Origin of the sequence: Sporosarcina pasadenensis (genome assembly GCF_047228845.1) — a bacterium.
Classification (GTDB): Bacteria; Bacillota; Bacilli; order Bacillales_A; family Planococcaceae; genus Sporosarcina.
In genome coordinates this window covers 1-57,671 of the sequence record NZ_JBFEGM010000006.1, presented here as the reverse complement: position 1 = coordinate 57,671, position 57,671 = coordinate 1, and the positions used below count along the sequence as shown (strand labels likewise).

Genomic DNA, 57,671 nt, shown 5'->3' with positions numbered 1-57,671 from the left:
TTGTATAATTGATGGCCAATAGAAGCTGTGCGTGAAGTAATCGGATGTAATTGGAATCCTTCCGGAAATAATCGACAGCCATCTCCGCGTAATAGGACGACTTGCTATATTGTGCTCTGTTATGAAGCAAATAGGCTCTTTGATAAAACAGCTCACCCTCGAACATTTGGGGAATCCGCTCTTGGAATTCTTCTATACGTTCTAAGCGGTCCTCCGCTTCTGTAAATTTTTGCGAGAAAATGTCATACATGAGATAAATGACTTTGGATACGCCTTTCTCATAGTCAGTAAAAGATTTTTCCATTCGTTTTAATATAGAGGCTTGCTGAGTGGCGCGAGGTATATCTTGTTTGAATAAATAAAAGCGTAATTTATAGAGCTCGTACCGATTCACCAAGTCTGTTGATTGCAAGTAATCTTCTTGATTCGATAGCTCTTGGAAAATTTGCTCCATGGATGTCAAATCATAATAGATTGAGTGCATGATGAACGTTTCCAATTTCTCTTTCCAATATTCGTAGGTGCTCACTTCTTGTTCCCACTCAATGTTCATACGCTTGAATAGTTCATTGATCGTTTCGATATGAGGGACGTATTTATTAGACTCGATTTTACTTAAATGGGAGATGGAGCAGATGCCTTCACAAAGCTCTGCCTGTGTTAGATTGTTTTTCATACGGTAGTATTTCAGGATGGATCCGATATTCAACATGAGCACCCCCTAAATGGCTTACTATTCCAACTTATCATTCCTGTTTTCTGAATACATGAGAAAACAGTCCCAGGGGAGTAAGGGACTGTTTTCGGCCTAATGTATGGGATTTTCATTAGGAGGCTATTTTAACGTACTCTTGCAAATCCGAATCCGGATGCAATGTCGTCTCCTGTTCCGGCGAAGTAACCGCCGAGGATATCATATGATTTCGCACGATTTTGCAAGTTGGTGCGCAGCTGAACGTTTGTGAAGCTTGGGTTTTCCGCCCAAACTTTCGCTGCCAATCCTGCCACATGCGGTGTTGCCATGGATGTACCGCTAATTGTCGCATACCCGCCGTTGTTCCAAGTAGAAAAGATGGCTGTGCCAGGTGCTGACAATTCAACATCACCGGTTTGGATTATGTTGTCGCCAGCCGTGCTCGAATGACCACGAGACGAAGAGTTTGCGACACGATACGTGCCGTTTTCCAACTGATTCTCAAGATTTGCGACTGCTATTGCTGATGGCAATGCCGCCGGATAATCGATTGAACCAGGGGAGTAACCGTCGTTTCCAGCTGCCGCGACAACTAATACACCGTGATTATATGCATAGTTGACAGCATCCGTTATCAACGAGCTTTCCCCGTTCGAACCGAGGGACATATTGATTACAACTTTCACTTTTTGCGCAGTTGCTTGATCTGCAGCGTGGCGGATCGCATTTGCAATATCATCCGCATAACCGCTTCCGGCGTTGTTCAAAACTTTATACGCCCAAAGCTTCGAATTTGGAGCCACTCCGTAAACGCCTCTCCTATCATCTCCACCTTCACCCAAGGCAGTTCCCGCAACATGAGTTCCATGCCCATTGCGATCGCTACAAGAGTTATTCACAAGTGGCTCTCTTTGCGTAAAATCCTTACATTGTTCCGCGTTATAGTATAAATCGTTATGGTTCACATTGACACCTGTATCGAGCACGGCGATTTTCACGTTCGAACCGCCTGTCGTATTTGTTAAATTACTGTCATTATAGATGGCCTTGATTCCCCAAGGAACCGACTGGCTCGCAGCCGCCGCTTCCATTTCATCATTCACCTTCAATGATGACGGGTCGATTTGGATAGACAACACTTCCACTTTTTCGACAGTGATATGCGGCATATTCTGTAAAGCCTCAAACTCCTTCGCCGTCACGTCCGTCGTGTAGGAATGGCCGGCGAATGCATTGCGTAGCTCGTAGCTTTGTTGAAGTTGTTGCAGCTCTTGTTCATTCTTCGCCGTGATAAGCACTCGGAACGTTTCGCCCCTTTGCTTCATTTGATCCTCTTTGAAATCCCGGAAGTCGTCCTTCGCATATACGCTTCCTGCAGGACCGAGCATACTTGCCACAATTGCCAATGCCGCGAGCACTTTCAATGGTTTCTTCATTCATTCTCCTCTTTTCCTATAAGATTCGGTGTTGCTAACTTCACTGTAACAAACACTCAGACAATAGGAAATTGGGAAAATTCGATAGGATTCGACCTTCTTCGTCGCTTCCATCTCTATCTATCCACCCTCGAAAAGACAATTATGTGCTCTGAAAGAACTAAAAACACCGGCCATTATGACGGCCGGTGTTGGGCAAATTGGGACTCCCCTATCTAATTTTACCTACCAATCAAGCAGTAACATCTCGTTTTACGAACGTTGTGAAGCTGATTCCGAGGAAGGCTACGATGTAAACAGCCAATACGGCGAACGAGAATGGCATCGTTAAATCAGGAATTAACATCATGCCCGTTTCAAATTGTGTCAAGTCCATATGAGTAAATAGCAAGTATTTCGCGATTTCATATTGTGATAGCAAAGCGCTGATTGTGGAGCCGGTGAAATAGATGAACAGCGACAGGCCAATCGCAAGCGAACTCGACCGGAAAACGCTGCCGATTGTAAACGCGAATGTCGCAGTGACGAACACGCTTCCGAATGAGAGTAGCAACATATACAGACTCTTGCTCCAAACCGACCAACTCGACATGCCCTCGCCTGCACCCGACTTGAATAAAAGGAGTGCCAAAAGGATATAGACAACATAACCGATCAGCATCAGGAACATGCCAAACAGATTCACTGTCAGGAATTTGGACAAAAGAATCTTCCACCGTTTCACAGGACGTGTCAGCAGCATTTTGATCGTCCCTTGCGAAAACTCGGAAGCGACAATGCCCGCTGCAACGATGACGGTTAGCAATAAGACGGTTCCGCCTAACGATGACGGATCTTGAATCATCCCTTGCCTCGTCATCCCGTTACTGTTTTGTGTACTGATCCATTTCATCAATGCCATCATGCCAGAAGTAATGGTAATCAGTATGCCGACCATGATCCAGGTCCCTTTTTTATGCCACAACTTCATCCATTCATTTTGCATAAGCTTCAGCAATTTGGCCACCTCCAGTCATCTCCAGGAACTCATCCTCCAACGTCTTCCGGTGCGGTTGAACCGCAAATACTTGCAGCCCTTCGGCAATGAACGACTCGACCAAGCCCGGAACTTGATGTTGCTCCGCATTCACAAGCAATCCATCTTTAAACGGCTCCACCGTAAATCCTCCATTTGTGAGCAATTGCTCCGCTTTTTCCGAAGGCGTCGCCTCAATGTAATAAAACGAATCACGCGTCTCGGACATTTCACGGATATCGATGAGCTTGCCGTTTTGAATGACGGCGATCCGGTCGCACATAAGCTCGATTTCGCTAAGCATATGACTGGAAACGAAGACGGACACCCCTTCTGTTTCGGCAATTTTACGCAAATACTGCCGGAATTCGCGGATTCCCGCAGGATCGAGTCCATTCGTCGGTTCATCCAGGATCAGGAACTTCGGCCGATGCAGGAGCGCCTGCGCAAGCCCAAGACGTTGGCGCATCCCAAGCGAATACGTCCCAACTTTTTCATGAATCCGGTTTTGCATGCCAACTTGGCGGACAACTTCATCTATTCGCTCCTTCGTCACCCCTTTATGCATGCGTGCGAAATGCACTAAGTTCTTATAACCTGACATGAACTTATACATTTCCGGGTTTTCGACGATGACGCCGACTTTCGAAAGGCCATCCTCGAAGTTGTCACGGAGCGACACCCCTTCGATGACGATGTCGCCCCCCGTCTGCTTCATGAGCCCGACCATCATTCGTATCGTCGTCGTTTTCCCTGCCCCGTTCGGACCGAGGAATCCGGTGATCTGCCCCGGATACAACGACAAATTCAAATTGTCGATGATCTTCTTGTTACGAATCGTTTTGGATAAATTCTTCAATTCCACTACTGGTTTCATTTTCCCAACTCCCTTTCCAGTTCTCGATCTCGGAACAGTGACACCATCCAGCTCGTTGCATCGGTTCCGTAAAAGTCTCGTATTTCGTCTACCTCCTCATGCGCGATCAACCTTCCGCCGCGCATGACGATGATCTCATCGAGTAGCGGCTCGACTTCCCGGATCTCATGCGTCGACATGATGACCGTCTGGCGCTCCGTGTCTGTAAAGCGGATAAGGCCTTTCGAAATGTCATCCCGCACCATCGGGTCAAGCCCTGAAAACGGCTCGTCGAGCAGATAGACATCGGCTTCGCGCGCAAGCGTCACTGCGATTTTCACACGCCCCCGGTTCCCTTTCGACAAACTTTTGATTTTTAGATTCAGCGACACATTCAGGAACTGCAAGATCTCCTTTGCTTTGACTACGTCAAAATCCTCGAACTGTGATTCGTAAAAGTCAACGAGCTGCTGAACCGTGAAGTACGTATAGAAATCATCGGTATCAGACATATACGCTACTTGAGCGGCAACCCGCCTTGTAATTGGCTGCCCGTCAAACGTCGCACTCCCGGAATTCGGCGTCAGCAACCCCGCCATCAGCTTCAATAACGTCGACTTCCCGCTGCCGTTTTCACCGACGAGACCGATTACCTTCCCTCGCGGAATCGATACTGTCACATCTTGTAATGCCCTCTTACTGCCATACTTCTTCACGATATTCTTCAATTCAATCATTCTCGCCACCCCGTTCCTGCAAACACTTTACAATCTCTTCCGTCGTAAATCCGAAAGCCGCCACGTTCTGAAGGAATGTTGACACGAGCTGCTCCTTCATTTCATTCCGAAGCGCAGAGATCCGATTCCGATCCTCTGTCACGAACGACCCCTGACCCCTTTTCGTCTCAGTGACCTCCATTTGCTCCAACTCCTTGTATACGCGCTGCATCGTGTTTGCATTGACGCCCACTTCCACTGCGTACTCACGGACGGACGGCAACTTCTCCCCCATTGCAAGCGTGCCGCGCATAATATCCCCTAAAATCCGGTCGATGAGCTGCTGGTAAATCGGCTTATCCGGTAAAAAATCAATGCTCATCGTCAGTACCTCACTTTCTTTTCAAGCAGGATGGCTCCGCCTGCGAATAATACAATTGAAACGATGGCGTATAAAGTTGAACCAGCGAAAGGTCCGAACCCATGCCAGATCGTCTCCATAATGCCCCATAGGATCGATCCTATGAAAAGAATGATAAGCATAGCAATTGCCACCAACCAGCCAATCCTCAATGCAAAAATCTTGTAAATCACCCAAACCGGCAAACTTGCAGAAATGGCAAAGACTGTAGTCAATAACACTTTTAGCAAATTCGGCCATTCTGGAATAACTCCCACAAATCCCCCGATGAAGTACGTGACAAGTCCTATGCCGCTCCAAATCAGGTTAGATGCCCCAACCAATAGTAAAGCCATCAACATTTTAGCCCCCAAAAGCTTCCCTATTGAAGCTGGAGAATGCAGCCATATATCCTGTCGCTTCATGTCCGTATTAAGACTATGGACAAATATTAACGCACCAAAATACATGTGCAAAAACGAGAACATATTCGTAATCTCTATAAGATCAAATTTGCCCCCCACTGCCAAGGGAGCAAAACTGGAAGCTGCAATGACGATAATAAACACGATTAATGCTAGAAAAGTATACCTCATGAACAACCATTCTTTTCTTAATAAACCATTAAAGCTAGTCATAGCTTCACCTGCTTATCGATTAAAGTTACACCTGCTAAGAATAGTGCAACTGCAAATAGCGCAGCAGACATGAGTTCACCCGTATACACAATCGTGTCGGTGTAAGCGAAGTATCCATACTCTATTTCAATCGTCGGGTTTTTAATTGCCATGAAATCGATTTTGCCAAACTGGCTAACCCTCTTGTAAATGCTTGAACTGATGACTTCCCCATACACTCTGATCGACAGGATGAACAAGATAAGCGTAATGACAATAGAGAACCCCTTTACAAACCTTTTGAACATTTGATCGAGCACGATGAAGAAAAAGCCGACAACCATGTACATGATGGATCCTAAGAAGAGGAAACCTATGAACACGCTACCGAAAAACAACAGCTCCTCAAACGTTGTAACCGTTGGCTGCATGAACGCATATCGGATGGCGACAACTGCTGTTGGTATGATTAGGCTTCCTGCACCGATGAAAGCAGCCATCGTCATTTTTGCCCCCACAAGCGTCGTTGTCGTCGCCGTCGAATGAAGCCACAAGTCCGGTCGTTTCATTTCCCGATTGAACATGATCACAAATGAAATGACGGGCACCAAACTTCCGAAAGCCGCAGCCATAAAACAAACGACCATCGTAATCTCAAAAACGGTAATGGCATCCGCCGCAATCACCCCGGCAAATGTCGGCAGAACGAACAACCCTGTCACCATCAGGATTGCCAGTATTAACAGCTGCCATCTCCACTGGATCCATTCCTTCTGCAATAAACCATTCCACTGTTTCATATGTTTATCCCCTTCTGTATTGGTGTATTAGTTACATAGTACACCACCATATGCTGGAATGTAAAGGGAATTGAATGAATTCTTCGAAATGAATTAAAAGTCCTTGTTTTACATCTAGAAAGTATTGTGCTGCCTCCGATAAAGGAGTGCGTGGAGTTATCAATCATTTCCCAAGTGTTATCGTTCATTTCCCGGAAGATATCGATCATTTGCGCTTGGTTATCGTTCATTTCCCAAAAGATATCGATCATTTCCCGAGTTTTATCGTCATTTCAGGACTAATGACTCACTAGCAAACTATTCTTCAAACCGTAATATTATTTTAAAACTTATATAACTTTTGTTTTATCATAAGTTTAGGTTATGCATTTCCTTCCAAATCCCGTCATAGCTTCTCTAGACAAACTCATCTACACTGGAGATAACAATACAAAAGGGGCGATTGAACATGACTGAATTTCTTACCGGCATCGACCATATCCAAATCGCGGCACCTCCTCAATCGGAAGAACAGGCACGCGAATTTTACGGCGACCTGCTCGGAATGAAGGAAATCCCGAAGCCCGAAAACTTGCAAGCTCGCGGAGGTTGCTGGTTCAAATGCGGCACGCAGGAAATCCATATTGGCGTCCAAGCCGATTTCACACCGGCAAAAAAAGCGCATCCCGGCTTCACCGTAAATGCGCTTGAACAATTGCAATCCCGCTTGGAATCAGCCGGTTACAAAATTTCAGAAGAACCTCCGATTGCAGGGCGTGCCCGCTTCTTTACACACGACCCGTTCGGCAACCGTATCGAGTTTTTGGAGTTTGATTAAGACACGATAATATCCTTCTCCTGCTGATCTAGCCGCTTCAATTCTTCCATCGCTTCATAGCGCTTCCGCCGCAACTGGTCCTGCACGCGGCGGACGTCGTGGAGCACGACATTCAGCTTGCCTTTCGCATCCGTGATCCGCGAATGCACCGCCCAGTCGGAGAAGATATTATCAAAGAAAATATCTGTAAATGTGAAAATGTCGTTTTGATTTACATTGAACGATTCCGTCGCGGCATTTTGGACGTCCATCAATTCCGTTTCATAATGGCGAAGCGCCCGCTGTGCCCGGTGCACAAGGTCATCCGAGCTGTTCATTTCCGAATATTTCAATGCTGAAACGATGAGCCCGCCACCTAAGAACGTATCCCACATCGACAGCCCTTCCGCGTTTCCTAGCTTATCGAGCGCAGCATCCAGCGTCCGTTTCGCTTTGTCACCCGCTTCATACGCCTCATCAATTTCCCTCATTAACGAACGGACACGCACCCGATCATCGGCAATTTTCTGCAGCGTGCCATTCGCCACCGTATCGTTTTGCCGGATCCACGCCTCTTTTTCCTTCAAGAAGTCCGTCCAATCCTCGTCCACATAAAGGAAATCGTCGCGTTTCATCTCTGCCCGCAACCGTCCAACTTCCGCTTCCAAATCCGTCACCGTCTTTTCGGCTTCGTTATATTTCAGCTCGACCTCCGCGACTTCATTGATCTCCTTTTCCATCTGCTCATCCCATTTGCCCGTCCACTCTTTGATTTTATTCGCAAATGAAAATTTGCCCAACTTGACAACATCCTGCTGCTCCTTCGATAGCTGCCGGTGAAGGCGATCGCGCAGCCGAACCGCTTCCTTATATTGCGCTTCCGCACCTTCCAACCGCCGCTTCATCCGGTTCCTTTCATTCCGGAGCATCGTCAATTCCATTTGCCGATCATGGATATTCGCTCTCATCGTGATCACTCCTTTCTTTATATACGGAGTTATTCTTTTTAAGTTTCACACAAAAAAACCGCCCTATCCAGGCGGCTTTTCGTCAATGTTTAATTTCCCTGCGCAGTTTCCGGTGATTTCGGCGGGCGGGGCCTGTTTCGGCTAACCGTTTTTCCGCTTCGGTTTCCGGATAAACGCCCGGCACCGGTGTCGGTTTGTTGTTTTCATCCATCGCAACCATTGTCAGGAATGATTCCGTCGTCAGCTTTTTCTCTCCCGTCAACAGATCCATCGAATGCACCGTTACGAACACTTCCATTGAAGTGCGCCCCGTCGAGCTGACGACCGCTTCCAGTTCAAGGATGTCCCCTACTTTCGCGGACGACAGGAAGTCGACCGAATCGATGGAGGCCGTGACGGCAGCAGCCTTGTTCGAATGTTTCATCGCCGTTATGGCAGCAATTTCATCTATGTACGCCAGGACCTTGCCACCAAAAATCGTCTGCATATGGTTCGTGTCCGGCGGTAATACAAGTTTCGTTGTAATTGTTCGTGATTGACTCATCGGTCGTTGTTCCATAATTGCATCTCCCTCTCGTTACTCTCTTCCAGTATAACCACTTCAAAAAGGGTTGAACAAGCTCACTCGAATAACATGAGGGAATAAGGATGTGTGAATGAAAAGCGTCCTTCCTGCTTCACGCTTTCCTCCACAATCCAACCGCCTTCCATCACATACACCCGGTCGCATAAATGCTGCACGACCTTAAGGTCATGGGAGATGAACAGAATCGCCATACCTGTCTCCCGGTTCAACCGCTGGATGAGCTCGACAATCTCCTTTTGAAGTAAACGATCCAAATTGGACACGATTTCATCGCAAATCAAAAGCTTCGGTTCTACAAGCATCGAGCGCAGCAAGTTCACCCGTTGCCGTTCACCGCCACTAAGTTCCGAAGGACGCCGTTCCAAATGTTTTTCTTTCAAGCCAACCTTGCCTAGCATCTTGCTTATATACACATCACGATTGCCTTCCATCGACCGGAGAGGCTCCTTCAAAATGTCGCGGACCGTCCAGGAAGGGTTCATGGCGGCGGTTGCATTTTGGAAGACGATTTGGCAGGAGGCATAGAAATCATCCGCTCCCATGAATGACATCCTACCTTCATCCACCGGCTCCAAACGCATGATGAGCCGCGCCAACGTACTTTTCCCGCTGCCGCTTTCGCCAACGATTCCGACGAGCTCACCGTCGCCTACAGACAAATTGATGTCGTGGAGAACGTTTTTCCTTCGTTTTCCTCTGCCATAGCTTTTCGATAGATGTTCAACTTTCAACAAATTTCTACGCCCCCTTTCCTAAAATCGGCTATCCAGCAACCGCTTCGTATACTCATGCGTGGGCCTTACCAAGACATTTGCAACTGCACCCGTCTCAACGATTTCGCCTTTCCTCATGACAATCATTTCATCCGCAGCGTCAGCAACGACATCCAGATCATGGGTAATGATCAACACTGTCGTCCCCCTTTCATTCAACAGACGGAGCCATTTCAGAAATTCCTTTTGCACGACTTTATCGAGTGCGGACGTCGGTTCATCTGCTATGAGCAAGGCTGGTTCAACATACAGTGCGCAAGCAATCATGCACCGTTGCAGCATGCCGCCCGATAATTCGAATGGATATCGGTCCAGTATGTCTGCAGACAAGCTCAGCTTTCCGAGAATCTCCTTCATTTCCTTTCGAAAGCTAGCTTGATCATCCCCGACCCTTCCTGCGGAAAATGCAAACAGCTGTCGATCCATCTTCACGCTTGGATTGAAGCTGTTCAACGCATCTTGAAAGATGGTGAAAAAATCCTTTTTCCGCAATGCCGACATTTCTTCATTCGTCGCGTTCAGCAAGTCCAAGCCATTGAAACGCAGTTCCCCGGAAGCACGCGCACCTGCCGGCAACATCCTTAGCATTGCCGCAACCGTCATGCTTTTCCCGCTGCCGCTTTCGCCGATCATCGCTGTAATTTTCCCTTTCGGAATAAAAAACGAGCTTTTCTTCACCACAGTCGCACCATTGATGTCGATTGATAAATCTTTTGCCTCAAGCATGGAACCGCCCCCTTCCTGGATCCTTCAACGCTTCGCCGATGAAGTTAATGGAAAGGATCGTTATGAAGATTAGCAATCCAGGGAATACCCCGATCCACCAAGCTCCTATCAATAAATCATTTTGGGCATTGTACAACATATTCCCCCACGATGGCACCGAAGGAGGGATGCCGACTCCAAGGAAACTGAGCGACACTTCGATGAATACCGCTCCTGCCAAATTGAAGATTGTTACGACGAAAAGCGGTGGCAAACTATTGCGTAACAGATGCCCCGTAATGATTTTCCATACCGGTGTGCCGAACATTTTCGCCATCTTCACATATTCCGCATCCTTCAGCCGGATGAACTCCGAGCGGACGATCCGGGCCGTCGTAAACCAGCCCGTAACGCCGATGATGAACGTCATCCCCCACATGCCTCCTTGCATGATCGCCTGGAACGCCAAGACGAAAATAAGGGAAGGGATTGAGATAAGCGCTTCCAGTATCCGCATCATGGCACTATCTGTCCACCCGCCGACATACCCGCTAATTCCTCCGTAAACAACGCCGATAACGAACGATATCACTACCGACAAGCCCGCAACTGCCAATGTCACTTTTCCGCCATGCAATAAACGCGAAAAGACATCCCGGCCGAGATGGTCCGTCCCTAACAGATGGCCCTCTCCCGGAGGCGAATATACTGCATCCAAATCCATTTTATTCACCGGTTGTGTTGCTAGTAGATCCGAACAAAGCGTCAAGGCGAGGATCAAGCCGAGAAGCGAGCACCAGAAGACAAGTTTCTTCCTTGATTTCATCCGCCCAACTCCCCTTTCCGAAGCTTCGGATCCAGCATGTACATGAGCACGTCAATGACAAACAAGCTGATGACGACAATCAGGCCTGTCAGCATGATGCCGCCCATCAGCAGTGGATAATCCTTCACCATGACGGATTTCACGAGCATTTGGCCGAGACCCGACCAGGAAAACAAAGCTTCCACAATGACGGAGCCGCCGAAAAACGAAGGAATTGTTATTCCGAGATAGTTTAAATAAGGGATAAAGGCATTCCGCAAGACACCACGTCTAATTTCATTCTCTTCCACTCCGTTTGCCCTTGCTGCCATCACATAATAGCTTCTGATCTCAGTCTTGACACTTTCTTGTAGGAAGCGTGCGTACAAGCCGACATGTGTCAACACGATGACGGATGCAGGCATGATGAGATGCTTTATTTTATCAACAAAATCGCCATCCCCACCTAGGCTTCTCGTTCCGGACGACGGCAAGATACCAAGCGTGACAGCGAATATATAAATGAATAAAATTCCAAGCCAAAACGCCGGGATGGAAGAAGATGCAATGCTGAATGCGGACAGGCCCCTGTCCAGCAACGATCCGGGTCTCATGCCCGCCGCCATTCCTAGCCAGATCGATCCGATAATAATGAAAAACATCGATGCACCGAACAACAGCAACGTATTCGGCAACCGCTCCCCAAGAATCGAAGCGACCGGACGTCCCTCTTTCGCGGACATGCCAAGATTCCCTTGCACCGTCTCCTTCAACCATGCCCCATATTGGACAATCAATGGACGATCAAGCGCAAAGGCCTTGCTGATTCGCTCTTTTTCTGCAGCGGTCAACGTTTGAGCATTGCCCCCGTAATACGCCGTCGCGGAGCTTCCCGGACTTGCATGCATAATGAAAAAAGAGAGGAAGCTCACGATGAAGAGGACGAGTGCCCCCAACATCATGCGCTTCCCAACCCATTTAACGGTCATTCCACTTCCACTCCTCGACGTTCCAAAGGAAGCCGGAGCCGTGATGACCTAGCGTACGCTCCTTCACGCCTTCGATATTTCCGTGAACGCCATAAACTGCATTGACATAAGCGATAAATGCGAATGCCGGATCGTTCGCCAATTCTTCTTGGAATGCCATATAGCTTGCTTGCCGTTCCTTCTCATCCATTGATAAACGACCTTTTTCAAGCAATGCATCCACTTTTTCATTCGAATAGCTGCCGTAATTATAACCGGACCCCGTTAAACTCGATTCCGCCGAATGGAACAAGATGTACGTATGATGATCCGCGTCATACGGACTGCCCCATCCGATCATGAAAGCATCTGTCTCTTCAATCGTGATAGCGCTCCAGTCAAGCGCCGCCACGTCGACATCCGCACCGATTGACTTGAATCCCTCGGCAACATAATTCGCCATATTGACACGCACAGCGTCTGATGCAGGCGCCGTAATCGTGAAGCTCAGCTTCTGGCCATCCTTATAACGGAAGCCGTCGTCCGCCTTTTCCCAACCTGCTTCATCCAGCAATTGTTCAGCTCGCCCGACGTCATAGCTGTACTTTTCAATGTTCTCATTATGAAAGGCATGCTTCTGAAGCGGCGAATATGCCTCTTCCCCGAATCCCTTCAAAATCCCTTTCACAATTTGAGCCCGATCGATGGCGAAACTGAATGCCTGCCGAACCCGTACATCTTGCCACAGATCGTTTTGCATATTGAAAAGGATTCCGCGGTAGTCCGCAGTATCGATATTGTAGATCTTCACTTGATCCCGCTTTTCCAATTCACCGACTTGCACCGGATCCAGCAAGGCGATATCGACCTCGCCTGAAGCCAATTGCAATGCCCGCACATTGCTGTCAGGGATGAATTTGAAAATGACTTTCTCGATAGACGGCTTCGTGCCATGAAAATCCTTATATGCTTTCAACGTCAAGCTGTTGCCTCGATCCCATCGGTCGAATTCATACGGACCTGCACCGATTGGATGGCTATTGAAGTCCGCCGTCCGCATATCCACGCCGTCAAACGCGTGCTTCGGCAAAATCGGCAATGTCAACTTATCCAAAATCGGCGTGAAAGGACGTTTCAGCTTCAGTTCGAATTTGTAGTCATCGATTTTTTTCAACGACTCCACTTCAATGAAGTCAGACTTCAGGAATGAAGCATTCCTGTCATCCAAAACACTTTCGATCGTAAAGATGACATCATCCGCAGTAAGCGGTTCACCGTCGTGAAATTGGATGTCCTCCCTCAATTTGAAAGTATATGTTAGCTTGTCATCCGACATGTTGAATGTCTCTGCAATGTCAGTTTTCGGTTCATTGTTTTCATCAAAACGGAATAGCCCGCGGAAAAGAAGCGCGTCCACATTCGTCTCCTCAAGTATCGGATTCAGCCCATCGAACTCGGCTTCCGAAGCATAGATGAGGCTGTTTTCCTTCACGGCGGACGACTCTTTTTTCCCGCATCCGGCGACGGCGACGAGCAAAAGCATACCGATTATAACTATCATTAATTTACGTTTATCCATAGTTTCCCCCGTCTTAAATGAGTGCTGCCAGCTCGGAAAATACCCGTTTCATTTCCTGCTGCAGTCTCCATTGATTCACCCCTAGAAAACGGCAATGCACCGCATTTCCCGCTAACCTTGTCACGCCAGCTCTTAATCCGTTACCAACATTCATTGCTTCCTGGATTGCCCGCAGATCGATTTCATCAGCCTGTTCCGAAACGAGCCAAATGGATCCGACATACAATGCCTCTTCAAGTAAACCAAGCCCATTGAGATGCAGATTCTCCGGGACGAAATGAAGGCTGTCAAAAGCGAGCAGCTCCTCTTCGACGTAGATCTTCATCATTGATTTTAATGAAGAGAAATCGAATACTTCCCCACGCATCTCCCGACCTGGTGCGATGATCTCACCCCAAAGCAAAGTAGCGCCTTTCGCGAGACGGATTGTCGTTTCCATCTGGAACTTGGAATCCGCGAATGGGATGATGACTTCAGGCATCCATTCAAGACGCGCCTCTTCAGCAAGCTCTACGTCAATCTTTTGCACACAAGTTTCACCTGTATGCGACCGGTACACTTTCAATGCTGATTGCTGGATGATTCGCGCCTTGCTGCCAGGTAAAAGCCGGATGGATATATCATTGCGGTCGCCTGCCACCATGCCGCCAGACGACTCCATCACATAGACCGTCGCCGTAGGGTCATCGCCTTCGTATAGCTCACGGCTCGCCTTCAAAGGAGGCTGCTGGAATACATGCGGCATCCGGGTATAGCCTCTTCTTGGCTCAAACACCATATCAAGCTTTCCGTTATGGTGCCTCCGTGCCACTTTACTCACCACTTGCTGTTCCCGCGCCTTCTAACAACATGTTCCGTTTGATCCAATCGACGATCTGATCGACGTTTTTCCGTGTCCGGACATCCGCCAAGACGTAAGGACGGCCGCCTCTCATCTTCTTCACGTCACTCTCGTACAGTTCAAGATCAACGCCGACATGCGGTGCAAGGTCCGTTTTATTGACCAATAAAAGATCGGATCTCGTTAACGCTGGACCGCCTTTTCTTGGAATATCCTGTCCTTCCGCAACGTCGATCACGTAGATATACCCATCTACAAGCTCAGGGCTGAATGTTGCCGATAAGTTGTCCCCGCCGCTCTCAACGAAAACGATATCTAGATCTTCGAATCGTTCCTTCAACTCATCAATCGCCGCGAAGTTCATGGAAGCATCTTCACGGATCGCCGTATGCGGACATCCGCCAGTCTCCACACCAAGAATCCTATTTTCACCCAACACACCGTGTTTCATTAGGAATTGAGCATCTTCGCGTGTATATATATCATTCGTAATAACTGCTACGTTATAGTCTTCATGCATTGCACGGGTCAATGCGTCGACGAGCGATGTTTTGCCCGATCCGACGGGACCCCCGATTCCAATACGTACTGGTTTCATATATAGAAACGCCTCCTGTCATGAAATGAATAATCTTGAATGTAAATATTCGTGCTTCATCGATGCAAGCTCGATGCCAAGTGCATTGTTGCTAATGTCCGCTTCCTGCAAACCCGCGACAATCCCGGCAGCTACAACGACCTTTTCGGCCAATTGATGCATCGCCTGCACGCCTGTGTTTTGCCCGAACGGCACTGCACGCACTGCGTTTGTGACGAGCCCGTTCACCGATGAGAATAAATATGAAAGGACGGCATAATGCGCATCGACATCATTGACAGCGCAATAAATGCCGTAAAGGATCGCATAATGTCCTTTTATTTCATTCGCACCGATTCGGTTTTTCCACTCGTCAAAAAAAGCATCCTCGACGAGCGGGGATACAGTTTTGATGAACTGCCTGCCCAAATTGACGCTTGCATCCCTGGATTCTTTAGCGAGCTTGATCGCCCCGCAAAGGTTTTCCAAGTGCAGCAGCCGGTCGACATCCCGATTCTTCGCTGCCTTATGCGCTTCCTGTATGAGAATCGCATCGCCATATACGAGATTCTGATGAAGGAAATTTGAACAAAAAGCAATCAGCTCTTCCTTCGTCCGAATTTCATCCTCTTGGATATATGTCTCCATCCCGTAAGATTGTGTATACGTGCCGATCGGGAATGCCGAATCGTGGATTTGAAGCAGCCGTAAAAATTGTATATCAGTGGGAATGGCCACGGTATTTGAAAGGTTGCTTGAATCGTCGTTCTGTCGTCTCATACTCCACACCCACCTCATTCAATAATGGCGCCAACGTGTGATCTGCGCGGACGACAATTTCATCCTGTTCGATCAAAGCAGGGGTATGGCGATTGCCAAGTTCGAAAGCGGCCTTACCCATTTCGACCATATTCTTTGGCCGGATGACGATGACCGGTTCCATTTTCGTCCGGATCGCAATGCAACGTTCGTCGTCTTCGAATAGCAGGTCGCCGTATTGCAACGGCTCTTCCTGATCGATTCGCAATGCGACATCCGTGCCTTCTGTCGTCTCCGTCCGCAAAATCCGCTTGCTTAATTCTTCCCATTCCAGTTCGACCCATTCGATGCGTTTTCCTGGAATTTCTGCTGCATCACCGATATTGCCTATGATTTTTTCTATTAGCATCTTGCATTCTCCTTCTTTGCAAAGACTCTAGTTCAAGTAAGTTAACATCCAGACTCCGGGGGCCAGGGGCTCGGATCATAAGGCAAAGCCGCTTCGTGGAAAAACCGTCCCACTGCGCGTCTTCGCCTTATGTCTGTCGCCCCTAGGCAGGCACCCTCCGCTTTAGAATAGGAAATACCTCTGTGCCATAGGTAAAACATCGACTGGTTCGCATGTGGCGAGTTCTCCGTCGATTTTCACTTCGTATGTCTCCGGATCTACATCGATTACTGGCATTTCGCTATTATGCTTCATGTCCGCTTTAGATACGTTTCGGCAATTTTTCACCGTTCCGATCATCTTCTTCAGTCCGAGCTGTTCCGGAAGACCTTCTTCCACCGCAATTTTCGGTAGGAATGTCATAGAGGAATTTTGTGGGCCTTGGCCGTGGTAGCCGTACATCCGGCGTCCCATGTACGGTTGCGGCGTCGGAATCGAAGCGTTCGGATCTCCTGTTGCTGCGTACACCGCAATTCCGCCTTTAATGACAACTGATGCCTTGATGCCGAAAAATGCAGGTTCCCATAAAACGATATCCGCCAATTTCCCTTCCTCGATAGAGCCGACCTCATGCGAGATTCCTTGGGCAATAGCAGGGTTGATCGTATATTTTGAGATATAACGTTTGACGCGGTAATTGTCATTGTCTTTCTCTTCATCTTGCGGAAGAGGGCCGCGCTGCTTCTTCATTTTATCCGCCGTCTGCCACGTCCGGATCGCCACTTCTCCTACACGGCCCATCGCCTGGGAGTCGGATGACATAATGCTTAAGATTCCGAGATCCTGCATAATGTCCTCAGCCGCGATTGTTTCTGGACGAATACGCGAATCTGCGAAAGCGACGTCTTCTGCTACATCGCGTTTCAAATGGTGGCACACCATGAGCATGTCCATATGCTCATCGATCGTATTGACAGTAAACGGCTTTGTCGGGTTCGTCGATGCCGGCAATACGTTCGGCAATGACGCCATCTTCAACTGGTCCGGCGCGTGTCCCCCGCCAGCTCCCTCCGTATGGAATACGTGGATGACCCGTCCATTGATCGCATTGATCGTATCCTCTACGAAGCCAGCCTCATTCAACGTATCGGAGTGCAAGGCGATTTGAATATCATATTCATCCGCCACTGACAAGCTTTGATCCAATGCATGTGGAGTTGCTCCCCAGTCCTCATGCACCTTCATGCCAATTGCGCCAGCCCGGATCTGCTCAACAAGCGGCCCTGGAAAAGCGGCGCTTCCCTTCCCGAAAATACCTATATTCAACGGAATGTCCTCAATTTGCTGAAGCATCCGATGCAAATGCCATTTCCCCGGCGTCACCGTAGTTGCAGTGGAACCTGCCGCTGGGCCTGTCCCACCGCCGATGAATGTAGTCGTTCCGGCATTCAACGCGACATCGACCTGTTGCGGACTAATGAGGTGGATATGCGTGTCAATTGCACCCGCTGTTGCAATCAAACCTTCTCCCCCATACACTTCCGTACCGACACCGATGATCATACCTTGATCGACACCGTCCATCGTATTTGGGTTCCCGGCCTTACCAATACCGACGATCCTTCCGTTCCTAATCCCGATGTCCGCCTTGACGATTCCTGTATGGTCAATAATTGTGGCATTTGTAATAACCGTATCGAGCACACCATCTTCAGCAGTCTTTTCGCCGTTCTGTCCCATCGATACGCGAAGGGATTTTCCGCCGCCAAAAATACCTTCGTCTCCATACGTCGTATAATCTTTTTCAATTTCAATCCACAAATCGGTATCCGCTAAACGGACCTTGTCACCCACAGTCGGGCCGAACATTCTTGCATATTGCTCGTGTGTAATTCTCACTTAACTGTCAGCTCCTTTAAATCCGCCATCCGACGCCTTCTCAACAATTTCATCCTTTTTGTGAGTGGAACCTTCCGTCAAATTATTTAAACCGAATACGTGGCGCCTTCCGCCAAACTCGACAAGCTCCACTTCCTTCTCTTCGCCCGGCTCAAAACGTACAGCGGTACCGGAAGGAATATTCAAATGCATTCCGACCGAATCTTCACGATCGAATTCAAGAAATTTATTAACTTCAATAAAATGGAAGTGAGACCCGACTTGAATCGGACGATCACCTGTATTCGCAACAGTCACCGTCTTCGTTTCACGTCCCACATTGATTTCAATCCACCCATCAGCCGGTTTGATTTCTCCTGGTTTCAAACGAAAAACCCCCTCTATTTATTGAATTGGATGATGCACTGTGACTAGTTTTGTCCCATCAGGGAACGTACACTCGATTTGTACGTCCTTCACCATATCTTCGACGCCTTCCATGACATCGTCAACCGTCAGCAACTGCTTACCTTCACTCATCAATTGCCCAACGGACTTTCCGTCACGAGCACCTTCCATAATAAAATGGCAAATATAAGCCACAGCCTCGGGATAATTCAACTTCACCCCGCGCTCCTTACGCTTGATAGCGAGCTCTCCAGCCACATGCAACATAAGTTTTTCCTGTTCAACTGGTGATAACCTCAACGAAAAACACCCCCGATTTTTAATCAGACATTTTAGATAACTATAGGCAGTATTCTACTCTTGCTACCTATTCTATTCAATTTTTTAGATTTCTTGTGTCATGCAAGGACATGCATTAAAGGACGTAGCTCGTCCGAAATGATTGGGACCTGGCAAGAAGCAGGTCGAAAGAGGGAAATGGGGAATTGCAACGATACTATTATAAGATAACGGAATTTCCTTGGCAACTTTAACGGAAACCGGTAATTTTTTCTGGGGAATTAACAAAAAGTCGTCTTGAATAAATCAGGACGACTCAAAATGTAGACAAAGTCGTTCTTTGACTTTGTCTACACGCAATTTTAGGGTTAATTACGCCTAATAGACATATCCCTCAACCTGATTGAAAACGCTTGTCATCCTAGGCGCGAAGTGGAGCGAAGACGCGAATAGAACTAAAGTTCATGAGCGGACGAGCGACACGAGCAACAACGGATGCGAGCGTTTGTCAACAGGCTGAGTCGTCCTGAATAAATCAGCACGACCCTACCGGCACCTTCGCCGCATCCGCGCGCTTTATTACTTCCTCGTCATGCAAGTGGCAGGCGACGAAATGCCCTTCTTCCTTCTCGAGCCATTTCGGCTTCAACTCTCCGCAGACCGGCATTGCATATGGACAGCGTGTCCGGAAAACGCAGCCGGACGGCGGATTGATCGGGCTCGGCAGCTCGCCTTGCAACAGAATCCGTTCCCGCGACTCTTCGATATCCGGATCCGGAATCGGGATTGCCGACAGAAGCGCTTCCGTGTAAGGATGCAACGGCTTGTCATAAAGCTGCGCGCTCGTAGTGAGCTCCACCATATGCCCTAAATACATGACACCGATCCGGTTTGAGATGTATTTGACCATCGACAAATCGTGCGCGATGAACAAATACGTCAGTCCCTTCTCCCGTTGCAGCCGTTGGAGCAGTTTAACAACTTGCGCCTGCACAGACACATCGAGCGCGGAAATCGGCTCATCCGCAATGATGAATTCCGGATCGAGCGCGAGCGAACGGGCAATGCCGATACGCTGCCGTTGACCGCCGGAAAACTCATGAGGATAGCGGTTTGCATGATCACGATTCAAGCCGACGTCCTCGAGCAACTCATTCACACGTGCCCGCATTTCCGCCTGCGTCTTATACATTCCGTGAATTTGCATCGGCTCCGCGATGATCTCGTATACAGTGGAACGGGGATTTAATGAGGCGTACGGATCTTGGAAGATCATCTGCATCTTCTTTAGAAAGCGCTGCCGTTCGCTGTCGGTCATCGTATGGACGCTGCGCCCTTCGTACAGCACCTCGCCGTCCGTTTTGTTGTACAAGCCCAGAATCGTCCGTCCCGCAGTCGATTTGCCACAGCCCGATTCGCCTACAAGCCCGAACGTCTCCCCTCTGAAAATGTCGAAACTGATGCCATCGACTGCCTTCAACTTCAACCCTTTTCCTACGTCAAAATGGCGTTTTAAACCCTTTACGGATAAAATCACATCTCCAGCCATTCAATTTCCCCCTTCATCGTCGCCATATCGGCGGACTGCACATAGTTCCCGCTCAAGCTTCGAACCTTCCAATTTCAATAGCTCGATTGATTGCCCTGTCGACGGAGAATGCAGAAGCAATCCATTGCCGTAATAGAACCCGACGTGCCGGACATTGCCTTTCCCTTCATCATTCGCAAAGAACAATAGATCTCCTTTTTCCCATCGCTCCGGCTTATCCATCGGCACTTCCTCACCGCTTTTCGCTTGGTCCCCGGCATCCCTTGGAATGAAATGCCCGCAAGCCTTCAGCATATTGTACGTGAAGCCCGAACAATCAAAGCCGTATGAGGACATGCCGCCCCAGAAATACGGAAGATCCAAATAGGCAAGTCCCTCTTCGACAGCCGCAGACGCTTTCCGCTTTTTGAATTGGTGGACGGAAGGTGCCCGCATGATATCCGTTTTCAGCACCAACGCCTCCCCATCCGGCGTCTCCACGTGGAAGTGGTCTTCGCTTTCATCGGTCATCGGCAGAATCGTATTGAACGGCACGATCATGAGCGGCGTCCCGTCCGGATTCCATAATTGCGATTTTGCGACCGCCACTCTCACGAATCCACCGGCTTCCGCTAATCGAGCCGACTTTTTCAATTGATGCAACGGCACCCATCCCGGATAGCCTCGTTCATCTTTCCTTGACGGCTGCCATACCGCAATGACCTTCGCCCAATCGCCCTCAATTTCGTCGACGATGACCGGCTCGCCATACAAAAGTTGCGTCTGCACCCGATTGCCATTACAAAGATCGAGCCGTTGTTCATAAGCAAGCTTCTCAAGCCATTTATTCAGATGAAGCGGATTGGAAACACCGTCTGCGTCCACTTCCCGCGCGGATTCCGGCGAAGTCCAGACCGTCGCGACCGGTACTGCACACGTATACATATTCACTGTCAACTCCGTCATTTTCCTGCCCCCTTCCCGATCAGTTCCATTCCTTCCTGATCCAATCCGAGCCCCGTCCCTTCAGGCAACCGGATGACCCTTCCTTCATAGACGATTCCCCCAGCGACAATATCCTCCGCAAGCATAAGCGGCGCATCGAAATCGAATCTCGTAATGTTCGGCTGGCTTGCAGCCAAATGGGCTGCTGCGGTAATGCCGAGCTTCGTCTCAATCATGCTTCCGACCATGCATTCAACCCCGTACGTTTCGGCCAGCGCATTGATCTTCAACGCCTCATGGATCCCGCCAGATTTCATAAGCTTTATGTTAATTAAATCCGCTACCCGCCGCTCCAAAACACGGAGTGCATCTTTCGGTGAAAAGACGCTCTCATCCGCCATGATCGGCGTGATTGTATGATTCGTCACATACAGAAGCCCCTCGATATCATCCGCAGGCACCGGCTGTTCAATCAATTCGATATCGAGTCCGGCGTCTTCCATCTTACCGATCGCAAAGACTGCCTCTTTCGGTCTCCACCCTTGGTTCGCATCAAGCCGAATTTTAGGATCTTTCCCGACCCTTTCCCGAATCGCCCGGATACGCTCGATATCCTCGCCAATATCCCCTATGCCGACTTTCACTTTCAACACATTGAAGCCGTCAGCAATGTAACGCTCCGCGTCATCCGCCATTTCGGCCGCGTCATTGACACTTACCGTGAAGTCAGTTTCGATTTTCTCGCGGAATCCGCCGAGCAGTTGATAGAGCGGCAATCCCGCCAACTGGCCAAGCAGATCATGGATAGCCATGTCGACCGCGGCCTTCGCACTTGTATTGCGGACGATCGACCGTTTGAGCAGGCGGAAGACCTCCTCGCGATTTCGGACATCCACCCCTATCAATAGTGGCGCAATCACTTCTTCAATCGTGTATGTAATGCTTCCGAGGGAGTCGCCTGTAATGACGTGGGTCGGAGGCGCCTCCCCCCAACCGATACGCCCGTCTTCACTCGTTATCTTGACGTAGATTGCGTACGCCGTAGTCACCGTTCGGAGTGCTGTTTTAAACGGCTTTGTCAACGGCACGGCGACAGGAATTGTTTCGATTGATCGGATGCGCAATCATTCCACCCCCGGCAAAATCGTCAATGTCTTTTTGTCAGCATCCAGCTTCGCATCGACCCCTAGGGGAATCGCGAAATGCGGCTCGCAGTGGCCTATCTTGAAGCCCTCCACAACCGGCTTCCTTAAATCACCTAGATAATGGTGGAACACTTCATCCAACGACAAGGTATTCTTTTGTTTCTTCGGTTCTGCGTCTGAGAAATCCCCGATGACGATGCCCGATGCATCAGCAAATTTGCCTGCCATGCGCAATTGGTTTAACATCCCATCGATTCGATACGGTTCCTCGCCAATGTCTTCAATGAAGAGCAGCTTGCCCTTCGTATCGACTTCGAATTTCGTCCCGATCGTGTCCGCGAGCAGCGATAAATTGCCTCCGACAAGTTCGCCTTGCGCAATGCCCCCGGCAAGCGCGGTCAATGGGGAAATTTCTTCCGAATAATGAATTTCCATCGGTTCGAACAGCTGTTGGAACATTTTTGCGGATAGCTCATGGAAAGTATCTTTTCCGACGCAAGATGCGAGCATCGGGCCATGAAAGGTGACGAGATTCGAATATAAACCTATTGCGGTGTGGAGGAATGTTATGTCGCTGAATCCCCAGAACACTTTCGGGTTTTCCCGGATCAGTTGCAAATCCAATCGATCGGTGTAGCGTGCAGACCCGTAGCCGCCCCCCGCGCAAATGATGCCGCTGATGGACGGGTCCGCGAACATTGCTTCCAAGTCCTTCAGCCGTTCATCATCCGTCCCCGCCAAATAGCCGTTAACATTTTTCACATGTTGTCCGAATTTCCATTTCAGGCCAAGCTGCTCCAAGAAAGCGAGCGAGCGTTCAAGATTTTCTTGATTCGGAGGGCTAGATGGCGCAACGATTCCAATTGTATCCCCCGGTAGTAGCCTTTTCGGTCGTATTCTCAATTCCCTGCACCTCTTTCAATCAAAATCATAGTAATGACGCATAACTTCATCCAAAAACGCATAAACGCATTGAAATGCGCATAAATCTTTACAATCACGCATATCTACGCCGATACACGCATAAATCATGGCAATTACGCATTACCGTGCCGATATACGCATAAAACGCTGCATCCACGCATAAATGGCCCAAAATCACGCATAACTCTGTCCAAATACGCATAATTGGAAAATCGCGGCGCCATGACGGACACCGCGACTTGTGCATTAGTTCTTATCTGCGTATTTCAAGTCGACGTAGCCGACAGGGTGGCGCAGGATTCCGGAAACGCCCGGTTTTTCAAGTGATGTCGAGTTGTAGAAGTATAGTGGGAATACAGGCATTTCATCCATTAGAAGTGTATCGGCCTGTTTCAGCAATTCCCAACGTTTGTTTTCGTCTGTTTCGTTCTTGATGTCCGCGATCAGCTTATCATAATCCGCGTTTGACCATGTTGTACGGTTCATGGAAGAGCCGGTGATGAAGCTTTCAAGCGCGTTCACAGGGTCTGCATAGTCATGCAGGAAAGAGGAACGGGACATTTGGTATTTGAACTCTTTTTGCTCAGAAAGGAAGACTCCGCTTTCCACGTTTTGCAGCTCAGCGTCAACTCCGAGCACTTCCTTGAATTTGGATTGAAGTGCAATGGCGATGTTCTGATGTGATTCACTCGTATTATATGAAAGTGTTATTTTAGGAAGCTCCGTATAGCCTTCCTCTTTCATTCCTTCTTCCAAGAGTTGTTTTGCTTTTTCAGGATTAAAGGAAACGAGGTCGCCTACGGAATCACGGAATTCTTTGCCGTCCGGCCCGATGAATCCGTATGTGACGAAACCGTGTGCCGGCTTTTCACCATTTTTCGTTACAAAATTGACGATTTCCTCTTGATCGACCGCATATGCGAATGCTTGACGGATCTTTTTGTTCGTGAATGGTTCCATTGAAGTGTTGAAGCGGTAGAAATATAAGCCCGCTTGGTCATCGATGCGAAGTTCTTCGCTGTCTTTCAATTGGTCCGCGATTTCAGACGGTACGCCTGTCACGTCCAATTCATTCGCTTGATACATTTGATATGCTGTCGTTGTGTCGTTGACCATCGCCCAGTGGACTTTATCCAACTTGACTGCATCCGCATCCCAATAATGTTCGTTCTTTTCGAATTCAAAGCTGACGTCATGATCCCATTTGCTCAGTTTAAATGGACCGTTCCCTACGAATGTTGCAGCTTCCGTGTGCCAAGTAGGATCAGCAGACGCCACTTTTTCGTTGATTGGGAAGAAGCTTGGGTTTGTAATGATGTTCAAGAATGCTTCGTTCGGTGAAGTCAATTTAACAACAAATGTTTTTTCATCTTGTGCTTCGATAGCGATGTCATCTGCAGAGCCTTCCCCGTTATTGTACGCTTCCGCTCCTTCGATGAAGTACGCTAGGAATGCTGCTGGTGATGCTGTTTCCGGATTCAACATATGCTTCCATGCGAATACGAAATCTCCCGCTACGACCGGATCGCCATTCGACCATTTTGCGCCATCACGGATCGTGAATGTATACGTCAATCCATCTTCGGAAATATCGATTTTTTCAGCTGTCGCCTCGACCGCTTTATGGTCCTTATCCAGGCGTGTCAGACCTTCCATAATATTGTTAAGCGCGCTCCAAGACACTGCGTTGAACCCGATAGACGGATCGAATGATGTCGGCTCCTCCCCGTTATTCATTAGAAGGATTTTCTCCTTGGATGCCGCCTCTTCTGTCTTGCCTTCTTCTTTTCCTTTATCCGTAGACGTAGTGTCGGCGGGTTTTTCCTTATCCTTGCCCGCGTCCTTGTTTGCGGTACATGCCGCAAGTACGAGCGCGAGCATTGCCACCATCAAAAATGTTAACCATTTCTTCATTCCAAAAGCCCCCTTTGTTTGTATATGACTTGCAAAGCACTTTCGTGCGAAAAACCTTAATTGTGGCCGAACAATTTCTTCGCCCGCTCATCCTGCAGCCAGCAATCGACGGCGTGCGTATTGGACAAGTCGGTCGTCGCCGGGTAGATGCGATCACATACTTCCATGGCAAACGGACATCTTGCTGTGAACGGACATCCGATCGGCGGTGCGAATAGATCCGGCGGCGTCCCTTCGATTGGTTGAAGCTCCTCCTCCTTCAGATCGAGCCGCGGAACGGAAGCGAGCAACCCTTTTGTATAAGGGTGTTGCGGTGTGTAAAACACTTCCCGCTTTCCCCCTATTTCAATGACTTTCCCCGCATACATGACCGCAATCCGATCTGCGATTTTTGCAACGACGCCTAAATCATGTGTAATGAGAATGATCGAAACACCTGTTCTTCCCTGAATTTCCTCGAACAGCTCTAGGATCTGCGCCTGGATTGTCACGTCCAGAGCAGTCGTTGGCTCATCAGCAATGAGCAGTTCAGGCTCACAGATCAGAGCAATCGCAATGACGATCCGCTGACGCATCCCACCGGAAAACTGATGGGGATATTGCCTCATCCTTTCCTCGGGATTTGGGATGCCGACCACTTCCAGCAGCTTGATTGCTTTTTCGCGCGCTTCGGCTTTACTAACTTTTTGGTGGGTCCGCAATCCTTCCGTCAACTGCTCCCCAATTTTGAGGGTCGGATTCAAAGCGGTCATCGGATCTTGGAAGATCATCGAAATGTCGACCCCTTGCACTTTCCTCATGTCGGATTTATCGAGCTTCGTCAAATCCTTCCCTTTAAAGAGGACACTTCCGTTTTTAATGCGTCCCGCCGGTTTAGGAATGAGCCCCATAATCGTATTCGCGGTGACGCTTTTACCACATCCCGATTCCCCGACAATCGCAAGCGTCTCCCCTTTATACAGGTCGAACGAAACGCCGCGAAGAGCCTGCACTTCCCCTCCGAATGTCTTGAATGACACGTGCAGATCCTTGACGGATAGCATGACATCCGTAAACGTTTTCGTGCGCTTGCCCAATCGGTCCGGTTCCGGAGCGACTGCGGTTCCGCCTTGATTTTCATCTATCGGTGCATATTTTCTATCTTCCAATCCATTCACCCCCTCAGTTTCGGATCAAGTGCGTCTTGCATACCGTCTCCGAGGACGTTAAATGCAAACATAGTCATTGATATAAAGAACGCAGGGAAGAATAACCTCCACCAATGTCCTGACAGGATGACCGGCAACGCGTCGTTCGCCATGACTCCCCAGCTCGCCACAGGCGCTTGGATTCCAAGCCCGATGAAGCTTAGGAAGGCTTCCGCGAAAATCGCACTCGGCACTGTCAATGTCATTTGGACAATAATTGGTCCCATCGTATTCGGAAGCAGATTTTTCCGTATGATCCTCGGTGTTTTCGCTCCGAATGATTTTGATGCAGTGACAAATTCATAGTTTTTGATTTGCAGCACTTGTCCTCTGACAATCCTGGCCATCCCGACCCATCCAGTGATCGTGAGTGCGACGATGATTGTCGTCAAACTCGGACCCATGATGACCATTAATAGAATGACAACGAGCAAATGTGGAAGCCCGTAGAGGATTTCAATGATTCGCATCATGACAGTGTCTGTCCTGCCGCCCTTATAACCACTGATCCCGCCGTAGATGATGCCGATGAAAAAGTCGATTAACGCCGCAGCAACACCGACGAACAGCGAAACGCGGGCGCCGTGCCAAGTTCTCGTGAAGACGTCCCATCCTTTGTCATCCGTTCCAAACCAATGGTTCGAAGATGGCGGCAAATTTTGGTTTGCATATTGAGTCGTCTCTAAATTATGCGGCGACAGGATCGGAGCGAAGATTGCAAATAACGTCAGGATAATTAAGAACACCAAACCGCCCATCGCCATTTTATTCTTACGTAATCTGCGCCAGGCATCCTTCCAATAGGAAAGCGACGGACGCACGACGGATTCCGCTTTCTCTGCATCCTTGCCTTTCGGTTTGAACCATTCATCCGGGGCTTGCACCTTTTGCTGATGACTAACCATCACGCATCACCTTCCTTTCGGTGAAGTTTAATGCGCGGATCAAGGAATCCATAGACGATATCTACTAAAAACAACATGAATACGAGGAACGCGCTATAGAATACGGTCGAGCCCATGATGACCGGATAGTCCCGGTTATTGATGCTCTCGACGAAATATTTTCCCATGCCCGGTATTGCGAAAATCTTTTCGATGACGAAAGTTCCCGTCAAAATCCCCGCAAGCATCGTCCCCATGATTGTGACAATCGGCATTAATGCATTGCGCAACGCATGGCGAAGTACGATGCGTACCGGTGATAATCCTTTCGCCCTCGCCATCTTCATATAATCCTGCGTCAGTACTTCCAGCATGCTTGACCGTGTTAGACGCGCGATAATTGCAGTCGGACCCGTTGCCAGCGCCAATGTCGGCAAGATCATATGGAGAGGGCTGCTCCATGTAGCTGGTGGGAGGAGACTCCAGTTGACCGCTACCTGCTGGATCAACACCGTCGCCAATACGAAGTTCGGGACGGATATTCCGATAACCGCGAACGCCATCGCCGCATAATCGATGAGGCCGTTATGCCGCAAGGCGGCAAAGGTGCCTAATGTAATCCCTGAGAGGACTGCCACAAGGATGGTGACCATTCCTAGCTCGAATGATATCGGAAAGCCTCTCGCCAGCAATGTGTTCACCGACTCGTTCGGCTTTTTAATGGAAGGGCCGAAGTCAAATGTTGCAATCGACTTCAAATAATGTGCGTATTGTACATGTGTCGGTTGGTCGAGCTTATAGAACTTTTCCAAGTTCGCCTGGATTGTCGGGTTCGATGTCCGCTCTTCGTCGAACGGCGAACCAGGTATTGAATGCATCAAGAAAAATGTCAACGTCGCGATAATGAGGATTGTCGCAATCATCATGAAGAATCTTTTTACTATGTAAATTGCCATGCGCCACTCCCCCTTAGCAGAACTTTGTTTGCATTGCCAACTCGACCATGACGAGCATCGCCCGGTACGCTTCTAATATATCTTTCGCTTCAAATTTCACGATTGTAGTCCCTGGCTCGATTTCACATCCAGGCATGAGCGCGGCCCATTCCGCTTGACCATAATTCGTTAATTCGATGCGCAACACCGGGTTTGCCGGCGGTGTGAGCGGTTTGACCGTTGAACGCTTGACAATCGCCTCTGCAGTCTTCTCTTCTAGTAATGCATGCGCTTTCGTCGGATGCAGTGTCTTCACGGCTGAACGGGATATCGACTGCTTGACTGCCGCAGTCACTACCCCAGGAATCAATTCCTCCGCCTCCTTACAGGCACGGTCGTCCCCAGCGACCATGATGACAGGAACACCGTAATAACCGGCTACATATGCGTTCAATCCGAGCTCACCTATCGCCACGTCATTGATATGCATATTCCTTACGCCGAATGTCATCGAATGGCTCATGACACCCGGTTGGCCAGCCCTTGCGTGGTATCCCGCAAATATGGCACCGTCGAACGATTCATCTAGCGCTTGCACCATGGAAAACGCTTTCAAATCACCAGTTATCAAATCTGCATCTGGATGCAGCTCCTCCACGAGCAGATTGTTCATTTTAGAATGGCTATCGTTCACGAGAACTTGTTCAGCTCCTTGTCCGATCGCCGCACGTATGATTGCATTTGCTTCCTCTGTCATAATACGCCGAGCACGTTCATAATTATGTCTCGCCGAGTCGACAAACGTGTAATCGGGCAGTCCCGTAATCCCCTCCATATCAACGGATACATAAATCTTCAATTCTATTTCCCCCATCTCTTTATCTCTCTGAATTGATTGTCTTGTCTATTAATTGGTAAGTTCAATCCTATCAAATTTTTAAGAATATTACAATATGATTTCAAAAAATAAAACCGCCACCCAGTTCCCCGGATGACGGTTTGGTGATTAGTGAGATTGCTCAATAATCAAATATTATTCAGAAACTCCCCACTTCCAAACTCTAGCGTTTTCTGAACCTGGTGCGATTGAGTAGTTAACAACACGTTTGTTAACACCGTGTAGGTAGTAACGGTATACAGTTGGAGCAACCGGAACTTCATCAGCCATCAACTCTTGCCATTGTTTGTAGATATCTTTACGGTAGTCAGCATCGAATGCTTTTTCAGATGTACCTGCTGCAAGAAGCTCGTCGTTTTTCTCGCTTGTGTAACGAGTGTAGTTGAACGCAGCATCTCTTCCGTATAGACCGGATGGATCTGGGTCAGAACCAGTTCCCCAAGCGCCTTGGTAGATGTCGATTTTCGGATCATCAGCTTCTACCATGTCGTAGAACGAGTTGAACTCGTGAAGACGTCCGTCAAGAAGTTGTACTTTAATTCCTACGTCTTCCCAGTTTTGGATGTAGAATTGTGCGATTGGCAATGCAATTTCTCCACCTGACATGGAAGCGAAGTTCAGAACGAATTCTTCACCTTTGTCGTTTTCACGGAAACCATCGCCATCAACATCTTTATATCCAGCTTCGTCAAGAAGTGCTTTCGCTTTTTCAGGATCGTAAGACGGTGTTTCAATGCTTGGGTCATGGAAGCTTGCGAATACAGGAATAATTAGAGTAGATGCAGGGAAACGAAGGCCGTTGTAAAGCTCTTTACCGATCGTTTCGTTATCCATTGCATACCACATAGCTTGACGAACAAGTTTGTTAGCCATTTTTGCGTTTGGATCAGTTACGTTTGTTTTCTTTTCTGCATCCCATTTACCAAGTTTGAACCCGATATATGTGTATGCATAGTCGATATCTGCAAGAAGCTCGATGTTATCGATTTCCTTCGCATTTAGGTATTGGTCTGTTGGGATTGAAGCGATATCCACTTCGCCTTTCTTAAGAACTTCAAGAATGGAAGCAGAGCTTACTGTTTTCAGGACCAAAGATTTAAGAGCAGGCTTGCCTCTCCAGTAATCTTCATTGCGCTCGTAAAGGACAGATTCACCAGGTACGATTTTTGCAACTTTGTAAGGACCGAAACCAATTGGGTTCGCACGGATTTTATCAGAAGAAACTAGTTCTTCCATAGTTACTTCACCAGTCATGATATCACCAACATGGTGTCTAGGCGTTGCATAACCCCAAATACCTGACATAAGCGATGGAGTCGCTTCTGTATACGTGATGGAGATTGTTTTATCGTCATCTGAAATTTTGATACCAGAGATTTCTGTTGTTTCGCCGTTGTGGTATGCAGGCATACCTTCAACGTTAGAGATCATGAACGTGTAACGAGTTCCTGTATAGTCAGGGTGACCAAGTAGTTGGTATGAGTAAAGAAGGTCACTAGCTTTGACAGGCTCGCCATCATGCCATTTAACACCGTCTCTGATTGTAATATCGATTGTTTTGTTATCATCTGAGATTTCAAATGTTGCCGCACCATCGTTAGTGATCAAGTAGTCACCATCAGTAGCAAATAGGTTTTCATCGAATTTAGAGATAACTTCGGCGTCATATGTGCCTGAATAGAACACACGGCTTAATGTACCTTCAAACGGAGTGTCTGTAACCATAGCGATTGTCATTTCTCCGTCTGCCACAGGCTCACCTTTGTTTGTTACTTCGAACGGGAAATCTAAACCAGCGCTTGGATCTTCTGCCGGCTCCTCTTCTTTCTTTTCCTCTGCTTTTTCTGTTTCTTTTCCAGTCTCAGCAGGTTTCTCACCAGACTCTTCTTTGTCTTTACCTGTACATGCAGCTAAAAATACGCTGAGAACAAGCAACAGACTCGCAAGTAGCATAAATTGCTTCTTTGCCAATTGTATTACCTCCCCTTTATTTTTTAGGCTAATCTTTGCCTTGCATCAGACGCGCGTTTGACCGCTTGCCCGACGTAATTTATACACAGCATCATTACTAGGATCAGCAATGCTGCAGGTAACCATGACCACCACTTATTCTTGACCGTATCGGGATTCGTCGCGTAAGAAATTAATGTTCCTAGCGAAGGAGTATTAGCGGGCAGACCGAACCCTAAGAAGGACAGCCCTGTCTCCAAACCGATATTATTCGCAAGCGTAAGTGTCATATTTACGATGACGAGCGAACTCAAGTTAGGGAACATCTCAAAGAACATGATCTTCCAACTTGGCGTCCCTAGCGTCTTGGAAGCGTTGATATAATCCCGCTCCCTTTCAGAAATTGCTCTCGACCGGATGAGCCTCGCTTTTCCGAACCAGAGGAAGATACTCATAATTAGGATGAATGTATATACATTGTAATTCGGTACAATCGTTACGAAAACGATGATGAACAGCAATGAAGGCAATACCATCAGGAATTCAAGGATACGCATCATAACATTGTCAACCAGGCCTCCGTAAAAGCCTGATATTAAGCCATATGTCAAGCCGAACAATCCGGCAATGATTGTTACGCAAATTCCGATTGTGAGCGAGTTGCGTGTTCCGATCATCAAATGTCCGAACACATCCCGTCCTCCATCATCCGTACCGAGCCAATGTTCAGCGGATGGCGGCTTCCATATGTTAAAGAAGTTCACTCGAGTCAATGCCGTTTGGTCAATAAATAACGGTGAAATATAAGCTGTCAGTACGATGATAGTCAGCAAAATCAATGATCCGAATGCAACTTTATCGTGCTTGATTTCACGCCAAATCGTTCGCATAAGCGAAGGATTATTCAGTTTTTCTTGTGCAATAAGTTTTTTTTCGTCAATTACTGGATTTGTCACTTGTTATCCCCCCTCTTCTTACTCTTCATCATTCAATTCGAATCCGCGGATCAACGATGCTCAGAATAATATCCGACAGCATTGTCCCGATAATAACGGCAGCGCCAAATAGCAAGACGAGAGCCGTAACAACGGTGAAATCACGCAATTGAATTGATTGAATGAAAAGTTGTCCGAGTCCCGGATAGCTGTAAATCCATTCTATGAAAACGGAACCAGTGATTAAGCCGGTAATTTCATATCCGAGGAATGCCGCAATCGGCAATAACGAGTTCCGCAATATGTGGCGTGTGTACACTTTCCCTTCCGGCACGCCTTTAGCACGGGCGGTTTTTACATAATCATTGAGCTTTTGATCGATGATGTCATTTCGCAAATATTGGATAGTCGAATACGTTTGAATGAGTGCTCCGGACATGACCGGCAAGAATAAATGCTTAGCCCTATCAACAACGTATTCCCATGTTCCCGCCTCAATCCGAATATTCACGCTGTTACCAGTAGGGAACCAGCCCAATATGAAGGAGAACAGGAACAGCATCAACAAGGCAAAAACAAATAATGGCGTCGCAAATGCGAAGTAGTTATACGTAACGATCAATTTATCCACCCATGTATCCGTCCAACGTCCGGCGATAATGCCGAGCGGAATCGAAATTAAGTAGATGACAATGAGCGTGAAGAGTGATAATAGTACGGTATTTTCAATACGTCCTGCCAATAGATTCGTAACTTTCTGCTTGTGCATATAAGACATTCCGAAATCGCCCTGCACCGCTTTACCGATCCATCGTCCATACTGCTGGTACCAAGGATCATTCAATCCGTATTTCTCGCGGATTTTCTCTATCTGTTCAGGCGTCGCGTCAGGATTCCCTTGGAACGCCCCCGTCACCGCATCACCAGGCATCGCTTTTGCAAGCATAAAGATGATGAGACTGAGGAGGATGAGTTGCGGAATCATGAGCAATGTCCTACGTAAAATGAATTTCAACATTTACATCATCCCCCTTATTGCACGGCTACGGAATGCGTCTCCGATATCTTTTTCAAATCGAACATCCGCCCATCTTTGTCAAAGTAGTTATTGTATTCAGTTTGGTATTCCTGATTGATTGCCTGACGCAAATGCATCTTCTCAAAACGCTTTTCAGGGTTCATCTCCGGAATCGCGGCAATCAACCTTTTCGTATAGACGTGCTGCGGGTTACTGTAGATTTCGGATGCTGTCCCTTCCTCTACAAAACGGCCGCGGTACATGATGCCGATCCTATCGCACATATGCTGGATGATGCCAAGGTCATGCGAGATGAATAGATATGTCAAGTTGAACTCCTCTTGGATTTCCTGCATGAAGTTCAATACTTGCGCTTGAACGGATACGTCCAATGCCGACACCGGCTCATCCGCGATGATCAACTTCGGTTTCAAAGCGAGCGCACGAGCGATTCCGATCCGCTGGCGTTGTCCTCCCGAGAATTGGTGTGGATATTTATAGATGGATTCAGGACTTAATCCGACACGCGCTACCAACTCTTGCACTCTCAGCAACTCTTCTTTTGGAGATAGTCTTTCAAAGTTACGAAGTGGCTCAGCTATGATGTTTAGGACGTTTTTCCTACCGTTCAACGATGAATACGGATCCTGGAAAATCATCTGGATATCTTTCGTATATTTGCGTCTATCGTACTTGCTGAGCTTGGCGAGATCCTTTCCTTCGAAAAGCATCTCCCCAGTCGTCACTTTATTTAAACCGATAATCGCCCGTCCGGAAGTCGTTTTGCCACATCCCGACTCTCCGACTAGGCCGTACGTTTCACCTGGCTGCAATTCGAAACTGATGCCGTCCACAGCTCTGACGTGATCTACGACTCTACGGAAAAAACCGCCCCTGATAGGGTAATGCACTTTTAAATCATTAACTTTTAGTAGCGACATATTCTTTCTCTCCTACTCTGTCCTCCGGAAAATAGAACGTTTTGTAGCATGAGCATCGGACAAAATGGTTCGGTGTCGCTTCATGCATCTCCGGCATCTCCTCATGGTCCTCTTCAGGAATCCATTCGATCCGCGGTGCGAAACGGCACCCTTTGCGGTCGAGGTTCTGAATGGATGGAACGATTCCCTCAATGACATGCAACTTCTCTTTCGCTTCCATATTGGAAGGAATCGAGTTCAATAAAGATCTTGTATATGGATGCAAAGGGTTCTCGAACAGCTCTTTTACATCCGCTATTTCAACGACTTCACCTGCATACATGACGACGACGCGGTCGGCCATCTCTGCAACGACCCCGAGGTCATGCGTAATCAGGATGATGCCCGTCTTCATCTGGTTTTGCAGCTCTTTCATCAAATCCATGATCTGTGCTTGAATCGTAACGTCCAAAGCAGTCGTAGGCTCATCCGCGAGAAGAAGTACCGGATCGCATGCAAGTGCGATTGCGATGACGACACGTTGTCTCATCCCACCAGATAATTCATGCGGATATTGCTCATAGACGCGTTGTTCGTTCTTAATGCCCACTCGTCGAAGAAGTTCCAATGTACGCTTTTTCTTTTCACTTGCGGACAATTTCATATGGTAATCCATCGGCTCTTCAATCTGTCTACCGATTGTCGCGAGCGGATTTAAAGCTGTCATCGGGTCTTGGAAAATCATTCCGATGTCCTTTCCTCTCACTTTATCTAGACGTGAACGTGATAGCGTCAGTAGATTCTGCCCATTAAAGTTCACTTGTCCCTCAAGTTTTGTGTTTTTCAGGTTATGCAAGCCCATGACAGATAGAGCTAATGCACTTTTACCGCAACCCGATTCACCGACGATTGCAACGACCTCGTTTTCGTAGACTGTAAAGGAAACTCCATCTACCGCAGCATAATAGTCACCTTTAATACTGAATGACGTACGAAGATCTTTAATTTCCAACACCGGGTTTTTCAACAGAACTTCCTCCTAACTAACTGACACTTGTTCAAATAACTAATATTCTGATTTCGTTTAAAGTTATTGAACTCAATATACTACACAACGATAGTCCTGACAATACTGTTTTTTTAGAATATCATAATCTTGCATTATTTCTAATATGACAAATATGTTACAAACATTGCTAATTAAGCGTTTTTAACGGAAAAATTTCTTAAAAGTTTTTTTCGTCCCTTTGTCCCATTCAATAAAAAAAACAGGCAGAAAAGCCATTGCCGTTCGACAATGACTATTTCTCCTGTCCTAATATTATTCATTTCAAGTCTTCAATTTGACGAGCTGGCGGCTGAGGATGCGGCAACTGCGGCGACTGTTGCTGCCATCACCGCCTGTTGGGCCCGCAAAATCATTTCGACAGACGCCGCCAGACTGACACTAACCTGATCGGCTCTTTCCGTCATCTGATGCATCGCATGGCCGGCGGCGACTGACAGGGCCATTTCCCTGTTCCACTTGAAGCGCTTCGATTGCTCCAATTGCCTCGTAAGTCGAATGATTTCTTGGATTTCCCCGTCACCGACTTTGAAAACCGTCAGGAATCCAATCATCGGATAATGAACAGGTTTCGCTTTTGTATCATCCCGAAGCATTCCGTATATTTTCCAAGCCCTTTTGACGAGTTGCGGCTGAAAAGTGATATCTATGTACGTCATGACTTGTGACAACCATTGGAGTTCATTGCCCGCCCGGAACCCCTCTTTGCGCAGTGCATCGTAATACGCACGCATCGCCTTGGCGTGTTCCTCGGGGTTCTCCCCCTGTTTACCGAGCAGCATGGCGTATGCGTAGTCATCGTCCGATGTAAGGAAGTAATGCTGTTTTTTCATTGCATCATATAACCTTTTCGCCTGGTCCGCTTCTTCCTGATATTGAGAGGCATCATCGTTCATGAGCAGTGCCGCAAGATAGGAATGAATCGTGTTCCGGAAACCGGCTTGCTTCAATACACGCTGCTTCACCAGAAGACGATCAGCTTCCTCATCGACCGAATCGTCGGACTGCGTGAGGAAAGCCGCCATCATAGGCAATAAATGTCCACGCAATGGTGAAAACCAGCCCGCCCGCTCTTTTAAGGCGGCCATAGCGCGGCTGAAGTCGACGGCGTTGAATTCTTTCGCCGCCGTCACATAATACGAAGTGATCGTCAACACAACGTTCTTGTCGACGCTCCAGCCTGCTAAAGATTTCACTTTGTCATATGTCGTTTCTACTTCGTCCCTGATCATATCCAAATGCATGCCGTACAACTCCTTTGCTATTTGTACGTCATAGCCTCCTGAAAAGTTTCAATATAAATTGACTATTTTATCTTTCCTCACTCCGGACTGTATCAATTCACAGATTCCCTCCAGCTCATTTCGGTGAAGGGCTTCGACAATCGCGCTTCCGACGATGACACCTTCCGTATGATTGCCCATTTCCTTCACTTGTTCTCGCGTTGAGATGCCGAATCCTGCCAATACCGGCACATTACTGATCTGCTTAACACGTTGGAGATGGGAAAAGAGTTCCTCGCTAAAATCATTCCGTTTTCCTGTAATTCCATTAACGGTCACCGCATATAAAAATCCTTCGGCGCTCTCTGCTATCTTTACAATCCGTTCATCTGGGCTTGTCAACGACACGAGGGGGATCCACGCAATATCCTTCCCTTTCAGTTCTTCACGAAACGGCCCGCTCTCCTCAAGAGGCAAATCCGGAATAATCAACCCACCAATTCCCGCTTTACTGCACGCTTCGACAAATTGTGGCATACCAAACGCCAAGACTGGATTCAAATACGTCATGACAACTAAAGGAACCGCCACTTCCCCCTTGCATCGCTCAAGTTCCTCCAATACTTTCCGGAGAGTTACACCTTCTGCAAGTGCCCGAGCTCCCGCCTGTTGGATTGCCTCCCCATCGGCCACCGGGTCAGAAAACGGAATGCCTACTTCAATCGCCGTCACGCCGGCCTCTTGCAAAAAGAGGAGCTTCTCCTTCAATGTCGCTAAGCCTCCGTCGCCCGCCAATATATATGGCACAAACGCCTTTTCGCCATCAGCAATACATGTTCGAATTCTTTTCTCCAACGTTTTCATTCCACCCCACCTCCAAGCGCTTCACGAACCGTTTGCATATCTTTATCTCCTCGTCCCGACAAACAGACGACGATAATTTCATCCTCGCACATTCCTTTTGCCAGCCCCATTGCAAAATGGATTGCATGGGCACTCTCGAGAGCAGGGATGATTCCTTCCGTCCTCGACAAAACTTGTAACCCTTCCAAAGCTTCCGCATCCGTCACAGCCGTATACTTCACTCTGCCAATGTCATGCAAATGGCAATGCTCAGGTCCTACCGCCGGGTAATCGAGTCCTGCGGAAATCGAATGCGCTTCCTGGATAAAACCGTTTTCGTCCTGCAGCACATACATATACGCCCCATGTAGGACGCCTTCCTTCCCGTCTGCAATTGCAGCCGCATGAAGCCCTGTCGCAATGCCGCTTCCTGCCGCTTCCACACCGTATAGCGCAACTCCCTCATCTTCGACAAACGGGTGAAACATGCCGATCGCATTGCTACCGCCTCCAATGCACGCAACGACCGCGTCCGGCAAGCGGCCTTCCTTCTCGATAATTTGCCGCCTCGTCTCCACGCCGATCACTCGCTGGAAATCGCGCACGATTTCCGGGAATGGATGCGGACCAAGGGCCGAACCTAATATATAATGCGTATCCTCAACATTCGCGACCCAATAACGTAATGCTTCGTTGACGGCATCCTTCAACGTGCCCGACCCTTTGTCGACCGACACGACCTTCGCTCCGAGCAGCTCCATCCGGAACACGTTCAACTCTTGCCTCCTGATGTCCTCTTTGCCCATGAAGACGATACATTCCAACCCGAATAATGCACAAGCCGTCGCAGTCGCCACACCGTGCTGACCGGCACCCGTTTCCGCCACGATCTTCCGTTTGCCCATCCGCATCGCAAGCAGCGCCTGCCCGAGCGAATTATTGATTTTATGGGCACCCGTATGATTCAAATCTTCCCGCTTCAAGAAGATTTTTGCGCCTCCGACTTTCTCCGTCAAACGCTTCGCAAAATAAAGCGGGTTCTCCCTGCCGACAAAATCCCGCAAATAATGATTTAATTCCTCGGAAAATGTCGAATCGGTCTTCGCCTCCCGATACGCCTTCTCCAATTCGATCAATGCAGTCATCAACGTCTCCGGCACATACTGCCCGCCGAACTTCCCATATCGTCCTTTTCTCATCTCTGTCGCCATCTCAGCTCTCCTCCTCTTTCACCGCACGAATAAACTCGCGAATCAACGTCTCATCTTTTCTACGATCGATCTCCACGCCGCTCGACACATCCACCATGAATGGACGCACTTGCCGGATGGCCTCCTTGACGTTCTGCACATGAAGCCCACCCGCCAAAATGAGCTGATCTCTCGGAACATCTCTATTTAATAAGCCCCAGTCAAACACCTTCCCGCTTCCTCCGCTGAATTCTACGCCCGGCGTATCGAATAAGACATACTCCGTCTGGTAGCCATGCACCTTTTCCACATCTTCACTACCGTGTACTGATAACACTTTAATAGAAGGAAGTCCGACTTTTTCAATGAACGTGGACGACTCCCCGCCGTGATATTGAATATAATCGAGCGGCACCTCCCGGAAAGCATGCTCCAATTCTTCCCGATCCGCATTGACAAAAACTCCGATCTTCATGACGTGTTCCGGTACGAATTGCGCCAGCTCCTTCGCTTCCGCAATCGCGACACGGCGTCTGCTCGGTGCAAATACGAATCCGACCGCATCCGCCCCCGCTTCCACCGCAGCTTGCACATGCTTCGGCTCCATCAACCCACAAATCTTCACTTTCGTCATAGTGGAACACCCGCCTTCGGAACTTGAAGCGAACGGAGCGAGTCTTCAACGGAAGAGCTCCGCATAAGCGACTCGCCAACCAATATTGCGCTCGCCCCCGCAGCCGCCGCCCGTTTTGCATCACCTGCATCCATAATTCCGCTTTCGCTGATGAACAGACGGTTTTCATTAAAAGGAAAATGCTTTGCCATTTCTTCGGTCCTTGCGATATCCACATCGAAGGTTCGTAGATCACGGTTATTGACGCCAATCATTTTTGCATCGATCGCTAACGCACGGTCCATTTCCTTTGCATCATGGACTTCCACGAGCACTTCGAGCCCTTTTTCCGTCGCATAGTTATGAAGCCTCTGCAACGTCGCATCGTCAAGCGCCGCCACAATGAGCAAGATAACGGATGCACCCGCTTGTTTTGCACGGTCGATCTGCACTTCATGAATGATGAAATCCTTGCAGAGCAACGGTGTGCAGACAGCTTCAGCTACCGCGGCCAAGTCGTCAAAGGAACCTTTAAAAAAGGTGGAATCCGTCAATACCGAGATGCAGGCCGCTCCAGCTTGCTCATACGCCTTTGCCTGTGCAACAGGATCCGTACTCCCAGAGATCATTCCCTTCGAAGGAGAAGCGCGTTTCATTTCCGAAATAACTTCCAATCGATGTGACTCCCGTAAAATTTCAAAAAGAGAAGGCCGTTTCGACATTGTTTCACATGAAACGATACGTTCCTCCATCAGTAGCTGTTTCACTTCAAGCCGTTTCGTCTGTAAGATCTTTTCTAATATTGTCATCTCACCATCGCCTCCTGCCCAATCTGTTCACTGAACTCGACGACCGCCTCTAGTTTTTGAAGCGCATTCCCCGACAGGATGCTATCGGTCGCTCGATCAATCCCTTCCTGTATTGAACCCGCCATACCGTTCGCAAACAAACCTAGACCAGCATTGAACACGACCGTGTCAAAACGCGGACCTCGTTCGCCTTGCAACACGGAGCGGATCATCTCAGCATTTTCCTCCGGTGACCCGCCGCGGATTGCAGATAGAGGAGCATATGAAAGACCAACGTCTTCTGCGGTCAAAGTGAACGGAATCATGTCGCCTTTATCCATGAGGACGAATGAATTCTGGCCGGCGAGCGAGGCTTCATCCATTCCGCCAGCTCCCGACACGACAATCGCTCGATCCCTTCCGAGCATCCGCATGACGGACGCATATTCCATCAGAAAATCGGGCCGGTTAATTCCTGCGAACTGGGTTGCTAGCGGAATCGGGTTCGTCAACGGTCCGACGAGGTTGAAAATCGTCGGCTTTCCAATTTTTCGCCGTGCCTCCCCAATCTTTTTCATTTTCGGATGGACGATGGGCGCGAATAAAAACGCAATCCCTTCCTCCTCAAGCATCCTGCTCATATCGTCCGGCGTAAAACTTGAATGGATGCCAAGAACGTCAAGCACATCATGGCTCCCCGCGGCGCTGGAAATCTTACGGTTGCCATGCTTCGCCACTTTCACTCCAGCCCCTGCCAATACGAAAGCCGACGTCGTGCTAATATTGAACGAGTTCGAACCATCTCCGCCCGTCCCACAATTGTCCAAATAACGGTCGGCCGGGACGTCCAGCTTTACTGCATGCGACGTCATAACGGAAGCGAGTGCTGCCACTTCTCTCGTCGTTTCCCCTTTCTCAGATAAGGCAATGAGAAAATCCTCGATGTCTTCAACGTCTACTACATCCGAAAACATCCGATTTGCCGCATCCTCCATCTCTTCATACTGCAAGTGTTGCTTCCTCTCTACTACTCTCGTATAGTTCTTCATTGCTCATCTCTCCTCTTCTAGTCTCTTCTTTTATTTCAAAGCCTCTAGTAAAGACCGGGCTTTGTTCACTGTCTCCTTATATTCCAATGCCGGCACGGAATCCTTCACAATTCCTGCTCCCGCTTGGACGGTCGCTATGTGGTCCTTCACCATCATCGTCCGAATTGTCAGCGCAAAATCGATATTGCCATTCAATCCGATATAACCGATCGCTCCTCCATACAACCCGCGCGGCCCATCTTCCAGCTTTGAAATGATATCCATTGCAATCTTTTTCGGCGACCCCGTCACCGTTCCCGCCGGCAATGTCACCTTCAAAGCATCGAGTGCATGTAATTCATCCGCTAGTGTCCCTTCCACTTCCGAAACGAGATGCATGACATGCTCGTATCTCACGGTTTCCATATATTTTGATACACGGACGGAGGACGGCTCACAGACCATTCCCATCTCCTCTTGGCTTACTTCAACTAACATGTCATGCTCCGACAGTTCTTTCGGATCGTTTCGCAGTTCTTTTTCCAACGCCTGATCCTCTTCCTCGTCTGGTCCCCTTCTCCGCGTTCCTGCTATCGGATTTGTTATGACCGTGCCGTCTGTCACCTTGACGAGACTTTCGGGAGAGGCACCAATGACGGTATGATCGCCGAACTCCATATAGTACATGTAAGGCGACGGATTCTTTTTGCGCAGCTTGCGGTACAGCGCCAACGGATCACCATCAATATCCGCTTCTAGCTTTCTAGAGAGGACAACTTGCTCAACCTCTCCTTTTTCAATGAAATGCTGTGCTTGCCTGATCCGTTCTTGAAATTCTTGTTGTGATACCGCACATCGATAATCGGAAACCGACACCCCCCTCTCCTCTTCGGCTGGCCCTTTTGTTATGAGCTCCGCCAATGCCTCCAAGTCAGGCATCTCGTATTCCGGGTGGATTTCCGTGTGCAGCAGAATCACTTCGTTCTGGAGGTGATCAAAGATGATGACCGTGTCGTAAATATTGAAATACACATCATGCTTTTCATTGGAATGAACAGCCAATTCCCCCGCGGCCCCATATCCGACATACCCGACTGCGCCTCCCATGAATGGATAATTTCCATGCTCGGCAATCCGAGGCATCAACCTTTTGAGGAGCGTGAATAAATCCCCTTCATGCACATACGATTTCCCCGTCGCATACACAAACTCTTCCAACCGGCCATTCCGTCCACGATATGCCTTCACGGGATCCACCCCGATGAACGAATACCGCCCTGAACGCCCATGTTGCGAGGAGCTTTCCAACAAAAACCGGTGGCGCCCTTGCAACCGCCTGAAAATCAGGATTGGCGTCAACGAATCCCCTTCAATCTTCTTCTCCGTAATACGCAAACTCGTCTTTTCCATCTCAGCTCACCTCTTCTTTTCGCTTCTGTTAGGTTATCGATAAAAACAAAAAAGCCCTCTGCAAAAGGACATAAAAGTCCAGTTGCAGAGGACGGATTACCCGCGTTGCCACCTCTATTTGAAGCAAAAAGCTTCCACTCGGCGCGCCTAAAAAAGGCACTTCCCGTAACGTGGGAAAGACGTCCATCCGGAAATCTCCAGACAGCTCTCATAAGTCCATTCACATCGACCGCGAATCAGTTTTCACCACCCACTGACTCTCTAACATCGCGTATTCGATGCTACTCCTCTTATTCAACAATTTCTCAGCTATGCTCTTCTCATCTCAACTCATCTGTTCCTGGGCGGCGCCGCTCCCGGCACCTCTACCCTCTCCGAACATAAAAGTTGTTACAACCTTACTATTCATTCAATCAATTGTCAACCTTTCGATAATATATGCAGTTCCACGATTTTGTAAACTTGCAGCTCAAGCGGTACAATAGTGGGAAAGAAACTCGAAAAAAGGTGAACCTATGCGAATCAATAAATTTTTAAGCGAAGCCGGCATCGTCTCCCGGCGCGGTGCAGATAAATGGATCGAAGACGGACGTGTTACAATCAACGGCCAGCCAGCAGAACTCGGAAGCAGAGTCGAACAAGGGGATGAAGTCCGTGTTGACGGCAAACCCGTAAAAACAGAGGATCAGCTCGTCTATATCGCTCTTAATAAACCTGTCGGCATTACAAGCACGACTGAGAGACATATCGAAGGGAATGTCGTCGATTTTGTTAACCATCCGCTCCGCATCTTCCATATCGGGCGACTCGACAAAGACTCCGACGGTTTGCTACTTCTAACGAATGACGGCGACATCGTGAATGAAATCCTGCGCGAAGAACACGGCCACGAAAAAGAATATATCGTCACTGTCGACCGTCCCATTACGAAAGAATTCATTAAAAACATGGAATCCGGCGTCGAAATCCTCGACACAATAACGAAACCATGCAAAGTGAAACAACTCGGCCCACGCAAATTCAACATTACGTTGACACAAGGGCTAAACCGCCAAATCCGCCGCATGTGCTCAGCACTCGGCTACAACGTCAGACGTCTGCAACGAACACGCATCATGAACATCCATCTCGGTAATTTACCGATCGGACAGTGGCGTGAACTGACGGATAAGGAACTAAAGGAAATGTTTCAAATGCTTGATTATGAGCCGAAAAGGTGAATACAACAGGAACGTATAAAGGGCGATACACATTGTGCAAGTACAATATGTATCGCCCTTTTTATACGCATCCATGATCATTACAGAATGTTTCAATCCTGTGATAAATATTAAAAAGGAGCGCATACTGTTTCTTTTTCGTAGGATTAACACTATAATGCGCACTAGATGATTTTTTACGAAAGATTATACTTCTAGCTTAAGGAAGGAGATCGATTATGAAAAAAATAATGTTTACATTAATCACCGGTCTACTGGCCATTGTTTTAGTGGCATGCGGGGGAAATGACGAAAGTTCAGAAGCAGGTAATAATAAAGCAAAAACAGCGGAAAATGAACAGCAAGAACAAATGGAAGAAATGCAAAAGAACTTAGAAGCACAGCAAATAGATGAAGATAAAACTGTTGCCATAGTGAATGATAAAGAGATTTTAGGAAGCGACTATAATATCGCTTTAGCATCTATACAAGGACAAATGCAGCAAATGGGACAAGATCCGACTTCCAAAGAAGCTGCAGAGCAAGTGAAAACCCAAACAATTGACAGCTTAGTCGGACAAACCCTCCTTCTTCAAGAGGCAGATAAAAAAAGCTATAAAGCTTCAGAGTCAGATATTAATAAGCAACTGGACGAAATAAAAAATCAGTTTAAAACAGAAAAAAAATTCAAAGCAGCTCTTAAAAAATCCGGCATGGATATGAAAACGCTTGAAACTCAACTAGCTGACGATATTAAACTTAGACAGTACGTTGAGAAAGAAGTGCCAGCTGGCAAAATAACCGATGAAGAAATTCAACAAATGTATGATCAATATGCGGAACAAGCAAAGAGTATCGGACAAGAAGCTCCAAAGCTTGAAGAAGTAAAACCACAAATAGAACAATCTCTTCATCAGCAAAAACAGCAGGAGCAACTCGCTCAGCGGGTTGAAGAATTAAAGAAAAATGCGACGATTGACATTAAGATTTAAGATGTACAAAAGAACTACCCGGTTGCACCCGAGTGGTCACAGTAATTGATAGTCTCCCTGTAAGGGGACGGCTTTCGATTGGAATAACCCATCCAAAATGAGCGCTGAACTCAATGATGGGTTATTTCTTTTTGTCATTTGACAGTATCAGGCATTCACACCGTCGCTGCAGCCGACTTCTCCTTCCTCACAACCCTCTTCCCAAAACCCAACCCGACATAAGCGGTAATCAAAAGGAATGCCATCGCTCCGAGCAGCATGGCGCAGCCCATATACAAGCCAATTGCCGGATTATTCAGCAACGTCATAATTTCCCCGTTGACGATTTTCGGTATGTTGAGATAGAGGAACGGCGAATACTGAGCAAAATCATCCATTTTCCAGCTCACTAAATACCCTGCTAAACAAAGCAATCCAGTCAGTGCGTACACGACTAACGGCTGGCGGATGAAGAGTCCCAGGACATTCGTCAAAGCAAGCAGGAACAATGCGATACAAACATATAGCAAAAGGGACTTCAACAAAAACTCTCCAAGCGGCATGAAGTGATAGCCGCCCTCGAATGCTCGTTGCCCTGTAAAATCAAACGATTGGAATTCTTTTCTGCTATGATAATGCAGCACCGGATACATCCAGTCGCCAAACCGGTTGAACACCGTTCCGACGAGCACGGCAAACAGGAAAACAACGATCGCACTCCCAATAGCAATGGCAGAACTGAAAAGCACTTTTCCAAGGAAAAGGGAACGCTTCATGATCGGCAATGTCTCAAGCAACTGCAACGTCGGCCTCTTCCCTCGCTCACCAGATAATCCTGCGCCTACGAGTATGAGGAATAAAATCAGCGGAATGAAGTACAAATAATCGCGGAAATACATGAAGAGCGAAAATAACCCGCTATGATCTACTTTACGATTCCACATTTCATTCATTTTCTTCTCCTTCCGGTGTTCCTCTTTCCATTGGTCATGGATGTTCGGAATATAGGTGCCCGCAAATACCGGTTGGATATGATGATCTTTCATCCACTCTATTTGGGCAATCGCTGTTTCATAGCCGAAAATGGTGAGTGGATCATAATTATGCTTTTTAACCTCTTTCAAACCTTCAAGATATCGACGGTCATTGGACAGCTGATAATCGTATAAGGGGGTCCAATCTTTATTTCCATAGGCCTTCAATGCTCGTCCAGCAAGCGTGGCTTCTTCACGGGCTACATCTATATTCCCTTGAATGTGTTCAATATTATGTCCATACATCAAGTCCCCATCTTCACCTCTTGCATTCGCTTCTGCAATAAGCTTCTCCATTTCTTCGATGGTTTCCATAAAGTAACCGATGAGTCCCGTCTCATTCTCCGCATCTTCTACAGTCGACGCTAACCTTTCGAGAGCCTCAGTCTCCTTCTCCTTCGCTTGCTCCGCGAAATAGAAATAGCCGACAATAGCAACGATGAATAAGACAATCAAAGACTGCCCGACAAGCCCCCTCCGCTTCGACTTCCGCCATTCAAACAGACTATTATTCCAGACAGGGAGGAGATGTGTCATCTTTCCTTTATAGTACGGCTTCAGTTCCTCGGCCGATTTAAATAAACCACGTTCGCCTTCACGCAAGAAAATGGTTGCCGCAAGCAATAAAACGCTCCATAGAAACGCCGAAATTGCATACAGCCATATCGGATGCGTCGGTATTTCGGACAAAAACCGATCTGCACGGAAAAACTGGAAAGGGTTCCAGGGTGTCTGCATGATCGGCAGTGCATCCGTCAGTACAACGCCGATCATTGTAAGGAAGCCTGTCAGCATAATCGTTGAAAATGAGCTTCTTAATTGCGTACCGATTAAAAGCAACAAGGCAAAAAGGAATGCCCCCACTCCCACAAATAGAATCGTCGCATTCAACAAATGTTGCCATATGGGAATGATGGCGAAAGAATCGCCTGTTTCCAGAAACTTTGGATACAACAAATCATTGAATGTGTCTCCGAAAACAACCGGAATCACCCATCCGCCAATCGCTATGACAACTAAATAGAAAAATGTTACAGTTAGCAATCCGGTATACTTCGCAAGCAGCAATTTCCATCTGCGAAGTGGCTGCGTCCTTAACGTCAACAAAGTCTGCTGCTCCTTCTCTGAAGTGTAAGCGTTCCCGAAAAGGAGCAATAGCAGTAAAAGTCCGGCCGGTCCTAGCAAAATGGGAGCTATCTCACTCATTTGCAAGGCAGGGGACACCGGATCGGTTTCATTGGCATATGGCAAATCACGCTTTACCAAATAAGCATTCTTATCGATAGCCTTTTCCCGTTCCACGCCCTCTAGTATTGTAAAGACCCCTCCGACTTCCTCGTACTTTTCCAATAGCGAGTAGAATCCATTCTCGACCAGCGGAATTTCATCCCAACGCTTTTCGAAAATGGCGCTTTTCCATTGAAACGTGGCCGTCGCCATATTGTTCAAAATATCGAATTGCTCCGCCTGCTCCTCTGTCAGCCTATTCTCCCGGTTCAATGGCAAGAGCTGCGCGTATAATTGATCAACCTTTAAAGCGATAGGACGAATCTTTTCCTCTGCCTCTTTCACCATCAAATCCTGCTCGATTTTATTTTGATAAAAAGACCATCCGACAGTTAGCAGCACCATAACCAATAGCCAAACAAACTTCTTTTGCCGCAGGATCTTCTTCAGCTCAAACTTGAACAAGCTCATCGGCCTTTACCTCCGTGAAGATTTTCCGGTAGCGTTCCTCCGAACCGAATACTTTTTTCTCTATATCATCAATGACGACCCGCTCTTGATCCAACAAATAGAACACACGGTCAAGCCCTACATCTTTCCGGTACAGATGCAATCGGCCATCCACTACCTCCACAGGTATCCCCACTGCTGCCAATGCCTTTTCCGCTTTCACAATGTCGTTCACCGTGATTTGATAGCGAACCTGTTCGAACTCGGCCATATTTTCCTGAATTAAATTCCCTTTCTTTAGGAATAAAATCGATGATGTCACCCGGTCGATTTCCGCCAAGTTATGCGAGGATAATAAAATCGCTGTTCCTTCATCACGCAATGCAAGCAGCAGCTCGCGCACTCGTATTGCGCTCGTCGGGTCGAGCCCGTTCAACGGTTCATCCAAAATCATCAGCTTTGGCTTGTTCACGACTGCCATCGCGAGCAGCAAATGCTGTTTCATTCCAAGCGAGTAATTTTTCACTTTCTTATTCAAATAACTCTTTATGCCAATCCGGTCCGCCGTCGCAAGCAGCTGTTTTTTCGGCAGCCCTTGCACATCGCAGATGAACTGCAAATGATCGTACCCCGTCAAATAATCGTACAGCACCGTATTATCCTGCATGAACGAAATCTCACGGAAAATATTCGGATCCCGATTACTCTTTCCAAGGACTGTCACTTCCCCTTTAATTGCAGGCAACAGATTCGTTATGATGTTCATTAACGTTGACTTCCCCGACCCGTTCGGCCCAACGAGAGCAATGATCTTAGGTTCTTCAATTTCAAATGTAATCCCCTTTAGCACCTGTTCCTTGCCGAATGATTTGTGAACATCTTTGACAGATAAAATCATACCGCCAACTTCCCCCTTTTCATTTCCACTTATCTCCATTATACTATAATGAAAATTTAATTGACAGAAAACATTGAATTTAAAACAAACAAAAAAAACCACCTCGTAGTTACATTTGAGGTGGATTGTTTCGTTCGATTCAACTTGATTTCAACAAATTCTGTGCATACATACAGTCTAAAAGGTCCTTCACGGCAACTTCCCCTGCATGAATCCATCTATTTTTATTAATGATCTTTCCGTCCTTATCGATTGGTTGCTGGAATTGACTGAAGCCTGTCGCGTCCAAAAGTGAATCACCGTCCCGGTCGAGACCTACGTGTACGACATGCTTGATGATGTAAGGGGTTCCGAATTTAATGGACGCTTCATAATCGTCAAGCTCGCCTTGCGTTACGAAAAAAGGGATTCGGATATAAATTGTTTCGCCGCCTTCTTGGCATAAAATATGGTCGAAGCATCCTCGGTCATAATCCCAGTTTCCACCCATGTGATAGCCGAGCTTGCGAATACAATCGCTTACTACTCCAAAAGAAGCAGTTTGCCCTTCAAGCTCCGTTTGTAATTTCAACATGATTTCTCCTCCTCCTAAGTCATTTGCTTTTCAGCATTCACAAAAGAAGAGGGAGACATACCCCATGTCTATACAAAGAGAATGAAAGATAGCGATTACCATCCTTCCTTCGCGGCTATACTTATGAAAACACCAATTTCATTAGATGGAGGAGATAAATATGACTACCATACATAACGAGCAGACGCATTCGAATAATAGGGCATTATTTGCACGTCGCAACCTTTGGTCAGGCATTTTGTTCGGGTTAGGTTTTGTCGCTTTTCTTGATGAGACATTGTTCCATCAACTTCTCCATTGGCATAAATTTTACGATAAATCGACTGTCGCGGTCGGTCTCGTATCGGATGGGCTGTTTCACGCATTCAGCTGGTTTGCGACCGTTGGCGGGTTGTACCTCGTTGCTGATCTGCGGAGGCGTGATGCTCTTTGGCATAAGATGTGGTGGGGAGGGAAATTGCTAGGCGCCGGGGTTTTCCAGCTTTATGACGGTACAATTCAGCATAAGGTCATGCGCATCCATCAAATCCGATACAATGTCGATATTTTACCGTATGATCTCGTCTGGAATATTTCTGCGGCTATCATGATTGCGATTGGCATTGGGTTGATTGTAAGCGCGAAACGAGATCAACGTGACGGGAAAGGAGCGTTTGCCAATGCATGATGCTCATTTTCTGTTGACCGATTTTCTTTTTAGCATTTCTGCTTTTCTTGCGATCGCATTATACATCGGAGCTGTAATCATAACAAACAGACGGGGGCGCCTTCGCAAATGGTCTTGGCTTCGTACAGCTTCTTTCGTTGCAGGTGTACTTCTAGCCGCAGCTGCTTTGGTCGGTCCACTCGCCCGTCTTTCCCATGCCGATTTCACGGCTCACATGGCGGGTCATTTACTGCTAGGCATGCTCGCCCCGCTTCTTATTGCACTCGCTGCACCTATGACTTTACTATTGCGCTTCCTCAACGTCCGTTTAGCAAGAAAGCTTAGCCGTCTCCTGCAAAGTCCTTTCATAGGCTTCTACACTAACCCGGTTGTTGCTTCCGTCTTGAACATCGGCGGGTTATGGCTACTCTATACGACCGATTTGTATTCAGCGATGCACTCGAGCCTTTTACTCCATATCATCATTCACGTCCATGTCTTCCTGGCAGGTTATTTATTCACAATATCCTTGGTTTATATCGATCCTGTCTTCCACCGTTTCAGTTACACGTACAGGACTGTCGTTTTCATTCTGGCGCTCGCCACTCATGGCATCTTGTCAAAATTCATTTATGCATATCCACCGACGGGCGTTCCTATTGAGGAGGCAAGGAATGGTGGCATGCTGATGTATTATGGCGGCGATGCAATCGATCTGCTGCTGATTTTCATTTTATTCCGCCACTGGTATCAATCAGCGCGCCCTCTCAGGGTTGGGAAAGCAGTGTAGTTGCTTAATAGGGGAAGCCTTTTTGATTTTATCGGTCATTTCCCCTCGGTTATCATTCAAATTTACAAGGTTATCGTTCATCTGCGGGGAGTTATCGGTCACTTCGAAAAAGTTATCGGTCACTTTCACAAGTTTATCGTCATTTCATGACCTTCTACCTAGCGCAGACCCCCATTTCAATTTTCCCCAGCCACTTGGACTGACCCTTGCTTCCACTCACTCAGCCACGCATCAAGATGCATGATTGCATCTGCATGGATCGGTTTGCCGATTGTCTTGATGTAATCCTTCTTATACGTAGAGGCGGAAAGTGGTGTCAGTTGTTCTTTCAACCCATGATCCATATTTTCGACAACGATGCATGTCGACGGTCCTTTTACATTTTCAGGAATCCTTTTCGTGAATTCAATACTGGATTGGAAATCCTTTGAGCCATTAATCGCCAATACAGGACATGCGACATGTTGCAAGCCTTCGACAATGTCGTAATCGAAATGCTCGCGGTAATATTTCGCAGGCATCTTAATGAAACCGGCAATCCTGACCACATCCTTATTTGTCGTCGTTAATTTCCGGTACGTTGCTTGTGCCTGTTTTTCGCTTTTATCCAACGTATTGAATTTCCGAATGATGAACCCTTGCAAACCTGTCGCATGTCTCAACTCGGAATATAATTGTTGCCTTTGCAGATCCAGACTTTCACGCAATCCCCCGCCTCCGCCTGATAATAAAACCAATCCATTAAACGGTCTTTTCGCGTACAGTGCAGTCCCGACAATACATCCCTCACTATGGCCAACCACAATGAGCCGATGTGGATCGATGTCAGGATGGGATGTCAAAAACTCAAGGGCATTTTTCGCATCCGTCACCGCGTCCCAAAGCCCTGACTTCTCAAAGTTCCCTTCGCTTTCTCCAACGCCTCGTTTATCATATCGAAGCGTTGCAAACCCCAATTTCGGCAGGTGCTCTGCCAGGTCTCTATACAGATTGAACTGGAATTTCCCTTTTTCCGCATTTGCATCCCGATTCAGTTTGCCCGATCCCGCAAGTATTAGAATTGCTGGAAGCAAACCTTCTTTTGTTACAGGCAAAGTCAAAGTTCCTTTTAATTTGACATCACTCTCAATGACAACCTGTCGATTCTCCAATTGGATCCCCATCGTCATTCTCCCCTTTTTCCTAAAAGCTCCATTAATTGTTCAATGTATGTTTCGATGAATTCCTTGTATTCCCATTTCGTTTAGATTGCAATTAAAAAAAGAGTAGGCCATTGACCACTCTTTTTCTTCGGACGAATTATTTTTCCTCCTTAACAAGAGGAAGAGCCAGCTCGCTTAAAGCGGGTGTGACAGTTATTGTTACTTCACTCGTAGGATTCTCTGTGTAATATCGATCGGTTCCAATTAAGACAAGCCCAATCCTATGCCCTTTTTTAAACGTATATGCTTTCGGTTGCATATCCCAAGTAAGTGTATACTGTTCACCAGCGACAATCGGTTCCGGAGTTTCGATCGAATTCCAATTTTCCGGGTCGATCCATCCTTTTGTGACAACCTCGGGTATGATTCCCCCATAGTCAACTAGCAGTGCCGATAGATTTGCCTCTGGGGCATCGAAGCTTGCAGCAAGTGTTAGTATTGGTGCTCCACTTAGTAGTAGGTCGGACTCCAACTCGTCCGTCATATAAATTAGCCGATTCGGTTGATCATCTTCAGGAGACGAGGCAACATAGTACTTCAACATATCCTCCCCGTCCTTGAACGATTGGCTTCCTTCCAAAAGCTCATTTTCAGTTGCCCCCGTTAGGAGTTTCCCTTCCATTGTCAGTTGAAATGTAACAGGATTTGCATTAATATGCGGCCAATCTTCCCATTCAGACCAAATGTAATCATTGTCTTCGATGCGGACAACGGGTTCGTCCATAATCCCGTTTTCAATGCCGTAAAGCCAATGGTCGAGCCATCTATTCACTTCAAGATTCCATTCCGGCGTATGATTCCAGCTATGGTCTGTATAGCCAATCCACATTTTCCTAGGCGCGTCATTAGTTTTCAGCACTTCCCACCATGTATCGAAATTTTTCGGTCTTACAACGGGATCGTTTTGCCCATGGGCGATCAGTACAGCCGCCTTTATTTGATTAACATTTTGTACATAATTCCGCGCTGCCCAAAAATCATTATAGTCGCCATCGCCTTGTTGCTTATCCATCTCTTCAATTACTTTCAAGCAGTTTTCCGATTTTCCGTTCCAAAGTTTTTTAGAAAAACCAGCCGCAAAATTTGTGTACGTTTCCTTCCCATCTTCCTCGGTGCCATGAGTAACATATAAACCATTGGCACCTAAATAGTCGTACCAACTGCTAATTGCGCTGATTGGAACAATCGCTTTTAGGCCCTCAACCCCGGTTGCCGCCACTGCATTTGCAAATGTACCGTCATAGGACGCGCCCATCATGGCCGTGTCCCCGGTCGTCCAATCAGCAACCCTTTCTTCGCCGTCCGCTGTAAATGCCTTTGCTCTGCCATTCAACCAGTCCACGACCGCTTTTGCGGCAAGTGTTTCCTCATGTCCACCGATCGTTGGACATCCTTCAGAATTCGCAGTTCCAAGACTTTCCCCAGCAACGAATCCATAGCCTCGCGAAACATAATGGCTTCCCCAAAACTGTGAGTTATCTACAAAGGTTTTCCCATCCGCTCCGGTAACTGTAAAATGCTCGTCGTATTCTGAGTAGTGCTCACGATAGGGGGTCATCCAATAGAGGACAGGCACTTTCATACCGTCCTCGGTAGGCGGTCTGACGACTGTAATGAAAACTTTATCAAGTGCCCCATCGTTGTCACTATCCACTTCGGTTTCCACATACAGTTCTTCAATAATCGCGTCGCTCATTTCGTAAATCGGTTTTGTAACGCCATCCTCAAGTTCATACGGCATAGAGTTGGCTAAGACTTTTTCCGGATTACTATGGTAAACGGTTGCCAACGGCGGTTTGTCTACACCAATTTCCTTACTCGCAAGAACGAAACTGCCCACTATGAAAACAAGTAAACTACCAAGAAGTACTCCTGGCCAAAATAAAACATGCCTCCTTTTCATACTGAAATCCCCCTTTGTCTTTTTCCTTCCCAATTTAAGAGTCAAATGTATCGATATGCATTGACGTTGAAATTTAGAATGTTATGAACATTTTAATATAATTACAATTTATGTCAACTGCTTATTAGGGCAGGTCAACTCAAATAAAAAAGGACTACCATGTATTTAGAAGTCCACCTGTAAAATCTCAAACAAATAACACCGCAGATAAATAAACGACAAATGTTACCGTGATGGCGCTTAACACAGTTGAAAAGAGAACTGTTTGGGCTGCCAGATCCGGATATACATCATATTCCAACGCGAGTGTAGAACTATTTCTTGATGTCGGGAAGGAACTTGCGATAAACAAAGATTGGGCTACAACACCATCCAGTCCGAATAGATAGATGAGCAACAATGAAACAGCCGGACCGATCATCAGTCTTCCTATGCTGCTAACGAGAATTGTCCGATTGATAATTGTTCGAAGTTGGATTTGTGCTAGTTGTGCTCCCAATAATACGAGCGCGATTGCCAAAAATGCATCAGCCAGATGACTGATCGGAGACCAGATGAAGTTCGGAATCGGGACTTGCAGCCAATTTAACAAGCTGCCAAGTATCATTGCGTGGATGATCGGCATTTTCAAAAGCGACCGCAATATTTCCAACCCGGTCTTCGTTGCAGAGATCAAATTATACAATCCATATGTATACGTTAAAACATTTTGAAAAACCATTACGATAATCTGAATGGAGATGCCAAGAGGATTCGCTTGGAATAACAGCTGACTGACCGGTATCCCGTAATTCCCGGAGTTGATCAACGAAATGCTGTTTTTGAATATGGCCGATTCCCCCTTGTCCAATTTTAATAGTTTACTGATGATTGCCGTGACAACTATTAATGACAAACTAAAAGCAAATAAATAACCAACGATTTCAAAAAGAACTTGGACATCAATTTCCGTCTTATATAGATTGATGAAAACGGCTGCTGGCATAAGGCAATACGTAATCAAATTCGAAATCGCCCTTAGATTAAATGCAAATTTCCTTTGTAATCCTGCACCAATCACTATTAGGATTAAGATAGGAATAATTATATTTATGAAAATGGTTCCTATAAACATGATGGCCACCCCTGTTCTGAGGTTTTTATTACAGAAATCTCTTCCAATTTAAGTATACAGGAAAGCAATCCGTTCTTGTAATTGAGAAAAGTTATAACGAAGCATAAGAAAAAGGACTTCCTATGTAATCGGAAGTCCTTTTATATGGTCGGCAATGTCGCTTCTGGAAGGATATCAATCATTCCCCAACATATATCGTTCATTTCCCGGAAGATATCAATCAATTGCGGACAGATATCGATTATTTCCCCAATTATATCAATCATTTCCCGAGATATATGGTCATTTTGTGACCTTTCACCTATCGAAGCTATTTATTTTGTCAAAGGTATTTGACGCAAAATGGGGTTCCACTTCATGCAATCTTCCGCGAAGATTATTCCATGACAATGTTCGCCCGCTTCGCAGTGAAATCTTCCTCCGGATAATAAGCATCCTTCACTAATAAGTTCGGCCCCAGGCATTTAACAGCTGGACAATGGCATCCGATCGTTTTTGCAAGCGGACGGTCAAGCCATCTGTCGAGCATTTCGGGCAGAGAATCGTTCTGGATATTGCCCATTGGAGGCGTATCCCCGAAATCGGTTACGATGACGTCACCTGTAAAAATGTTGACGTTCAGACGGGAGCGGCCATCCGGGTCATTGCGTACCGAGACATTTTTGCTGCTGTAAATGCGTTTCAACATCTTCAAATCTTCTTCGTTTTGACTGCACGGATAAAACGGCAATGTGCCAAAGAGCATCCACACATCTTCATTACGCATATCCAATAATTGATGGATTGCTTCCCGTGTTTCGTCGAGCGACAGCACTTCAAGCTGCGAAGCGAAGTCACTTGGGTACATTGGGTGCACTTCATGTCGCGCACACTTCATCTCTTCAACGACTTGTCGATGAATATGAGCAAGATGCGGCAGAGTCCGCTTATTCAGCATCGTCTCAGCGGACACCATGACGCCAGCTTCCGCCAACGCTCGGCTGTTGTCGATCATCCGCTGGAACTGCTCGGCACGGCGTTCCCTTGGCGGCTTTCTTTCCATATTCGCGAACCCACCGTCTATAAAATCATCGACGGTGCCCCAGTTATGGGATATATGCAAGACGTCCAAATAGGGAGCGATTCCCATATAACGGTCGAGAGGCATCGTCAGGTTCGAGTTCATTTGCGTCCGTATGCCGTTTTCATGCGCATATTTTAATAAAGGTAAAACGTACTGTTCAATCGACTTTTTGGAAAACATCGGCTCTCCGCCTGTAATGCTAATTGTCCGTAAATGTGGGATTTCGTCGAGACGGGAAAGAAGCAGGTCAATCGGCAATGCGTCCGGATCTTTATGCTGCAGCATATAGCCGACCGCGCAATGCTCGCATCGCATATTGCACAAGTATGTAGTCGTAAATTCAATGCTCGATAATGTTAATTTGCCATGCTCCTGCACGTCCAAGTAAGCTTCCCACGGATCATAGGCAGGTGACATTATGTTTGGTGTTGCTATAGTATTCATTTCTATGACTCCCTATTAATTAATTACATTAAAATAGTATGAGCTTTATTCCATTCTTTTGCAACTTCGTCATAAAAAAAGAAGCCGCTTCCCCATATACAGGGAAGCGGCCTCTTCATTCACAATCACAAATCCACCATCTCTAAAAACTGCTTTGTCCGCTCGTTCGTGGAGTGGTTGAAAAATGTTTCGGGACTAACTCTCTTTCCCTATCAATTCTGTGCTAAACATCTTTTTTCGGAATTGTTTAGTTGTTAGTAAAATAGTGGCTTGTGAAAACCCGTTGTCACTGACTCGAGCGAATTTATCTACGATTGCCTAGAACACAACAAGTTCTATCTCTCTTCCGTTTATGTAAATAAGAAATAGGGAAATAGACAAGTTAGCAAGGCTTTCATTTATATATAAAGTGAGGTGAAGGGAGTCATGACGTTACAAGGGGACAAAGAAGAAGTTTCACGCGCAATTGTCCACGTATTGAAGGAAGGGCAGAAAGATACTTTCCAAAAAATCATAAGTGAATTAACCCCCTATGAAATATCTATGCATTACCGCGGTCTGCCGCGAAAACGCCGAATCCTATTTTTGGAATGGCTCTCTTTGGATCAGCTGGTAGCACTCCTCAGGTATTTGACGCGCAACGAACAGTTGCGTGTATTGAAAAAGATCGGAGCCGCCCGCTCTACGGAATTATTAGAAGTCCTTAAGAGTGATGACCTCGCCTATCTCCTTTCCGATTTACCGAGCAAGGAGGTCGATCGGCTCATTGCAGAGATGAGGGATGAAGAGAAAAAATCCATTCGTAAAAAAATGAAGTATCCGAAAAGGTCAGCAGGCCGGGCGATGATCAGCCAATACGTATGGGTTCATGAGTCTTATACGGTGGAAAAGACCGTTCATAAATTGAAGTATTTCAAGGACTTTGCCGATTACTTGAATTATGTGTATGTCATTGATGACGAAAAGAGATTGATCGGTGTCGCGTCGTACCGAGATCTGCTTCTGAGCGATCCCGATGATACCATTACGAATATCATGACTACGGATATCGTAAAAGTCCATGAAACGACGAAACAAAGTGATGTCGCCAAAATGATCGGGCGGCATGATTTCTTTTCCGTACCAGTTGTGAATGACGATAATATTCTAGTCGGCATCATTACAGCTGATGACGTCTTGGATATCGTCATGCGGGAAGCGAATGAGGATATCGAAATGTTGTTTGCGTCCGGCAAAGAGATCGACTTCCATACGCGGCCTTTCGTGGCGGCGTATAGAAGGCTACCTTGGCTCGTGTTGCTATTATTCATCGGCCTCGTGTCGGGCAGTATCATCGCGAAATTCGAAGCTACGCTTGAAGCCGTCGTCGCTTTGGCATTTTTCATGCCGATGATTGCCGGGATGACCGGAAATACGGGAACGCAATCATTGGCTGTCGTCGTTCGGGGGCTTGTAACGGAAGAACTGACGATGAAAAAAACGCTCAGCCTCGTTTTCCGTGAACTGCTTGTCGGTATCATGCTCGGAATTATCTGCGGTGCAGTCATTTCCGTCATCGCCTATATTTGGCAAGGCAGCTTCACACTCGGGCTCGTCGTCGGCTCATCCCTCGTCGCGACACTGATCATCGGAACGTTGGCGGGAACCATCATCCCGTTGATCTTGAGTAAATTCAAAGTCGATCCAGCGGTCGCGTCCGGCCCGCTCATTACGACGATCAATGATATTTTGTCGTTATTGATTTACTTTGGAATTGCAACGATGTTCATTTCGAAATTGATGTAGGGATTGAAGATAGTTATACAATAGATGGCTCGCTTTGAGCGCGGGGCCTCCCCCTTTGAGCGCGGAACCTCTCGCTTTGGGCGCGGAACCTCTCGCTTTGGGCGCGGAACCTCTCGCTTTGGGCGCGGAACCTCTCGCTTTGGGCGCGGAACCTCTCGCTTTGGGCGCGGAACCTCTCGCTTT

The 57,671-nt window shown here is 47.3% G+C and carries 56 protein-coding genes and 1 other annotated feature (1 of these 57 running past the window's edge); of the genes, 6 read left to right on the top strand and 50 right to left on the bottom strand.

Annotated elements, in window-relative coordinates; all coding sequences use genetic code 11:
- The 8 genes from AB1K89_RS09675 to AB1K89_RS09640 all read right to left on the bottom strand — a co-directional run.
- A protein-coding gene (locus AB1K89_RS09675) for a helix-turn-helix domain-containing protein (RefSeq protein ID WP_413054569.1) crosses the window boundary here: on the bottom strand, window positions 1-709 show its 5' portion. Its footprint begins 530 nt before the window's first position; 709 of the gene's 1,239 nt are visible here — the first part of the coding sequence; its start codon is at window positions 707-709; the stop codon falls past the left edge of the window.
- A gap of 131 nt (window positions 710-840) precedes the next feature.
- Entirely contained in the window at window positions 841-2,130 is a 1,290-nt protein-coding gene (locus AB1K89_RS09670) for a S8 family peptidase (protein ID WP_413054568.1), read from the bottom strand.
- A gap of 232 nt (window positions 2,131-2,362) precedes the next feature.
- The gene (locus AB1K89_RS09665) at window positions 2,363-3,127 is read right to left on the bottom strand and encodes an ABC transporter permease (RefSeq protein ID WP_413054567.1); all 765 of its coding nucleotides are present in this window, start codon (window positions 3,125-3,127) and stop codon (window positions 2,363-2,365) included.
- Complete coding sequence (locus AB1K89_RS09660; protein ID WP_413054566.1) at window positions 3,105-4,022, bottom strand: ABC transporter ATP-binding protein; 918 nt, start codon at window positions 4,020-4,022, stop codon at window positions 3,105-3,107. The genes AB1K89_RS09665 and AB1K89_RS09660 overlap by 23 nt, the downstream gene beginning before the upstream one ends.
- Window positions 4,019-4,738 carry an ABC transporter ATP-binding protein gene (locus tag AB1K89_RS09655; RefSeq protein WP_413054565.1) on the bottom strand — a complete coding sequence of 240 codons (720 nt, stop codon included), beginning with the start codon at window positions 4,736-4,738 and terminating at the stop codon, window positions 4,019-4,021. The genes AB1K89_RS09660 and AB1K89_RS09655 overlap by 4 nt, the downstream gene beginning before the upstream one ends.
- Window positions 4,731-5,099, bottom strand: coding sequence for a GntR family transcriptional regulator (locus AB1K89_RS09650; RefSeq protein WP_413054564.1), 369 nt, complete (start codon window positions 5,097-5,099; stop codon window positions 4,731-4,733). Before AB1K89_RS09650 ends, AB1K89_RS09655 begins: the two co-directional genes overlap by 8 nt.
- 2 nt (window positions 5,100-5,101) lie before the next feature.
- Window positions 5,102-5,755 (bottom strand): hypothetical protein, encoded by a 654-nt coding sequence (locus AB1K89_RS09645; protein ID WP_413054563.1) that lies wholly within the window; start codon window positions 5,753-5,755, stop codon window positions 5,102-5,104.
- Window positions 5,752-6,534, bottom strand: coding sequence for a hypothetical protein (locus tag AB1K89_RS09640; protein ID WP_413054562.1), 783 nt, complete (start codon window positions 6,532-6,534; stop codon window positions 5,752-5,754). The genes AB1K89_RS09645 and AB1K89_RS09640 overlap by 4 nt, the downstream gene beginning before the upstream one ends.
- A 448-nt stretch (window positions 6,535-6,982) precedes the next feature.
- Between AB1K89_RS09640 and AB1K89_RS09635 the strand changes: the two genes are divergently transcribed.
- Window positions 6,983-7,351 carry a VOC family protein gene (locus AB1K89_RS09635; protein WP_413054561.1) on the top strand — a complete coding sequence of 123 codons (369 nt, stop codon included), beginning with the start codon at window positions 6,983-6,985 and terminating at the stop codon, window positions 7,349-7,351.
- Here the strand turns inward: AB1K89_RS09635 and AB1K89_RS09630 are convergent.
- The 35 genes from AB1K89_RS09630 to AB1K89_RS09460 form a co-directional block, all read right to left on the bottom strand.
- Window positions 7,348-8,298: a hypothetical protein gene (locus AB1K89_RS09630; RefSeq protein ID WP_413054560.1), complete on the bottom strand. Its 951-nt coding sequence runs from the start codon at window positions 8,296-8,298 to the stop codon at window positions 7,348-7,350. The genes AB1K89_RS09635 and AB1K89_RS09630 overlap by 4 nt on opposite strands.
- A gap of 82 nt (window positions 8,299-8,380) precedes the next feature.
- The gene (locus AB1K89_RS09625; RefSeq protein WP_252504826.1) at window positions 8,381-8,857 is read right to left on the bottom strand and encodes an acyl-CoA thioesterase; all 477 of its coding nucleotides are present in this window, start codon (window positions 8,855-8,857) and stop codon (window positions 8,381-8,383) included.
- 62 nt (window positions 8,858-8,919) lie between these two features.
- Window positions 8,920-9,618 carry an ABC transporter ATP-binding protein gene (locus tag AB1K89_RS09620; RefSeq protein WP_413054559.1) on the bottom strand — a complete coding sequence of 233 codons (699 nt, stop codon included), beginning with the start codon at window positions 9,616-9,618 and terminating at the stop codon, window positions 8,920-8,922.
- Window positions 9,619-9,636: 18 nt separating this feature from the next.
- Window positions 9,637-10,383, bottom strand: coding sequence for an ATP-binding cassette domain-containing protein (locus AB1K89_RS09615; RefSeq protein ID WP_413054558.1), 747 nt, complete (start codon window positions 10,381-10,383; stop codon window positions 9,637-9,639).
- On the bottom strand, window positions 10,376-11,188 hold the full coding sequence (locus AB1K89_RS09610) for an ABC transporter permease (protein ID WP_413054557.1): 813 nt from the start codon (window positions 11,186-11,188) through the stop codon (window positions 10,376-10,378). The genes AB1K89_RS09615 and AB1K89_RS09610 overlap by 8 nt, the downstream gene beginning before the upstream one ends.
- Window positions 11,185-12,156: an ABC transporter permease gene (locus AB1K89_RS09605; protein ID WP_413054556.1), complete on the bottom strand. Its 972-nt coding sequence runs from the start codon at window positions 12,154-12,156 to the stop codon at window positions 11,185-11,187. The genes AB1K89_RS09610 and AB1K89_RS09605 overlap by 4 nt, the downstream gene beginning before the upstream one ends.
- Window positions 12,146-13,714, bottom strand: a complete 1,569-nt coding sequence (locus tag AB1K89_RS09600; protein ID WP_413054555.1) for an ABC transporter substrate-binding protein — start codon at window positions 13,712-13,714, stop codon at window positions 12,146-12,148. The genes AB1K89_RS09605 and AB1K89_RS09600 overlap by 11 nt, the downstream gene beginning before the upstream one ends.
- 13 nt (window positions 13,715-13,727) lie before the next feature.
- A complete protein-coding gene (locus AB1K89_RS09595; RefSeq protein ID WP_413054554.1) occupies window positions 13,728-14,534 on the bottom strand; it encodes an urease accessory protein UreD in 807 nt (268 codons plus the stop codon).
- Window positions 14,527-15,153: an urease accessory protein UreG gene (gene ureG, locus AB1K89_RS09590; protein ID WP_413054553.1), complete on the bottom strand. Its 627-nt coding sequence runs from the start codon at window positions 15,151-15,153 to the stop codon at window positions 14,527-14,529. Before ureG ends, AB1K89_RS09595 begins: the two co-directional genes overlap by 8 nt.
- Before the next feature lie 18 nt (window positions 15,154-15,171).
- On the bottom strand, window positions 15,172-15,912 hold the full coding sequence (locus AB1K89_RS09585; protein WP_413054552.1) for an urease accessory protein UreF: 741 nt from the start codon (window positions 15,910-15,912) through the stop codon (window positions 15,172-15,174).
- Window positions 15,854-16,300: an urease accessory protein UreE gene (locus AB1K89_RS09580; protein ID WP_413054551.1), complete on the bottom strand. Its 447-nt coding sequence runs from the start codon at window positions 16,298-16,300 to the stop codon at window positions 15,854-15,856. Before AB1K89_RS09580 ends, AB1K89_RS09585 begins: the two co-directional genes overlap by 59 nt.
- A 162-nt stretch (window positions 16,301-16,462) precedes the next feature.
- The gene (gene ureC / locus AB1K89_RS09575) at window positions 16,463-18,178 is read right to left on the bottom strand and encodes an urease subunit alpha (RefSeq protein ID WP_413054550.1); all 1,716 of its coding nucleotides are present in this window, start codon (window positions 18,176-18,178) and stop codon (window positions 16,463-16,465) included.
- Complete coding sequence (ureB, locus tag AB1K89_RS09570; RefSeq protein WP_252504836.1) at window positions 18,179-18,544, bottom strand: urease subunit beta; 366 nt, start codon at window positions 18,542-18,544, stop codon at window positions 18,179-18,181.
- 18 nt (window positions 18,545-18,562) lie between these two features.
- Window positions 18,563-18,865: an urease subunit gamma gene (gene ureA, locus AB1K89_RS09565; RefSeq protein WP_413054549.1), complete on the bottom strand. Its 303-nt coding sequence runs from the start codon at window positions 18,863-18,865 to the stop codon at window positions 18,563-18,565.
- 514 nt (window positions 18,866-19,379) lie between these two features.
- The gene (locus tag AB1K89_RS09560) at window positions 19,380-20,393 is read right to left on the bottom strand and encodes an ABC transporter ATP-binding protein (RefSeq protein WP_413054548.1); all 1,014 of its coding nucleotides are present in this window, start codon (window positions 20,391-20,393) and stop codon (window positions 19,380-19,382) included.
- Window positions 20,394-21,338 (bottom strand): C40 family peptidase, encoded by a 945-nt coding sequence (locus AB1K89_RS09555; RefSeq protein WP_413054547.1) that lies wholly within the window; start codon window positions 21,336-21,338, stop codon window positions 20,394-20,396.
- On the bottom strand, window positions 21,335-22,441 hold the full coding sequence (locus tag AB1K89_RS09550; RefSeq protein WP_413054546.1) for a mandelate racemase/muconate lactonizing enzyme family protein: 1,107 nt from the start codon (window positions 22,439-22,441) through the stop codon (window positions 21,335-21,337). Before AB1K89_RS09550 ends, AB1K89_RS09555 begins: the two co-directional genes overlap by 4 nt.
- Window positions 22,442-23,365, bottom strand: coding sequence for a S66 peptidase family protein (locus AB1K89_RS09545; protein WP_413054545.1), 924 nt, complete (start codon window positions 23,363-23,365; stop codon window positions 22,442-22,444).
- A gap of 267 nt (window positions 23,366-23,632) precedes the next feature.
- Window positions 23,633-25,300 (bottom strand): peptide ABC transporter substrate-binding protein, encoded by a 1,668-nt coding sequence (locus AB1K89_RS09540; RefSeq protein ID WP_413054544.1) that lies wholly within the window; start codon window positions 25,298-25,300, stop codon window positions 23,633-23,635.
- 56 nt (window positions 25,301-25,356) lie between these two features.
- Entirely contained in the window at window positions 25,357-26,343 is a 987-nt protein-coding gene (locus tag AB1K89_RS09535; protein ID WP_413054727.1) for an ABC transporter ATP-binding protein, read from the bottom strand.
- Window positions 26,344-26,453: 110 nt separating this feature from the next.
- Window positions 26,454-27,392 (bottom strand): ABC transporter permease, encoded by a 939-nt coding sequence (locus AB1K89_RS09530; RefSeq protein ID WP_413054726.1) that lies wholly within the window; start codon window positions 27,390-27,392, stop codon window positions 26,454-26,456.
- Entirely contained in the window at window positions 27,392-28,327 is a 936-nt protein-coding gene (locus AB1K89_RS09525) for an ABC transporter permease (RefSeq protein ID WP_413054543.1), read from the bottom strand. Before AB1K89_RS09525 ends, AB1K89_RS09530 begins: the two co-directional genes overlap by 1 nt.
- 13 nt (window positions 28,328-28,340) lie before the next feature.
- Complete coding sequence (locus AB1K89_RS09520; protein WP_413054542.1) at window positions 28,341-29,165, bottom strand: M55 family metallopeptidase; 825 nt, start codon at window positions 29,163-29,165, stop codon at window positions 28,341-28,343.
- Window positions 29,166-29,339: 174 nt separating this feature from the next.
- Window positions 29,340-31,175: an oligopeptide ABC transporter substrate-binding protein gene (gene opp4A, locus AB1K89_RS09515; protein WP_413054541.1), complete on the bottom strand. Its 1,836-nt coding sequence runs from the start codon at window positions 31,173-31,175 to the stop codon at window positions 29,340-29,342.
- A gap of 23 nt (window positions 31,176-31,198) precedes the next feature.
- Complete coding sequence (locus tag AB1K89_RS09510) at window positions 31,199-32,044, bottom strand: ABC transporter permease (RefSeq protein ID WP_413054725.1); 846 nt, start codon at window positions 32,042-32,044, stop codon at window positions 31,199-31,201.
- A 94-nt stretch (window positions 32,045-32,138) separates the two neighbouring features.
- Entirely contained in the window at window positions 32,139-33,107 is a 969-nt protein-coding gene (gene opp4B / locus AB1K89_RS09505) for an oligopeptide ABC transporter permease (protein ID WP_413054540.1), read from the bottom strand.
- A 14-nt stretch (window positions 33,108-33,121) separates the two neighbouring features.
- Window positions 33,122-34,048 carry an ABC transporter ATP-binding protein gene (locus tag AB1K89_RS09500; protein WP_413054539.1) on the bottom strand — a complete coding sequence of 309 codons (927 nt, stop codon included), beginning with the start codon at window positions 34,046-34,048 and terminating at the stop codon, window positions 33,122-33,124.
- Entirely contained in the window at window positions 34,029-35,057 is a 1,029-nt protein-coding gene (locus tag AB1K89_RS09495; protein WP_413054724.1) for an ABC transporter ATP-binding protein, read from the bottom strand. The genes AB1K89_RS09500 and AB1K89_RS09495 overlap by 20 nt, the downstream gene beginning before the upstream one ends.
- A gap of 308 nt (window positions 35,058-35,365) precedes the next feature.
- Window positions 35,366-36,337 carry a DUF4003 family protein gene (locus AB1K89_RS09490; protein ID WP_413054538.1) on the bottom strand — a complete coding sequence of 324 codons (972 nt, stop codon included), beginning with the start codon at window positions 36,335-36,337 and terminating at the stop codon, window positions 35,366-35,368.
- 48 nt (window positions 36,338-36,385) lie between these two features.
- Complete coding sequence (trpA, locus tag AB1K89_RS09485; protein WP_413054537.1) at window positions 36,386-37,180, bottom strand: tryptophan synthase subunit alpha; 795 nt, start codon at window positions 37,178-37,180, stop codon at window positions 36,386-36,388.
- On the bottom strand, window positions 37,177-38,370 hold the full coding sequence (trpB, locus tag AB1K89_RS09480; protein ID WP_413054536.1) for a tryptophan synthase subunit beta: 1,194 nt from the start codon (window positions 38,368-38,370) through the stop codon (window positions 37,177-37,179). Before trpB ends, trpA begins: the two co-directional genes overlap by 4 nt.
- Before the next feature lies 1 nt (window position 38,371).
- Complete coding sequence (locus tag AB1K89_RS09475; RefSeq protein WP_413054535.1) at window positions 38,372-38,983, bottom strand: phosphoribosylanthranilate isomerase; 612 nt, start codon at window positions 38,981-38,983, stop codon at window positions 38,372-38,374.
- Window positions 38,980-39,771, bottom strand: coding sequence for an indole-3-glycerol phosphate synthase TrpC (gene trpC / locus AB1K89_RS09470; protein ID WP_413054534.1), 792 nt, complete (start codon window positions 39,769-39,771; stop codon window positions 38,980-38,982). Before trpC ends, AB1K89_RS09475 begins: the two co-directional genes overlap by 4 nt.
- Window positions 39,768-40,799: an anthranilate phosphoribosyltransferase gene (gene trpD, locus AB1K89_RS09465; RefSeq protein ID WP_413054533.1), complete on the bottom strand. Its 1,032-nt coding sequence runs from the start codon at window positions 40,797-40,799 to the stop codon at window positions 39,768-39,770. Before trpD ends, trpC begins: the two co-directional genes overlap by 4 nt.
- Before the next feature lie 30 nt (window positions 40,800-40,829).
- Entirely contained in the window at window positions 40,830-42,188 is a 1,359-nt protein-coding gene (locus AB1K89_RS09460) for an anthranilate synthase component I family protein (RefSeq protein ID WP_413054532.1), read from the bottom strand.
- A gap of 84 nt (window positions 42,189-42,272) precedes the next feature.
- Window positions 42,273-42,495 (bottom strand) — a binding site (T-box leader).
- Between the two features lie 208 nt (window positions 42,496-42,703).
- Here AB1K89_RS09460 and rluF point away from each other — a divergent pair.
- Together rluF and AB1K89_RS09450 are read left to right on the top strand one after the other, a co-directional pair.
- On the top strand, window positions 42,704-43,408 hold the full coding sequence (rluF, locus tag AB1K89_RS09455) for a 23S rRNA pseudouridine(2604) synthase RluF (RefSeq protein WP_413054531.1): 705 nt from the start codon (window positions 42,704-42,706) through the stop codon (window positions 43,406-43,408).
- A 218-nt stretch (window positions 43,409-43,626) separates the two neighbouring features.
- The gene (locus tag AB1K89_RS09450) at window positions 43,627-44,379 is read left to right on the top strand and encodes a SurA N-terminal domain-containing protein (protein WP_413054530.1); all 753 of its coding nucleotides are present in this window, start codon (window positions 43,627-43,629) and stop codon (window positions 44,377-44,379) included.
- A gap of 155 nt (window positions 44,380-44,534) precedes the next feature.
- Here AB1K89_RS09450 and AB1K89_RS09445 read toward each other — a convergent pair whose 3' ends face one another.
- From AB1K89_RS09445 to AB1K89_RS09435, 3 genes are all read right to left on the bottom strand, one after another.
- Window positions 44,535-47,090 carry an ABC transporter permease subunit gene (locus AB1K89_RS09445; protein ID WP_413054529.1) on the bottom strand — a complete coding sequence of 852 codons (2,556 nt, stop codon included), beginning with the start codon at window positions 47,088-47,090 and terminating at the stop codon, window positions 44,535-44,537.
- The gene (locus tag AB1K89_RS09440; RefSeq protein WP_413054528.1) at window positions 47,071-47,967 is read right to left on the bottom strand and encodes an ABC transporter ATP-binding protein; all 897 of its coding nucleotides are present in this window, start codon (window positions 47,965-47,967) and stop codon (window positions 47,071-47,073) included. The genes AB1K89_RS09445 and AB1K89_RS09440 overlap by 20 nt, the downstream gene beginning before the upstream one ends.
- 139 nt (window positions 47,968-48,106) lie before the next feature.
- On the bottom strand, window positions 48,107-48,541 hold the full coding sequence (locus AB1K89_RS09435) for a YugN family protein (protein WP_413054527.1): 435 nt from the start codon (window positions 48,539-48,541) through the stop codon (window positions 48,107-48,109).
- A gap of 160 nt (window positions 48,542-48,701) precedes the next feature.
- Between AB1K89_RS09435 and AB1K89_RS09430 the strand changes: the two genes are divergently transcribed.
- Together AB1K89_RS09430 and AB1K89_RS09425 are read left to right on the top strand one after the other, a co-directional pair.
- Window positions 48,702-49,208, top strand: coding sequence for a DUF2243 domain-containing protein (locus tag AB1K89_RS09430; RefSeq protein WP_413054526.1), 507 nt, complete (start codon window positions 48,702-48,704; stop codon window positions 49,206-49,208).
- Window positions 49,201-49,977, top strand: coding sequence for a cytochrome c oxidase assembly protein (locus tag AB1K89_RS09425; RefSeq protein ID WP_413054525.1), 777 nt, complete (start codon window positions 49,201-49,203; stop codon window positions 49,975-49,977). The genes AB1K89_RS09430 and AB1K89_RS09425 overlap by 8 nt, the downstream gene beginning before the upstream one ends.
- Window positions 49,978-50,153: 176 nt before the next feature.
- Here the strand turns inward: AB1K89_RS09425 and AB1K89_RS09420 are convergent, their stop codons facing one another.
- The 4 genes from AB1K89_RS09420 to yfkAB all read right to left on the bottom strand — a co-directional run bounded on the left by AB1K89_RS09420 (window position 50,154) and on the right by yfkAB (window position 55,703).
- Window positions 50,154-51,140 (bottom strand): alpha/beta hydrolase, encoded by a 987-nt coding sequence (locus AB1K89_RS09420; protein ID WP_413054524.1) that lies wholly within the window; start codon window positions 51,138-51,140, stop codon window positions 50,154-50,156.
- Window positions 51,141-51,276: 136 nt separating this feature from the next.
- A complete protein-coding gene (locus tag AB1K89_RS09415) occupies window positions 51,277-53,082 on the bottom strand; it encodes a CocE/NonD family hydrolase (protein ID WP_413054523.1) in 1,806 nt (601 codons plus the stop codon).
- Between the two features lie 187 nt (window positions 53,083-53,269).
- Entirely contained in the window at window positions 53,270-54,199 is a 930-nt protein-coding gene (locus AB1K89_RS09410) for an AEC family transporter (protein WP_413054723.1), read from the bottom strand.
- A gap of 373 nt (window positions 54,200-54,572) precedes the next feature.
- Window positions 54,573-55,703, bottom strand: a complete 1,131-nt coding sequence (gene yfkAB, locus AB1K89_RS09405; protein ID WP_413054522.1) for a radical SAM/CxCxxxxC motif protein YfkAB — start codon at window positions 55,701-55,703, stop codon at window positions 54,573-54,575.
- Window positions 55,704-56,129: 426 nt separating this feature from the next.
- Here yfkAB and mgtE point away from each other — a divergent pair, with 426 nt between their 5' ends.
- Complete coding sequence (gene mgtE, locus AB1K89_RS09400) at window positions 56,130-57,488, top strand: magnesium transporter (RefSeq protein WP_413054521.1); 1,359 nt, start codon at window positions 56,130-56,132, stop codon at window positions 57,486-57,488.
- The last annotated feature ends 183 nt before the right edge of the window (window positions 57,489-57,671 follow it).

What these genes read in the sequence shown, in the direction of transcription:
- AB1K89_RS09560 (WP_413054548.1), bottom strand. Translation starts at nt 20,393, where the DNA reads ATGGCTGGAGATGTGATTTTATCCGTAAAGGGTTTAAAACGCCATTTT.
- ureG (WP_413054553.1), bottom strand. Translation starts at nt 15,153, where the DNA reads ATGAAACCAGTACGTATTGGAATCGGGGGTCCCGTCGGATCGGGCAAA.
- AB1K89_RS09490 (WP_413054538.1), bottom strand. Translation starts at nt 36,337, where the DNA reads ATGCATTTGGATATGATCAGGGACGAAGTAGAAACGACATATGACAAA.
- AB1K89_RS09615 (WP_413054558.1), bottom strand. Translation starts at nt 10,383, where the DNA reads ATGCTTGAGGCAAAAGATTTATCAATCGACATCAATGGTGCGACTGTG.
- AB1K89_RS09635 (WP_413054561.1), top strand. Translation starts at nt 6,983, where the DNA reads ATGACTGAATTTCTTACCGGCATCGACCATATCCAAATCGCGGCACCT.
- AB1K89_RS09445 (WP_413054529.1), bottom strand. Translation starts at nt 47,090, where the DNA reads ATGAGCTTGTTCAAGTTTGAGCTGAAGAAGATCCTGCGGCAAAAGAAG.
- AB1K89_RS09420 (WP_413054524.1), bottom strand. Translation starts at nt 51,140, where the DNA reads ATGGGGATCCAATTGGAGAATCGACAGGTTGTCATTGAGAGTGATGTC.
- AB1K89_RS09530 (WP_413054726.1), bottom strand. Translation starts at nt 27,392, where the DNA reads ATGGTTAGTCATCAGCAAAAGGTGCAAGCCCCGGATGAATGGTTCAAA.
- AB1K89_RS09535 (WP_413054727.1), bottom strand. Translation starts at nt 26,343, where the DNA reads ATGCTATCCGTCAAGGATCTGCACGTGTCATTCAAGACATTCGGAGGG.
- AB1K89_RS09500 (WP_413054539.1), bottom strand. Translation starts at nt 34,048, where the DNA reads ATGTCGCTACTAAAAGTTAATGATTTAAAAGTGCATTACCCTATCAGG.
- AB1K89_RS09580 (WP_413054551.1), bottom strand. Translation starts at nt 16,300, where the DNA reads ATGCTAATAGAAAAAATCATAGGCAATATCGGTGATGCAGCAGAAATT.
- trpB (WP_413054536.1), bottom strand. Translation starts at nt 38,370, where the DNA reads ATGGCGACAGAGATGAGAAAAGGACGATATGGGAAGTTCGGCGGGCAG.
- yfkAB (WP_413054522.1), bottom strand. Translation starts at nt 55,703, where the DNA reads ATGAATACTATAGCAACACCAAACATAATGTCACCTGCCTATGATCCG.
- mgtE (WP_413054521.1), top strand. Translation starts at nt 56,130, where the DNA reads ATGACGTTACAAGGGGACAAAGAAGAAGTTTCACGCGCAATTGTCCAC.
- AB1K89_RS09630 (WP_413054560.1), bottom strand. Translation starts at nt 8,298, where the DNA reads ATGAGAGCGAATATCCATGATCGGCAAATGGAATTGACGATGCTCCGG.
- AB1K89_RS09640 (WP_413054562.1), bottom strand. Translation starts at nt 6,534, where the DNA reads ATGAAACAGTGGAATGGTTTATTGCAGAAGGAATGGATCCAGTGGAGA.
- AB1K89_RS09655 (WP_413054565.1), bottom strand. Translation starts at nt 4,738, where the DNA reads ATGATTGAATTGAAGAATATCGTGAAGAAGTATGGCAGTAAGAGGGCA.
- AB1K89_RS09600 (WP_413054555.1), bottom strand. Translation starts at nt 13,714, where the DNA reads ATGGATAAACGTAAATTAATGATAGTTATAATCGGTATGCTTTTGCTC.
- AB1K89_RS09605 (WP_413054556.1), bottom strand. Translation starts at nt 12,156, where the DNA reads ATGACCGTTAAATGGGTTGGGAAGCGCATGATGTTGGGGGCACTCGTC.
- trpC (WP_413054534.1), bottom strand. Translation starts at nt 39,771, where the DNA reads ATGACAATATTAGAAAAGATCTTACAGACGAAACGGCTTGAAGTGAAA.
- AB1K89_RS09475 (WP_413054535.1), bottom strand. Translation starts at nt 38,983, where the DNA reads ATGACGAAAGTGAAGATTTGTGGGTTGATGGAGCCGAAGCATGTGCAA.
- AB1K89_RS09555 (WP_413054547.1), bottom strand. Translation starts at nt 21,338, where the DNA reads ATGACGGAGTTGACAGTGAATATGTATACGTGTGCAGTACCGGTCGCG.
- AB1K89_RS09510 (WP_413054725.1), bottom strand. Translation starts at nt 32,044, where the DNA reads ATGCGAACGATTTGGCGTGAAATCAAGCACGATAAAGTTGCATTCGGA.
- opp4B (WP_413054540.1), bottom strand. Translation starts at nt 33,107, where the DNA reads ATGTTGAAATTCATTTTACGTAGGACATTGCTCATGATTCCGCAACTC.
- trpD (WP_413054533.1), bottom strand. Translation starts at nt 40,799, where the DNA reads ATGAAGAACTATACGAGAGTAGTAGAGAGGAAGCAACACTTGCAGTAT.
- AB1K89_RS09415 (WP_413054523.1), bottom strand. Translation starts at nt 53,082, where the DNA reads ATGAAAAGGAGGCATGTTTTATTTTGGCCAGGAGTACTTCTTGGTAGT.
- rluF (WP_413054531.1), top strand. Translation starts at nt 42,704, where the DNA reads ATGCGAATCAATAAATTTTTAAGCGAAGCCGGCATCGTCTCCCGGCGC.
- AB1K89_RS09660 (WP_413054566.1), bottom strand. Translation starts at nt 4,022, where the DNA reads ATGAAACCAGTAGTGGAATTGAAGAATTTATCCAAAACGATTCGTAAC.
- AB1K89_RS09435 (WP_413054527.1), bottom strand. Translation starts at nt 48,541, where the DNA reads ATGTTGAAATTACAAACGGAGCTTGAAGGGCAAACTGCTTCTTTTGGA.
- AB1K89_RS09425 (WP_413054525.1), top strand. Translation starts at nt 49,201, where the DNA reads ATGCATGATGCTCATTTTCTGTTGACCGATTTTCTTTTTAGCATTTCT.
- AB1K89_RS09585 (WP_413054552.1), bottom strand. Translation starts at nt 15,912, where the DNA reads ATGAGACGACAGAACGACGATTCAAGCAACCTTTCAAATACCGTGGCC.
- AB1K89_RS09670 (WP_413054568.1), bottom strand. Translation starts at nt 2,130, where the DNA reads ATGAAGAAACCATTGAAAGTGCTCGCGGCATTGGCAATTGTGGCAAGT.
- AB1K89_RS09650 (WP_413054564.1), bottom strand. Translation starts at nt 5,099, where the DNA reads ATGAGCATTGATTTTTTACCGGATAAGCCGATTTACCAGCAGCTCATC.
- AB1K89_RS09450 (WP_413054530.1), top strand. Translation starts at nt 43,627, where the DNA reads ATGAAAAAAATAATGTTTACATTAATCACCGGTCTACTGGCCATTGTT.
- AB1K89_RS09625 (WP_252504826.1), bottom strand. Translation starts at nt 8,857, where the DNA reads ATGGAACAACGACCGATGAGTCAATCACGAACAATTACAACGAAACTT.
- AB1K89_RS09610 (WP_413054557.1), bottom strand. Translation starts at nt 11,188, where the DNA reads ATGAAATCAAGGAAGAAACTTGTCTTCTGGTGCTCGCTTCTCGGCTTG.
- AB1K89_RS09460 (WP_413054532.1), bottom strand. Translation starts at nt 42,188, where the DNA reads ATGGAAAAGACGAGTTTGCGTATTACGGAGAAGAAGATTGAAGGGGAT.
- AB1K89_RS09430 (WP_413054526.1), top strand. Translation starts at nt 48,702, where the DNA reads ATGACTACCATACATAACGAGCAGACGCATTCGAATAATAGGGCATTA.
- AB1K89_RS09440 (WP_413054528.1), bottom strand. Translation starts at nt 47,967, where the DNA reads ATGATTTTATCTGTCAAAGATGTTCACAAATCATTCGGCAAGGAACAG.
- AB1K89_RS09645 (WP_413054563.1), bottom strand. Translation starts at nt 5,755, where the DNA reads ATGACTAGCTTTAATGGTTTATTAAGAAAAGAATGGTTGTTCATGAGG.
- AB1K89_RS09525 (WP_413054543.1), bottom strand. Translation starts at nt 28,327, where the DNA reads ATGGCAATTTACATAGTAAAAAGATTCTTCATGATGATTGCGACAATC.
- trpA (WP_413054537.1), bottom strand. Translation starts at nt 37,180, where the DNA reads ATGAAAACGTTGGAGAAAAGAATTCGAACATGTATTGCTGATGGCGAA.
- AB1K89_RS09540 (WP_413054544.1), bottom strand. Translation starts at nt 25,300, where the DNA reads ATGAAGAAATGGTTAACATTTTTGATGGTGGCAATGCTCGCGCTCGTA.